Genomic DNA, 54,805 nt, shown 5'->3' on the forward strand with positions numbered 1-54,805 from the left:
ATGCTGGTCGAGTAGCCCCGGAGGGGCGTATCGAGACCCGCCGTCGTCAGCAGGGTGGTCTGCAGGCTCCGGTTCAGGCGGTGGTGGATCTCGATACGCCCGCTGCGCGGGCTACTCGATCAGCATGAAGCGACGCCCTCGTCTGCTGAGCCGCGGCCCCCGTGCATGCTGGTCGAGTAGCCCCGGAGGGGCGTATCGAGACCCGCCGTCGTCAGCAGGGTGGTCTGCAGGCTCCGGTTCAGGCGGTGGTGGATCTCGATCCGCCCGCTGCGCGGGCTACTCGATCAGCATGAAGCGACGCCCTCGTCTGCCAGCGAAGGTGCACTCGCACAGCGCCGTCAGCTCAGCGCGCGGCGCCCCGAGATCACGCCGGACACCACGGCGACGACGCCGAAGACGATCGCGACGACCGGCTGCCCGAGGTCGAGCCAGGCGAGGGCGGCGGCGCCCATGATCAGCAGCTCGATCAGCGAGCGGCCGTAGAGGTCGATCGCGAAGACGGCGCGGGGCGAGAGGAAGAGCGCCCAGAGCAGGATCGCCAGCACCGGTGCGCCCACACCGAAGACGATGCTCCACGGCAGATCCCAGGACAGGAAGCCCCACAGTCCGAGGCTGACGAACGCGAACAGCTCGAGCACGAGGCGGAGGACGTCGTTCGGCCCGACCTTCGGATCGGTCCGTGCAGTGCCCGCTGTCGCTCGATTCACGCGGACCATCGTATCCGCCCGCGGTGAGTCGCCCGAGAGGGCTCGTTCTCCCGCCCTGCGAACAGCCGTTCCGGGCGACTCGACGCCGCACGCCGGAGCGGCGCGGCGGTCAGTGGAAGATGATCGTGCGGGCGCCGTCGAGCAGCACGCGGTCCTCCGCGAACCACTTCACGGCCTGGGTCAGCGTGCGGCTCTCCTCGTCCTGCCCGATCGCGACCAGCTGCGCGGGGGAGTGCGAGTGGTCGACCCGCACGACGTTCTGCTCGATGATCGGGCCCTCGTCGAGGTCGCTCGTCACGAAGTGCGCGGTCGCGCCGATCAGCTTCACCCCGCGGGCGTGCGCCTGCTTGTAGGGGTTCGCGCCCTTGAAGCCGGGCAGGAAGGAGTGGTGGATGTTGATCGCCCGGCCGGCCAGGCGCGCGCAGAGCTCGGGGGAGAGGATCTGCATGTAGCGGGCGAGGACGACCAGCTCGATGTCGTGCTCCTCGACGACCTCGACCACGCGCTCCTCGAAGGCGCGCTTGGTCTCGGGCGACGTCACCGCGCGCGACTCGAACGGCACTCCGTAGAAGCCGGCCAGGTCCTGCAGGGTGGCGTGGTTCGAGAGGATCAGCGGGACGTCGATGGCGAGCTGCCCGGCACGCTGGCGGAACAGCAGGTCGTTCACGCAGTGCCCCGCCGTGGAGGCGAGCAGCAGCGTGCGCAGCGGGCGGCCGACGACGTCGAGCCGCCAGGTCATGCCGTAGTGCTCGGTGACCGGAAGCAGGGCGGCCTCGAACTCGTCGCGGGTGACGGGCGACTGCACCTGCAGGCGCATGAAGAAGCGCCCGGTGTCGGCGCTGGAGAACTGCTGGCTCTCGGTGATGTTGCCGCGGGCCTGCACCACCGCTCCCGAGACCGCGTGCACGATGCCGGGCAGGTCGGGGCAGGCGAAGGTGAGCGTCCAGTGGTTGCCGGGACCGCCGTCGGAGCCGCCGCTCGCCGCGTCAGCGGGCGTTCGGGCGGGAGCGGGCGCGGCGGAATCGGTCTGCATCCGCTCAGGATATCGGCCGCCCGTTGCTACACTGGCCGCGTCGCGACTGGCGTTCGGATGGGTGACCATCAGGGAGCGGCACCCTCTCCGGAGACCTCTTCCGGACACTTTTCCTGCCGCTCGCCTGGGCCGGAACGGATACCGTTGTCCTGCGTGCCCGAGCGTGCCTCGTCGCCTCGCGGACGCCATCCGTTTCGCAGCCAAGGAGCGCACGTGTCCTCTTCTCCCGCCTCGAGCACCGCCAGCACCGGTGTCTCGGCCTCGTTCAACGAGCCCGTCTCCGTCGTCGATCCCGAGATCGCCGCCGTCCTGCAGCAGGAGCTCGACCGCCAGCGCGGCTACCTCGAGATGATCGCCAGCGAGAACTTCGTGCCGCGCGCGATCCTCGAGTCGCAGGGCTCGGTCCTCACCAACAAGTACGCCGAGGGCTACCCCGGCCGTCGCTACTACGGCGGCTGCGAGTTCGTCGACGTCGCCGAGCAGCTCGCGATCGACCGCGCCAAGGCCCTCTTCGGCGCCGAGTTCGCGAACGTCCAGCCGCACTCCGGAGCGACCGCGAACGCGGCGGCGCTCGCCGCCCTCGTCCAGCCGGGCGACACCATCCTCGGTCTCGAGCTGGCGCACGGCGGCCACCTCACCCACGGGATGAAGCTCAACTTCTCGGGCAAGCTCTACAACGCCACCGCGTACGGAGTCGACCCGCAGACCTTCCGCATCGACATGGACGCGGTCCGCGAGAAGGCCCTCGAGGTCCGCCCGCAGGTCCTCATCGCCGGCTGGTCGGCCTACCCCCGTCACCTCGACTTCGAGGCGTTCCGCGCGATCGCCGACGAGGTCGGCGCCAAGCTCTGGGTCGACATGGCCCACTTCGCCGGACTCGTCGCCGCGGGCCTGCACCCCTCGCCCGTCCCGCACGCCGACGTGGTGACCACCACGGTGCACAAGACGCTCGCCGGCCCGCGCTCGGGCCTCATCCTGGCCAAGCAGGAGTACGCCAAGAAGCTGAACTCCGCCGTCTTCCCGGGCCAGCAGGGCGGACCGCTCATGCACGTCATCGCCGCGAAGGCCACCGCGTTCAAGCTCGCGGGCGAGCAGGAGTTCGCCGACCGCCAGGCGCGCACCATCCGCGGCGCGCAGATCCTCGCCGAGCGGCTCACCGCCGCCGACTCGAAGGCCGAGGGCATCGACGTGCTCACCGGCGGCACCGACGTGCACCTCGTGCTCGCCGACCTGCGCAACTCCCCGCTCGACGGCAAGCAGGCCGAGGACCGCCTGCACGAGGTCGGCATCACGGTCAACCGCAACGCGGTGCCGTTCGACCCGCGCCCGCCGATGGTCACCTCGGGCCTGCGGATCGGCACCCCCGCTCTCGCGACCCGCGGCTTCGGCGACGCCGAGTTCACCGTCGTGGCCGACGTCATCGCCGAGGCGCTCAAGCCCTCGGCCGACCTCGAGGCGCTGCGCGCCCGGGTCAAGGGGCTCACGGACGACTTCCCGCTGTACCCGGGGCTGTAGGCCGCCCCGCCCCTTTCGGGTCACCCTGCGCTCGGCGGGGTCCGGAGCGCCGAGCGCGCCTGCGGACACCGCCGAGCACTACTGCACGACAGGCGCGGGAGCGCCGACGAACGAGGAGTTCCACGATGACGGCACAGGTACTCGACGGCGTCGCGACCGCCGCGACGGTCAAGGCGGAGATCGCCGAGCGCGTGGCGGTGCTGCGCGAGAAGGGCGTCGTGCCCGGTCTCGGCACGCTGCTGGTCGGCGACGACCCGGCCTCGCGCTCCTACGTCGCGGGCAAGCACCGCGACTGCGCGGAGGTGGGCATCGAGTCGATCCGCGTCGACCTGCCCGCCACGGCGTCCGCCGAGGACATCCGCGCGGCCATCCGGCAGCTCAACGAATCGGACTCGGTGACCGGCTACATCATCCAGCTGCCGCTGCCCAAGGGCATCGACGAGAACGCGATGCTCGAGCTGATGGACCCGGACAAGGACGCCGACGGGCTGCACCCGACCAACCTCGGCCGGCTGGTGCTGGGCGTCGAGGGCGAGCTCGACAGCCCGCTGCCCTGCACGCCGAACGGCATCGTCGAGATGCTGAAGCGCTACGAGATCCCGATCTCGGGGAAGCACGTCGTCGTCGTCGGGCGCGGTCTCACGGTCGGACGGCCGCTCGGGCTGCTGCTGACGCGCAAGGGGCTCGATGCGACGGTGACGCTGACCCACTCGCGGACGACGGATCTCGCTGCGGAGGTGCGGCGGGCGGACATCGTCGTCGCCGCGGTGGGTGTTCCGGGACTGATCGCGGCGGACTGGGTGAAGCCGGGGGCGGCGGTGCTCGACGTCGGGATCACGCGGGTCGAGAATCCGGAGACGGGGAAGGCGAAGCTGACCGGCGACGTCGCTCCCGGGGTGGCCGAGGTCGCGGGGTGGCTGTCGCCGGTGCCGGGCGGGGTCGGGCCGATGACGCGGGCGATGCTGATCCACAACGTGGTGGGGGCGGCGGAGCGGGCTCTTCGCTAGTTCGACGTCGGGGGGTGCTTGCTGCTGCCGTTCTGACGGTGGGAGGGGCGCGGTGCCTCGTCGCGGCTCCTTCCCGCGCGCCTTCGGCGCGCCCGCCAGACCCGAGCCAGGAGCCGCGACGAGGCACCGCGCCCCTCCGGGCCGGCGGACGGGGGACCGGGCTTCGCCGGTCGGGGGCGCTGAGGCTCGTTGGGGACCGGAGAACCGAGGGTTGAGGACCAGGGGCGGCGGGACCAGGCGACGGGGCGGTCAGGAGTGGAAGTGGACCTCGTCGCCTGGGGTCAGGTGGGCCAGGGCGTCGAGGGACGTCGAGGCGATGACGGCGAGGACGGGGTAGCCGCCCGTTGTCGGGTGGTCGGGGCCGAAGAGGACGGGGAGGCCTGAGGGCGGGAGCTGGATCGAGCCGTGGACCAGGGCCTCGCTGGGGAGCTCGGGGGCGTCGCCCGTGGGGAGGGGGGTGCCGGTGAGGCGGAGGCCGATGCGGTCGGCGGAGGGGCTGAGGTGCCAGGGGCCGGCGAGCAGGCGCTGCCACGTGCCGGGGGGCAGGAGGTCGAGGCGGGGGCCGGGGAGCACGCGCAGGACCGGGTCTCGGCGCGGGTCGAAGGGCCACCAGTCGGGGAGGAGGACCTCGCCGACGGGGGTGCCGAGCGCGAGCAGGTCGCCGGGGCGGAGGGGGGCCGGGCCGAGGGCGGAGAGGGTGTCGCGGGAGCGGGAGCCGAGGACGGGTGGCGCGGCGATGCCGCCGCGGACGCCGAGGGTGCGGCGCAGGCCCGTCGTCAGGGGGCCGAGTCGCAGGACCGAGCCCGCGGGCGCGAGCGTCGGCAGGACGCGGTCGAGGGCGGCGCCGTCGAGGGTCGCGGCTCCGGCGGCACCGGTCAGGCTGATCCAGGCGGGGGTCTCGAAGCGGGCGGTGAAGCCGGCGCCGAGCAGTTCGAGCGCAGCCGCGTCCGGGGCGTTGCCGAGCAGGCGGTTCGCGAGGCGGAGAGCGCCGCGGTCCATCGCGCCGGAGCGTCCGACGCCGACGGCGGCATGGCCGGGGCGGCCGTGGTCCTCGACGAGGGCGAGGGGGCCGGGGTCGAGGATGCGCAGGCTCACGGCAGCGCCCGGAAGCGGACCTCGTCGCCGGGGGCGAGCAGGGCGGGCGGCAGGCGCTCGATGTCCCAGAGCTCCGCGTCGGTCGAGCCGATCAGCTGCCAGCCGCCGGGGGAGGGGCGCGGGTAGACGCCGGAGTAGCCGACCGCGAGGGCGACCGCGCCGGCGGGGACGCGGGTGCGCGGCTCGGCGCGACGGGCGACCTCCGGCCAGGGGGCGAGCGCGACGAGGTAGGCGAAGCCGGGGGCGAACCCGCCGAAGGCCGCGCGCCACGGGGTCGCCGCGTGGCGGCGGATCAGCTCGGCGGGCGTCCAGCCCAGGGCGTCCGCCGCCTCGGCGAGGTCGACGCCGTCGTAGCGGACGGCGATCTCGTGCCGGCGGCCGACGGTGCCGGGCCCCGTCGGCTCCGTCGCCTCCGCGGTCCGCAGGATCCACGGGGACGCGGTCGCGACCGGCAGCGACTCGTCCAGCACGACGAGGACCGTCCGCGCGGCGGGGACCAGGTCGAGGACGCCTGCGGGCCGGGAGCGGTCGAGCGCCGCCGCGAGGGCGAGCGCCTCGTCGAGGCCGTCGACCTCGGCCAGCACGGCGCGATCGCCGGAGGGCAGCAGCCGCACCGGGATCACGGGGCGGCGCTCGCCAGAGCGACGCCCGCCTCGGAGAGGGCCGCGCGCACCGCCTCCGCCATCGCGACGGCGCCGGGGGTGTCGCCGTGCACGCAGAGGGAGTCGACGTCGAGCTGCAGGTCCTCGCCCGAGGCGGCCGTCACGGCGCCCTCGAGGACCATCCGCACGGCCCGGGCGGCGACGACCGCCGGGTCGGTCAGCAGGTCGCCGGGCTCGCCGCGGGGCACCAGCGTGCCGTCGGCGCGGTAGCCGCGGTCGACGAACGCCTCGCGCAGGATCGGCAGGCCGGCGCTCGCCGCCGCGCGCTCGACCGCGGAGGACCCGAGGCCGAGCAGGGGCAGTGCGGGAGCGGTGTCCCGGACGGCGGCGACCACCGCCTCCGCCTGCCGTTCGTCGTGCACGATGCGGTTGTAGAGGGCGCCGTGCGGCTTCACGTAGCGCACCTCCGTGCCCGCGGCCCGCGCGATCGCCTGCAGGGCGCCGAGCTGGTAGGCGACGTCGGCGTGCAGCTCGTCGGGGCCGACGGGGAGGTCGCGGCGGCCGAAGCCGGCGAGATCGCGGTAGGCGACGTGGGCGCCGATCGCCACGCCGCGCTCGGCGGCGGTGCGGCAGGTGGCGAGCATGATCGAGGGGTCGCCGGCGTGGAAGCCGCAGGCGACGTTGGCGCTCGTGACGATCCGGAGCATCGCGTCGTCGTCACCGAGCGACCACACACCGAAGCCCTCGCCGAGGTCGGCGTTCAGATCGATCGTCCTCCGCATCCTCCGAGCCTACGGGCGGCGTCCAGCCGGGGCTCGCTAGCGTGGGTAGACGCGCTCGCGTTCCCACCCCCTCCGGACCACCGCTCGAGCGCGCCCCCACGAAGGAGAAAACATGCTGACCGTCAACGCCTACGCCGCCCCCTCCGCCACCGAGCCGCTCGTCCCCACCACGATCGAGCGCCGCGACGTCGGAGCGCACGACGTGCTCATCGAGATCGCCTACGCGGGCATCTGCCACTCCGACATCCACACCGTCCGCGGCGAGTGGGGCCCCGTCCAGTACCCCCTCACCGTCGGCCACGAGATCGTCGGCGTCGTCGCCGAGGTCGGCTCCGAGGTGACCAAGCACAAGGTCGGCGACCGCGTCGGCGTCGGCTGCATGGTCAACTCCTGCCGCGAGTGCGAGAACTGCCTCGCCGGCGAGGAGCAGTACTGCCTGAAGGGCAACACCGGCACCTACGCCTCCGTCGACCGCGACGGCACCGTCACCCAGGGCGGCTACTCCACCCACGTCGTGGTCGTCGAGGACTTCGTGCTCCGCGTCCCGGAGTCGATCCCCTACGAGGCCGCCGCGCCGCTGCTCTGCGCCGGCATCACCACCTACTCGCCGCTCTCGCACTGGGAGGCGGGCCCCGGCAAGCGGGTCGCCGTCGTCGGTCTCGGCGGGCTCGGCCACATGGCCGTCAAGTTCGCGCACGCGATGGGCGCCGAGGTCACCGTGCTCTCGCAGTCGCTGAGCAAGAAGGAGGACGGCCTCCGTCTGGGCGCCGACCACTACTACGCGACGAAGGACGAGGAGACGTTCTCGACGCTCAAGAACACCTTCGACATCATCATCAACACGGTCAGCGCGCCGCTCGACCTGGACGCCTACCTCGGCCTCCTGCGCCGCAACGGCACGATGGTGAACGTCGGCGCTCCGGCCGAGGCGCTGCCGCTGCACGTCTTCACCCTGTTCGCCGCGCGCCGCTCCTTCGCGGGCTCGGGCATCGGCGGCATCCGCGAGACCCAGGAGATGCTCGACTTCTGCGCGGAGAAGGGCATCGCGAGCGAGGTCGAGGTCGTCTCGGCGTCGCAGATCAACGAGGCCTACGAGCGCGTGCTCGCCTCGGACGTGCGGTACCGCTTCGTCATCGACATCGCGACGCTCACGAAGTAGCGGTTCCACCGGCCGCGGGGTCGGCTACGGTCGTTCGCATGAGCGAGCGCAGCCACCCCGCGGTCGACCGCGTCCTGGCCGATCTCGAGGTGCACGGGGTGCGGCCGCCGGTCCGCTGGCTCGACGAGGCGGCGTCGACGGCGGCGCTCGCCGCGGCCGCCCTCGGCATCGAGGTCGGCCAGATCGCGAACTCGCTGGTCTTCCTCCTCGACGGGTCGCCGCTGCTGATCCTCACCAGCGGCGCGCACCGCGTCGACACCGACTGGCTGGGCGCCGAGCTCGGCGGGGAGATCACCCGCGCCTCGGCCGCGGTCGTCAAGGCCGCGACGGGCCAGACCATCGGCGGCGTCGCGCCGGTCGGTCACCCGACCCCGCTGCCCACCGTGGTCGACTCCGCCCTGGCCGAGTTCGACACCGCCTGGGCGGCCGCCGGCCACGCCCACACCGTCTACCCGACCAGCGCCGCGGAGCTCGTCCGCGTCACCGGAGGCGCTCTGCGCTCGGTCGTCCCGCCGGCCCCGGCTCAGTAGGCCGCTGTTCGAGCAGCCCGCCCCTCATGCTGTTCGGGCAGCCCGTTCCGCGGGCGTATCGAGCGGCGAAGAAAGGACGCGCCGCGCCCCCTCTCACGCTGGTCGAGTAGCCCCGCAGGGGCGTATCGAGACCCACCGCCCTCGACAGGGCGGGTCTGCAGACTCGCGTTCTGACGGTGGTGGATCTCGATGCGCCCGCTCCGCGGGCTACTCGATCAGCATGGTTCGCCCATGCCTACCAGGTGATCTTTCTAGGAGGTCCGAGGGTCAGCGGACGCGGCCCGCGCCGTCGGCCGCCGTCACGAGGAACAGCTCGGGGGTGCGGAAGCCCTTGTCGGCGAAGGCGGCGAGGACCGCCGCGCGGACATCCTCCTCCTTCTCGACGGGGGTGAGTGCGATGGCGGAGCCGCCGAAGCCGCCGCCCGTCATCCGCGCACCGATCGCGCCGGCGCCGCGGGAGGCCTCGACCGCGGTGTCGAGCTCGGGGATCGAGATCTCGAAGTCGTCGCGGAGCGAGACGTGGCCGGCGTCGAGGAGCTCGCCGATCGCGCGCGGCCCCTGCTCGCGGAGGGTGCGGACGGTGGTGAGGACGCGGGCGTCCTCGGTCACCACGTGCTTCACCCGGCGGTAGGTCACGTCGTCGAGGAGCTCCTCGGCGCGCGGCAGGTCGTCCACCGACAGCTCGCGCAGCGACTCGACGCCCAGCGTCGAGGCACCGAGCTCACAGGACGCACGGCGCTCGGCGTAGCCGCCGGTGGCGTGCGCGTGCTCGACCCGGGTGTCGATGACGAGGAGCACCAGCCCGGCCTCCTCGAAGCCGAGCGGCACGACCTCGGTGTCCAGGCTCCGGCAGTCGAGGAAGACGGCCGCGTCGCGCTCGCCGAACAGCGAGGCGGACTCGTCCATGATCCCGGTCGGCGCGCCGACAGCCACGTTCTCGGCGCGACGGCCCACGCGGGCGAGCGTCGCCCGGTCGAGCCCGAGCTCCCAGAGCTCGTTCAGCGCCACGGCCATCGCGCACATCAGCGCGGCCGAGCTGGAGAGCCCCGCGCCGACCGGCACGTCGGAGTCGACGAACGCGTCGAAGCCCGAGCGCGCGCCGAGATCGACGCCGTACTCGGTGAGCGCCCAGACGACACCGAGCGGGTAGGCCGACCAGCCGTCGAGCGCGTCCGGCCCGAGGTCGTCCAGCGAGATCTCGACGTGCTCGGGGGAGAAGGCGCTCGAGATCCGGACGACCCGGTCCTCCCGCGGCGCGACGGCCATCGCGGTGGCGCGGTCGATGGCGAACGGGAAGACGAAGCCGTCGTTGTAGTCGGTGTGCTCGCCGATCAGGTTGACCCGGCCGGGGCCGGCCCAGACGCCGACGGCCGGGTGGCCGTAGGCGCGCTCGAAGTCCTGCGCGGCGCGCTCGGCGACGGCGTCGAGGGAGGCGGAGGTGGTCATCGGTTCTCCTCGGGGGTGGTGTCGGCGGCGGGGAGCGACGCGTCGGGGTTCGCGGCCGTCTCGGCGGCCAGGGTGGCGGCGTCGGCGCGGTCGATCGCCTCGCGCAGGGCGGCGGCGCTCGTCTCGGGGGCGATGTCGCCGATCCAGGCGCCCATCGCCGCCTCGCTGCCCGCCAGGTACTTGAGCTTGGTGGCGGCGCGGCGCGGCGACGTGATCTGCAGCATGAGCCGCACCTCGTCGCGCCGCTCGTGCACCGGCGCCTGATGCCAGGCGGAGATGTAGGGGGTGGGCGAGTCGTAGAGCGCGTCGATCCCGCGCAGGAGCCGCTGGTAGACCACGGCCAGCTCGTCGCGCTCCTCGGGCGTCGTCTCGCTGATGTCGGCCACGTGGCGGTGCGGCAGCACGTGCACCTCGATGGGCCAGCGCGCGGCGAAGGGCACGAAGGCGGTCCAGTGCTCGCCGCGGACGAGCACGCGCTCGCCGGCCTGCTCGAAGGCGAGGATGTCGGCGAACATCCCGGGGCCGTAAGCGTCGAGCGACGCGAGCAGCCGCGTCGTGCGCGGGGTGACGTACGGGTAGGAGTAGATCTGGCCGTGCGGGTGGTGCAGGGTGACGCCGATCGCCTCTCCGCGGTTCTCGAACGGGAAGACCTGCTGCACCCCGGGCAGGGCCGACAGCGCGGCGACTCGGTCGGCCCACGCCTCCACAACAGTGCGGGCCCGCGAGGCGGAGAGGGTCGCGAACGAGCCCTCGTGCTCGGGGCTGAAGCAGACGACCTCGCAGCGGCCGACGCTCGTCAGGGTCCGGCCGAGGCCGAGCGTGCGGAGGTCCTCGAGGGACGCGGGCGCGTCCTCGTCCTCGAGCAGCGGTCCGAAGGACGGCGAGCGGTTCTCGAAGACGGCGACGTCGTAGACGCTCGGCACCTCCGACGGATTGGTGGGGGAGGCCGGGGCGAGCGGGTCGAGCTCGGCCGGCGGGAGGAAGACGCGGTTCTGCCGGGAGGCGGCGATCGACACCCACTCCCCGGTGAGGACGTCCTGGCGCATGCGCGCGGTCGCGGGGCGGGGATCGAGCTCGCGGGCGTCCGCCGAGCGCTCGGGAGGGAGGGACGTGTCCGCGTCATCGAAGTAGATGAGGTCGCGGCCGTCGGCGAGGACGTGCGGGCGCTTGACGACGCCGGCGGAGAGGGGGATTGCTTCGTTCATGGCACGCCCACGATAGACCGCGACCTTCGGAAAGGAAAGCGCGGTTTCTCTTTGACAAGTCGATGGCGCGAAGGACACGATGGAGCGATGAGGACGGACGGGGAGCAGGAGAGCCGCTCGGCGCTCGAGCGCCGCTTCGAGATGCGGCTGCTCGCCGAGAAGCAGGGCTTCGTCTCCGTCGCGGACCTCTCCGACCGCCTCGGCGTCTCCGTCGTCACCGTCCGCTCCGACCTCGATCGGCTCGCCGGCGAGGGGACCGTCCAGCGCGTCCGCGGGGGAGCCGTGCCGACCGGCGAGCGCTCGGGGGAGCGCTCGTTCGAGGAGGGCCTCGCCGCCGCCTCCGACGAGAAGGCCGCGATCGGCCGCGAGGCCGCCGCCTCGGTCGTCTCCGGCGAGAGCGTGATCCTCGACGTCGGCACCACGACGCTCGCGATCGCCCACGCGCTCGTGGCCCGCGACGACCTCCGCGACGTCACCGTCGTCACCAACGGCCTCAGCGTCGCCCTCGCGCTCGAGCCCGCCATCCCGCGCTTCACCGTCGTCGTCACCGGCGGCACCCTGCGCCCGCTGCAGCACTCCCTCGTCGAGCCGCTCGCCTCCGAGGTGCTCGAGCGGATCCGCGCCGACGTCGTCTTCGTCGGCTGCACGGGCGTCCATCCCGAGGCGGGCGTGACCAACGTGAACCTGCCCGAGGCGACGCTCAAGCGCCGCATGCTGCACGCGGCCACCCGCCGCGTCGTGGTCGCCGACTCGAGCAAGCTCGGCGTCGTCGACCTCGGCCGGGTCGCCGGCACCGAGGAGTTCGACCGCCTGCTCACCGGCGCGGCCGCGGGCGAGGCCGTCGTGGGGCGGCTCGAGGCGGCGGGCCTCGCCGTCATCCGCTGCGGCACGCTCCGGCCCGGTCCGCAGGCCGACGGCGGTGCCGGTCCGTAGGATTCAGGGATGGCCGACTTCACTCCCGCCCCCGCAACCGGGCGCCAGTTCGCCCTCGACCTCACCGCCGAGGGACGCACCCTGCACGCCGTCGTCACGGAGGTGGCCGCAGGGCTGCGCCACCTCTCCGTCGACGGCGTCGAGATCACCGCCGGATACCCCGAGACCGTCGTCCCGCCGTTCGGCTCGGGCATCGTCCTGATGCCCTGGCCCAACCGCGTGAAGGACGGCCGCTGGCACCACGCCGGGCGCACCCAGCAGCTCGACATCACCGAGCCCAAGTACCACAACGCGATCCACGGCCTGCTGCGCAGCGCCTCCTACCGCGTCGTCGAGCAGGGCCCGTCCTTCGTCGAGCTCGCCGCGCCCGTCGTCCCGCAGGCCGGCTACCCGTTCCACCTCGAGACCACGGTCCGCTACGAGCTGCAGGCCGACGGCCTGAAGGTCGTGCACCGCGTCGTCAACGTCGGAGCCGACGAGGCACCCGTCGCGATCGGCACGCACCCGTTCCTCGCGATCGGCGACGTCCCGACCGACGAGCTCGAGATCACGGTCGACGCGGCCGTGCACATCGAGGTCGACGAGCGGCTCAACCCCACCGGTCAGAGCCCGGTCGACGGCACCGAGTGGGACCTCCGCCGCGGCCGCCGGATCGGCGAGCTCGAGCTCGACGACGCCTGGGCCGACGTCACGATCGTCGACGGCGAGAGCGTCCACGGCCTCCGCGCCGACGACGGCCGACGCGTGCTGCTCTGGGCCGACGCCTCGCACAACTTCATCCAGGTCTTCATCACCCGGATCTTCCCCGACGGCGACGACGTCAAGACCGCCATCGCGGTCGAGCCGATGACCGCGCCCGCCGAGGCGCTCAACTCCGGTCAGGGTCTGCGCTGGCTCGAGCCGGGCGAGGAGTGGAGCGTCGCCTGGGGCATCCGCCACGAGGGCTTCCCCGCCTCGTCATGACGACGAGCAGCACGAGCGCCGTCAGCACCTCCGCCGTCAGCACCTCCGCCGGCGGCACCTCCGCCGGGCGCGACGACGAGGCGAAGCGCGCCGCCCTCGTCGCGATGAAGCGGCTCGCCACCGGACTGCTGGTGCTGATGGCGATCGTGTTCGCCGTGTCCTTCGCGCTCCAGGACCGCTACCCCTGGCTGCAGTGGGTGCGCGCGGCGAGCGAGGGCGGCATGGTCGGCGCGCTCGCGGACTGGTTCGCGGTGACGGCGCTCTTCCGGCGGCCGCTCGGGCTGCCGATCCCGCACACGGCGATCATCCCGACCAAGAAGGACGAGATCGGCGCGAGCCTCGCCCAGTTCGTCGAGGAGAACTTCCTCCGCGGCGCGATCGTCCGCGAGAAGCTCGATTCCTTCGGCATCGCCCGCCGTGCCGGGCTCTGGCTCGCCGAGCCCGAGAACGCGCACCGCGTGGGCGGCGAGAGCGCGGCGGCGGTCCGCTCCGCGATCGCGCTGCTCGACGACTCCGACGTGCAACGCGTGATCGAGGCGCTCGCCCGGCGCCACCTGCTCGACCCGCAGTGGGGCCCGCCGCTCGGCTCGCTCGTCGGCAGCGTCGTCGAGGCGGGGCACCACCGCCGGCTCGTCGACACGCTGGTCGAGCAGGCCGAGGTCTGGCTGATCGCGAATCCCGAGAGCTTCACGAGGATGGTCAGCGGCCGGCTCCCGAGCTGGCTGCCCTCCGCGGTCAGCAGGGCGGTCGACGAGCGGCTCTACCGCGAGGCGCTCGTCCTCGTCGAGACGATCCGCGACGACCAGGGGCACCCGTTCCGGATCGCGGTGGACGGCTACCTCGCGACGCTCGCGAAGGACCTCGGCAGCGACCCCGACCTGATCATGCGCGTCGAGGAGATCAAGAACCGCGCCTTCGACAGCCCCCGGGTGCGCGAGCTGGCCGGGGACGCCTGGGAGTCGACGAAGTCGTCGCTGCTCGGCGCGATGGACGACCCCGAGAGCCCGCTGCGCGCGAGCATCGAGTCGATCGTCGTCGACCTCGGCCGCCGGCTCTCGACCGATCAGGCGCTCGCCTCGACCGTCGACACCTGGATCGGCACCGTCGCGGCGAACCTCGTCGACCGCTACCGGGGCGACATCGCCAGCATCATCGGCGAGACGATCGGCCGCTGGGACCCGCAGGAGACCTCCGAGAAGCTCGAGCTGCAGGTCGGCAAGGACCTGCAGTTCATCCGGATCAACGGCACCGTCGTCGGCTCGCTGGCCGGCCTGGTGATCTTCACCGTGGCGCACGCGCTGCTCGGTTCCTGACTAGGGACGCGCGCCGCATCCTGTGCGCGATCGGAACGGGTCGCTCCGGCCCGCTCCGCAAGCCCTCGCCGGTGTCGGTGGTCGGGCGTACGGTCGCAGCATGAGCGACGACACCCCCAACACCACCGATCCCGACGTCAAGACCGAGGGCGACGTCCTCGGCGCCCGTGCCGACGACGGCAGCGACACCAGCGCCAGCAAGGACCCGTCCGACTGGGTCACCGGCGACGAGCCGATGACCGGCCCGCAGCGCAGCTACCTCGACACCCTCGCCCGCGAGGCCGGCGAGACCCTCCCCGCCGACATCACGAAGGCGGAGGCGTCCGAGCACATCGATCGCCTGCAGTCCGCGACCGGCCGCGGCGACGGCAGCAAGTAGTCACCCGCACCACCCGCACCCGGGCGCACGGCGGCTGAGCATTGCTGCCGTCGTGCGCCCCCGTGTCGGGGCCGTCAGGATGTGCCGACCCTCTCTAGGGTCACGGGCATGGCGATGTCCCGGACCACGCAGACGGCTCTCGATCTCATCGACGCGGTACGGGTCCCGGAGGGGATCGACCCGCGTCTCGCCCGCCAGGTCTCGCTCTCGCTGAGACTCCTTCTCGAATCCGACAGCTTCGGTCCGAGCGATCGGACGCTGCGCCGCCGCTCCCGCAGGCTGCGCGCCGGTCGCCTGGTCTGACGGCCCTGGCAGGAGCGCCTGCGTGACCTCGCAGGGGGCAGACAGCGCGCGCGCAGCGGTCTAGAGTTCGGGTCATCCGGTCCGCCGGACGCCCGCGGGGCCGAGCACGGGGACGACGCCGTCTCACGAGCCGGGCCCGCCGTCCGCTCGCACGACGAGCGACCGCTCCCTGCCGACGCTCAGCGCCGACGCCGTCTCGATGAGGAGACCGTCATGCCGTCCTTCCGCTCCACCCTGCTCGCCCTCGCCGCCTCCGTCGCCCTCGTGGGCGCCGCCGCCACCCCCGCCCTCGCCGATCACAACGCCGGAGCCAACCTCGACGGCTACGCCTCGACCGACATCTCGTCGAGCGGCTCCTGCTACTACGGCGCCCTCCTCACGGGCTCGCCCGACATCAGCCTCTCGACGACCAGCTACCGCTTCGTCCGCACCGGCGCCTCGCTGACGCTGGTCTGCTCCTACACGAGGATCCCGTCGTTCATCCCCGGCACCGAGCAGGGCGACGGCGGGGACTGGTACGCCCCGAAGAAGCCGACCCGCTACGTGGCCCAGGACGCCTGTCTGCCGCCGGGCGTCGACTCGGCCGGAGAGGAGTACCTCGACGATCCCGGTCGCGCGGTCGACAAGGTCGACGCGAAGACGCTGTTCTACCGCTCGACCATGACGATGGTCTGCTTCTGGGCCGACGACCCCACGCGCTGACCCGCAGGGGCGGCCGGCGGTGTCCCCTTCCGCCGGTCGCCCCGCCCCCGCGGCCACCCCTGCTGATCGCTCAGCCGCCATCGCAGGGCGAGGAGTCGACCGAGGTTCAGAGGGAGGTGGGTCTCGATACGCCCCTGCGGGGCTCCACGACCCGCAAGATCTGCGGCCTGTCTTCCAGTCGACCCGACTCTCGAGCAGCCCCTCCCCGCCACCGATCCCTGTTGGTCGAGTAGCCGCCGCCGGCGACGTACCGAGACCCCCCGCCGATCGAGCAGCTCCACCAGGCGCCCCGCCACCACCCCGCCCCGACAGGACACACCCGATGACCCACCGCCTCCAGCCCCACCAGAGCACGACCGTCCGCCTGGTCCGCTGGTTCCGCACCGTGGACGGCTGGCAGTCCGAGATCGTCCGCGGCCGCCTGCTCGAGCACCACGACGGCGTCTGGCGCCTGGTCTCGTTCGAGGACGGCGAGGAGCGCGAGTACCCCGACGCCGCCTGGTCCCTCTGCCACGAGTGATCTCGGCCGACGTCGGGAGGGGTGTCGAGCGCTGCTGCTCCGCCATGTCCACCGGCGCGCGTCACGCGGCGGTCGTGCTCGGGGGGCGGCGGGAGGAGTGGGCCCCGTCGGGCTCGAACCGACGACCCGCGGATTAAAAGTCCGCTGCTCTGCCAACTGAGCTAGAGGCCCGCGGCATCCAGGGTAGCGCCCCCGCGCGCCCGGACCGGCGTCGGGCATACCTGCCCAGGCACAGGCGTTACCCTCCTCGAACCCCCACGAAGCAGGACGCGTCCGCGCGTCCCGCCCGACCGCGGAAGGCGGCCCCATGACAGACGGCTTCCACAAGCCGACCAAGTTCCCCTCCCGCGTCTTCGAGGCGTTCCAGGGCGGGGAGGACCCGGCGCAGATCAGCCGGGTCGCCCACGAGACGGCGATCGCACTGCTCAGCCGGGTGCGCGAGGACCCGGATCCGGTGGTCATCGACCGCCTGGTCGAGTACACCGACCACAACGGCATCGACGCGCTCGCCGAGCTGTGGGCCCGCTCCAGCCCGTCCAGCCTCCCCGGCGCCCTCTGGCGCATCTACCTGCTGCGGCTCGTGATCCGGCAGGACCCGGAGAGCACGAGCTTCCTCTACCAGCGCGGCGTCGAGCTCTCGGCGACCATCGACCCGGTCGTCGCCGGCGCGGTCACGCCGACCGGCCCGGCCGAGATCACCGAGCTGGCCGACCGCATCCTCCGTGGCGTGTTCGACGGCGACTTCGCCGTCGCCCTCGACCGCGCGGCGGCGTTCTGCCGGGTGAGCGCCTCCGGTGCCGCCTCGGTGGCCGACGACGTCGAGCTGATCGACGGACCGCGGGCGAGCCAGCTGACCACCCGCGCCCTCCGCCTCTCGACCACCGCGGCCGAGCTGGTGAGCTGCGCACGCCTCTGGCGCAGCGACTCGCTCGAGTAGGAGCGGACTCCGCTACCCGATCGCGGCGCCCTGCGGCACCCCGCGTTCTCGCTCCGCGAACGCCCCTCGCGGGCCTGCGGGGGACAGCCGGTACACTGGTCGGAGCCGGATCGCAGTAACCCCGGGCTCCACTTATAGCCGCTTCGAGCGGCCTCGCGCCGAGAGGCGTTTCTGCGATCCGGCCCCTTCTCCTCTCGACAGCATCCCCAGCGGATCCCGGCGGCGAGCGAGGGCCCAGTGGCGGGCGGTTCGAGGCGCGAGTCCTCCCCTCCCGGCAGAGTCCCCGACAGACAGGCGACATCCGGAATGAAGAACCGCAGGGCACTCCGGATCGGCGCGCGGTGGTGGGCCGGGATCGCCCTCCTGGTGATCGCCGTCCTCCTCTTCCTCTCCGCCCCCGGCGTGGACGACGAGATCGGCGCCCTCCTCGGCAACGGCGTCGTCTTCTCGCAGGGCGCGCTGATGCGCACGCTCGCCGTGCTCGACACGGCCGCCGCGCTCTGGGTGCTCGTCCGTCCGCGCAGCTCCGCCGGTCTGACCGCGGCCCTCGTCGCCGTGATCGGACTGTGGCTCGCCCCGCGGATGGGCGCCGCGGCGCTGGTCGACCTGGGCGGCTTCGCTCTCGACGTCCGCTTCGTCGTCCTCCCCCTCGAAGTGTCGGTCGTGATAGCGGGACTCGCCGTGACAGCCTTCTGGATGACCCGGAATCTGAAGTCCCGGGCACGAGCAGGGCAGGGCGCATGAGCGACGACACCACCGCCGAGGGCACCGCCCCCGACCTCGGCGCTCTCCTCGAGCGGATCGCCGCGGGCGAGCAGGCCGCGTTCTCGCAGCTCTACGACCTCGTCGCCTCGCGCGTCCTCGGACTGATCACGCGGGTCCTGGTCGACCGCGCCCAGTCGGAGGAGGTGGCCCAGGAGGTCTTCCTCGAGATCTGGCAAACCGCTGGACGCTTCGCTCCGAATAAGGGAAGTGCGACGACCTGGATCCTCACGATGGCACACCGCAGGGCCATCGATCGGGTTCGCGCGGCCCAAGCGGGCCGTGATCGGGACGTCCGCATAGGAATCCGCGACCTCGGTCGCGACTACGACCAGGTCGCCGAGCAGGCGGAGGTGTCCCTCGAGCACGAGAAGGTCACCGCCGCCCTGGAGCGGCTGACCGAGCTCCAGCGGCAAGCGCTGCAGCTCGCGTACTACGGCGGCTACTCGCACAGCGAGATCGCCGGGATCCTGAACTGCCCCGTCGGTACCATAAAAACGCGCCTGCGCGACGGGATGATACGACTGAGAGAAGAGATGGGGGTGGCCCTGTGAACGACGTGCAACTCCCCGAAGATCCGCGCGAACTCGCAGCAGGACACGCACTCGGCATCCTCACCCCGGACGAGACCGCCCGGTACGAGAGATTCCTGGACGAGAATCCGGAGGCGCGCGGCGAGGCCGACGCGTTCTCGACCGTGGCCGACGCGCTGGCCGCCGACGCTCCGGCGGTCGCACCGTCGCCGGCCCTCAAGGCCGATCTGATGGCGCTGATCGCGACCACGCCCCAGCTGCCCCGCGACGACACCTCCGATGCTCCGGCCGAGGACCTCGCCGACCGGCGCGAAGCGGTCCCGACCCTGCACGCCGTCGAGCCCTCCGCGGCCGCCGCGAGCGGGCCGTCGGCCGTTGCGCCGTCCGCCACCGCGACCTCCGGCCGTCACGGCGCCGAGGCCCGCGCCCGCGGACGCTGGTTCACCCGCCCCGCCGTCTACCTCTCCGCCGCCGCCGCCGCGGCCGTCATCGTGGTCGGGGGAGTGGCGCTCCCGCCGCTGCTCACGCCCGATGCCGGGCAGAGCCAGCAGCTGACCGCGCTCGAGCAGATCCGCAGCGCTCCCGACGTGCAGGAGACGGCCGGAGCCGTCGCGACCGGCGAGACCGCGACCCTGGTCTGGTCGGCCTCGCTCGGCCGCTCGGCGCTCGTCGTCGACGACCTCGCGCCCCTGCCCGACGACAAGACCTACGAGCTCTGGTACATCGGCTCGTCCGGCCCGGTCTCGGCCGGCACCTTCGACGGGGGTGACGGCCGCACGGTCGCACCGCTCGAGGGCACGCTCGCCGAGGGCGCCGTCGTAGCGGTGACCGTCGAGGACGCGGGCGGCTCCGAGGCGCCGACCACGGACCCGATCCTGGCCATCGCGACCGCCTGACACCGCCACAGCATCGAGTGGAGAAGAGCCGCACTCCCCGAGGGGGTGCGGCTCTTCTGCGCTCCCCACCGGGGGCCGCCGGCTGCAGACGGCTCTCACGGGCTCCCGGACAGCAGAAGAGCCGCACCCCCGGGGGAGTGCGGCTCTCGTGCGTGCGGTCGGAGACTCAGCCGAAGCGGCCCGAGACGTAGTCCTCGGTCGCCTGGACGGACGGCCGCGAGAAGATCGTGGCGGTGTCGTCGTACTCGATGAGCTTGCCGGGCTTGCCGGTGCCCGCGATGTTGAAGAACGCGGTGCGGTCCGAGACCCGCGAGGCCTGCTGCATGTTGTGGGTCACGATGACGATCGTGTAGTCGTTCTTGAGCTCCTCGATCAGGTCCTCGATCGCGAGGGTCGAGATCGGGTCGAGGGCCGAGCACGGCTCGTCCATCAGCAGCACGTCGGGGGAGACGGCGATGGCGCGGGCGATGCACAGGCGCTGCTGCTGGCCGCCGGAGAGGCCGGAGCCGGGCTTCTCGAGCCGGTCCTTGACCTCGTTCCAGAGGTTCGCGCCCTGCAGCGACTTCTCGACGAGGTCGTCCGCGTCGGACTTCGAGATGCGGCGGTTGTTGAGCTTGACGCCGGCCAGCACGTTGTCGCGGATGGACATCGTCGGGAACGGGTTGGGGCGCTGGAAGACCATGCCCACCTGGCGGCGCACGAGCACCGGGTCGACACCCGGGCCGTAGAGGTTGTTGCCGTCGATCAGCACCTCGCCGTCGACGTAGGCGCCGGGGATGACCTCGTGCATGCGGTTCAGCGTGCGGAGGAAGGTCGACTTGCCGCAGCCGGAGGGCCCGATGAACGCCGTGACGGTGCGGGGCTCGATGGTGAGACCGACTCCCTCGACCGCGAGGAACTTGCTGTAGTAGACGTTGAGGTCGTTGACTTCGATGCGCTTGGACAACGGAGATCCTTAGGGTTAGCGGCCGAGCTTGGGGGCGAAGATGCGCGCGACCAGGCGAGCGAGCAGGTTGAGCAGCATGACGATCAGGATGAGGACCAGCGCGCCGGTCCAGGCCCGATCGATGTAGGCGGCGGCGTCGGCCCCCTGGTCGGCGTACTGGCGGAACACGTAGACCGGGAGGGTCATCATCCGGTCGTCGAACGGGTTGTAGTTCATCGACTGGGTGAACCCGGCGACGATGAGCAGCGGGGCGGTCTCGCCGATGACGCGGGCGATCGAGAGCATGACGCCCGTGACGATGCCGGCGATCGAGGTCGGCAGGACGATCTTCACGACGGTCAGCCACTTCGGCACGCCGAGGGCGAAGGACGCCTCGCGCAGCTCGTTCGGGACCAGGCGCAGCATCTCCTCGGTGGAGCGCACGACGACCGGGATCATCAGCACCGACAGCGCGATCGCGCCGCCGAAGCCCATCCGGATGCCGTCGCCGAAGAGGAGCACCAGCAGCGCGTAGGCGAAGAGGCCGGCGACGATCGAGGGGATGCCGGTCATCACGTCGACGAAGAAGGTGATGCCGCGGGCGAGAGCGCCCCGGCCGTACTCGACGAGGTAGATGGCCGTCATCAGGCCGATCGGGATCGAGATGACCGCGGCCAGCGCCGTGATGATCAGCGTGCCCACGATCGCGTGCAGCGCTCCGCCGCCCTCGCCGACGACGTTGCGCATCGAGGAGGTGAAGAAGAGGAGGTCGAAGCGCGCGGCGCCCGCGGTGACCGCGGTGTACATCAGCGAGATCAGCGGGATCAGCGCGACGACGAACGCGGCGGTGACCAGGGTGGTGACGACCCGGTCCGTCGCGCGGCGGGGTCCCTCGACCAGGCGGGCGAGGACGAAGACGGCGACCGTGTAGAGCACGGCGCCGAAGAAGACGGTGCCGACGACGTCGAAGCCCTGCGTGGTGCCGGTGACGGCGAGGAGGGCGTAGACGAGCGCCATCACGGCGATGCTGCCGACCAGGAGGGCGACGGGCGCCCACTTGGGCAGCTGGCCGCTGGTGAGCGTGTTGACCGGCGCAGGGACCGCGTCCTCGACGCGGCGCTGGCGGGGCGGAGTCATCGTGACCATCAGTTCGCTCCCGAGAAGGCCTTGCGGCGGTTGATGATGTAGCGCGCGAGCATGTTGACGAGCAGCGTGATGACGAAGAGCATCAGGCCGGAGGCGACGAGCTCGTTGACCTTCAGGCCGTAGGCCTCGGGGAAGCTCAGCGCGATGTTCGCGGCGACGGTGTTCGAGTTCGTCGACTGCAGCAGCGCGAAGTTCACGACGAAGGACGGCGAGAGCACGATGGCGACCGCCATCGTCTCGCCGAGCGCGCGGCCGAGGCCGAGCATCGACGCGGAGATGATGCCGGGGCGGCCGAAGGGCAGGACCGCCGTGCGGACCATCTCCCAGCGGGTCGCGCCCAGGGCGAGCGCGGCCTCCTCGTGCAGCGTCGGCGTCTGGAGGAACACCTCGCGCGAGATCGCCGTGACGATCGGCAGGATCATGACCGCGAGCACGAGGGCGACGGTGAGGATCGTGCGGCCGGTGCCGGAGACCGGGCCGTTGAAGAGCGGGAACCAGCCGGAGGCGTCCGTGAGGAACGCGTAGAACGGCTGGACGAAGGGGGCGAGCACCGTGATGCCCCAGAGGCCGAAGACGACCGACGGCACGGCGGCCAGCAGGTCGATCACGTAGCCGAGGCCCTGCGCGAGCTTGCGCGGGGCGTAGTGCGAGATGAAGAGCGCGATCCCGATCGCGATGGGGACCGCGATCACCATCGCGAGCCCGGCGGCGTAGACGGTGCCGAACACGAGCGGGCCGACGTAGGACCAGAAGCCCGCTCCGCCGGAGATCGTGTCGGGGGACGCCGTGAGGGCCGGGATCGACTGGACGACCAAGAAGAGGGCGACGGCGGCGAGGATGACGAGGATCAGCGCGCCGGAGGCGACTGCCGTTCCGGAGAAGATCCGGTCTGCGGGCCGCTGCTTCGCCTTGATGGCGCCGACGGGCCGCTCTGCGGTGGTCATGTGGGTGTCCCTGCGTTCGGTGTGGGGGAGGGGGCCGAGCCGTGACGCGGCCCCGGACCGGCTGGGGTCCGGGGCCGCGTCATGAGGGGGAGGTTACTTGATCGACTCGATGGCCGTCGCGACCTGGGTCGACAGCTCGGACGAGAGCGGCGCGGCGCCGGCGGAGGTGGCGGCCTCCTGCTGGCCCTCCTCGCTGGTCACGTAGCCGAGGTACGCCTTGACGAGCTCGCCCGTCGCGGCGTCCTGGTACTCCTGGCAGGCGACGAGGTAGCTCACCAGGACGACCGGGTAGACGCCGGACTCCTCGGAGGCGTAGTCGATCTCGTAGACGATGTCGTTCTCGGGACGGTCGGTCGCCTCGGGGGACGCGTCGACGATCGCGGCAGCGGCCTCGGGCGAGTAGGCGACGAAGTCGTCGCCGACCTTCACCTTGGCGGTGCCCAGGCTGCCGGCGCGCGAGGCGTCGGCGTAGCCGATGGTGTTCTGGCCGTTGGTGACGGTGTCGATGACGCCCGAGGTGCCCTGGGCCGCCTCGCCGCCCTCGTAGGGCCAGACTCCGTCGGGCTCGGCGTCCCACACGGTGGGCGCGGTCGCGTTGAGGTACGCGGCGAAGTTCTCGGTGGTGCCCGAGTCGTCCGAGCGGTGCACGGCGGTGATGTTCGAGGACGGGAGCGTCGCGTCGGGGTTCAGCGCGGCGATCTCGGGGGCGTTCCAAGTGGTGATGGTGCCCTTGAAGATGCCCGCGATGGTGGCGGCGTCGAGGTTCAGCTCGTCGAGGCCCTCCACGTTGAAGACGATCGCGATCGGCGAGATGTAGGCCGGGACGTCGATGGCGGAGGTGCCGTCGACGCACTTGCCGAAGGAGCCGTCGAGCTCCTCGAGCTTCAGCGCGCGGTCCGAGCCGGCGAAGTCGGCGCCGCCGGCGATGAAGGCCTCACGGCCCGCGCCGGAGCCGTCGGGGGAGTAGTTGACGGTGACGCCGGTGTTCGCCTGCTGGAAGGCGGAGACCCAGGCCTCCTGGGCGGAGCCTTGCGAGGAGGCGCCGATGCCGTTGAGGGTGCCCTCGAGGGTGCTGGCGGAGCCGGAGGAGGACGAGTCGCCGGTGGCGGCGGGCCCCTCGTTGGCAGCACAGGAGGTCAGCGTGATGGCTGCGACGGCGGCGATGACGGCCGCCTGGCCGAGACGCGAGAAACGCACAAGTATCCCTTTCGGGTAGGAAAGCAGGGGGATGGACGGGCTTGGTGCGGCCCGCCAGCGAGAGTACGGAGGGGTCGTGTCCTGGCCCCGTCCGCTCGGTGAACGCGCGGTGAACGACGAGCCGCCCTCAGGCGCCGCCGAGCGCGGAGGAGCAGTATTCGCGCGGCAGGTCTGCGTCCCGCGCGCGGGCTCACTCGAGCGGTGCGTGCGTCTCGATCGCGACGATGCCGGAGCCCGGGTGCTCGACCGAGAGGTGCACCACGGCGAAGCCGCCGGTCGGCAGGTCGGAGGCCTCCTCGAGGTACGGGCCGATCGGGGTCGCGGTGGCCAGTGCCAGCTCGCGCAGGATCTCGGGGATCACCGGACCGTGGCTGCAGAGCACGGCGCTCTTGCGCGCGCGGACCCGCTTGCCGACGACGGAGCGGACGTCGGCGGTGCCGTGCTCGTGCGCGTCCTGGCTGAGGTCCTCCGAGAGGCGGACCGGCCGCTTGAGCAGCGCGGAGAGCGGAGTGATCGTGGTGCGGCAGCGCTTCGCCGTGCTCGAGACCAGCCGGCGGGGCCGCCACGCGGCGACGGCGCGGCCGGCCGCGGCCGCCTCCTCCTCGCCGCGGCGGTTGAGGCGCCGGGTCGAGTCGCGACCGTCCCAGGAGGACGCGGGGACCGCCTTCGCGTGCCGGAGCACCACGACCGCGAAGGTGTCGTGGGTGCCGCGCGAGACGATCCGCGCGAACTCGTCGACGATCTCGATGTCGTGCGGGTAGGTCAGGTAGCTGCGAGCGCGCTTGATCGTGACCCACTCGAGCGCCTCGACCTCGCGGTTCGGCACGAAGTCCGAGGCGAGCACCGCCTTCTCGGTCACCCGTGCCGCCCAGTAGTGCACGGTCTTCGGTCGCCCGTTCGGCAGCGCGTACTGCACGGTGCCGAGCGGCACTCCGAGCGCGACCGCGAACCCGGTCTCCTCGCGGATCTCCCGCACCGCGGTCTCCGGCAGCGATTCGCCCGGATCGACCTTGCCCTTGGGCAGGCTGACGTCCTTGCGGTGCGGCCGGTGGATCACCAGGACGTGCAGACGCCCCTCGATGATCCGCCAGCACACCGCGCCGGCTGCGTAGACGGTCCCCGTCACGGCGTCAGCGGGTGGAGGCTCGGGAGCCGGTCCGCGTCGCCGTGCGCTTGCGATGCGTGATGTGCGCCATCAGCCGGTTCTGCAGATCGGAGAGGGGTGCGCCGTCCTCGTCGAGGTGGTGCCGCGTCCAGATCCCGTCCGGGCCGAGCCACCAGGAGGCGGTCTTCTCGTCCATCGCGCGGTCGAACATGTCGGCGATCTCGCTGAGGTGCGCCGGCTCGACGATCCGCACCAGCGCCTCGACGCGGCGGTCGAGGTTGCGGTGCATCATGTCGGCGCTGCCGATGAAGACCTCGGGCTCGCCGCCGTTGACGAAGCTGAAGATGCGGGAGTGCTCGAGGTAGCGCCCGAGGATGGAGCGGACGCGGATGGTCTCCGAGAGTCCCTCCTGCCCGGGCTTCAGCCCGCAGATGCCGCGGACCCAGACGTCCACGGGCACGCCGGCCTGGCTCGCCCGGTAGAGCGCGTCGATCACCGACTCGTCGACGATCGAGTTCATCTTGATCCGGATGCCGGAGGGGCGGCCGGCGCGGGCGTTCTCGGTCTCGGCCGCGATCCGCTTCAGCAGTCCCTTGCGCAGGTGGCGCGGCGCGACCAGCAGGCGCTTGAACTTCTTCTCGATCGCGTAGCCGGAGAGCTCGTTGAAGAGGCGGGTGAGGTCCTTGCCGACCTCGGGGTCGGCGGTCAGCAGGCCGAGGTCCTCGTAGATCCGCGAGGTCTTCGGGTTGTAGTTGCCGGTGCCGATGTGGGAGTAGTGCCGCAGCACCCCGCCCTTCTCCTGGCGGATGACCAGCGCGAGCTTGCAGTGGGTCTTCAGCCCGACGAGGCCGTAGACCACGTGGACGCCGGCCTTCTCGAGCTTGCGCGCCCAAGAGATGTTGGCCTTCTCGTCGAAGCGCGCCTTGATCTCGACGAGGGCGAGCACCTGCTTGCCGGACTCCGCGGCGTCGATCAGCGCCTCGACGATGGGGGAGTCGCCCGAGGTGCGGTACAGCGTCTGCTTGATCGCCAGCACGTCCGGGTCGGCCGCGGCCTGCTCGAGGAACGCCTGGACGCTCGTCGCGAAGGACTCGTAGGGGTGGTGCAGCAGCACGTCGCCGCGGGAGACCGCCTTGAAGATGTCCTGGCGCTGGTTCGGCTCGCTCGGCGAGAGCTGCACGGCCGTCGTCGGGACGTGGTTGGGGTACTTGAGGTCCGGCCGGTCGATCTTCTGCAGGCTGAACAGGCCACCGAGGTCGAGCGGCGCGGGGAGCTTGTAGACCTCCTGCGTGGTGATGTCGAGCTCGCGGACGAGGAGCCCGAGGGTCTCGTCGTCCATGTCGTCGGTCACCTCGAGGCGGATGGGCGGGCCGAACCGGCGGCGGAGGAGCTCCTTCTCGAGCGCCTTGATCAGGTTCTCGGTCTCGTCCTCGTCGACCTCGACGTCCTCGTTGCGGGTGACCCGGAAGACGTGGTGGTCGAGGATCTCCATGCCCGGGAAGAGGTCGTCGAGCTGGTTCGCGATCAGGTCCTCGAGCGAGATGAAGCGCATCGGCTCACCGGGAGCGGCGACGCCGGCGATCCGGACGAAGCGCGGCAGCATCTGCGGCACCTTGAGGCGGGCGAACTCGGTCTTCTGCGTCTTCGGGTTGCGCACGCGCACCGAGAGGTTGAGCGAGAGCCCCGAGATGTAGGGGAACGGGTGCGCCGGGTCGACGGCCAGCGGCATCAGCACGGGGAAGACCTGCGCCGAGAAGTAGTCGTCGAGCACCTCGCGCTCGGCGTCGCTGAGCTCGCTCCAGCGGACGATGTCGATCCCGGCGTCGCGGAGGGCCGGCTCGACGAGCTCCTTGAAGGCGCGCGAGTGCCGCTGCTGCAGCAGGTGCGCCTTCTCGGAGATGTCGGTCAGCACGTCGACCGGCACCCGGCCGATGTTGGTCGGCAGTGCGAGGCCGGTGAGGATGCGGCGCTTCAGCCCGGCGACGCGGACCATGAAGAACTCGTCGAGGTTGGAGGAGAAGATCGCGAGGAAGTTGGCCCGCTCGAGCGCGGGCACCAGCGGGTCCTCGGCCAGCTCGAGCACGCGCTGGTTGAACGCCAGCCAGCTCAGCTCGCGGTCGAGGTAGCGGTCGTCCGGGAGCAGGGGGTCGGAGTGACCCTCCTCCTCCTCGTCGAAGTCGTCGTCGAGCTCGTCGCTCAGGCCGTCTTCGAGAATCAGGTTGTCGCCGTCCATGCGACCATCCTGGCACCGCGCCGGACGCGCCCGCGCCGCCCGTGGTGAATGCCGGGTGAACCCGGCCTGGGGAGGAGACTCGGAGCCAGTGCGCCGCTCAGCGCACCGCGGGGCGGCGGTGCAGGTACTGCACGTCGACGGCGGCGTCGGTGAAGCCGAGCGAGCGGTACAGCGCCACGGCGGAGCGGTTCTCGGCCTCGACGTAGAGGTCCGCGACGGTGCAGCCGCGCTCGAGCATCCGGGCGAGTCCCGCCCCGAGGAGCGTCCGCCCGAGCCCGCGACCGGCGGTCTCGGGCGCCACGCCGAGGACGTAGATCTCGCCCGTGGTCGACTCGGGCTCGATCTTCAGCCAGTCGTAGCCGACGAGCGCGCCGTCGGCGCCGCGGAGCAGGAGGAAGTCCTCGTCGTGGTACCAGGGCTCGGCCCGGCGCGCGGCCAGGTCGTCCTCGGTGATCCGCCCCTGCTCGGGGTGCGCGGCGAAGACCCGGGCGTTGAGGGCGACCCACTCGGCCGGCTCGAGGTCGCGGGCGTCCGAGAGCGCGAAGCCCTCGGGCACGCTCACCTTGGGCGCGACGAGCGGGTCGAGCGCGAGGTGCAGCAGCGTCCGCACCGGTGCGAAGTCGTGCGAGGCGGCGAGGGCCCTGGCCGCCGGGTGATCGCCGTGCGCCCAGGCGAGCAGTCCGGTGCGTCCGCTGGCGAGCACCTGGTCGAGGACGGCGCGGCCGAAGCCGACGCCGCGCCACTCCGGATCGACGACGAACTCCAGCTCGCCCTGGCCGAGCACGGCGGCCGCCACCACGACGTCGGCGCGCAGGCCGACGAGGAGCGTGCGCGACCCGGCCCGCGCGTCGATCAGGGTCTGATCGCTGAACGGGGGCCGGCCGTCGAACCAGGCGGCCCGGCCGATCAGGTGCTCGAGCCCCGCGGCGACGGCGGGATCGGCCAGGTTCTCAACCGAGAGATTGAGCGACTCGTTCATTGTCCTCTTCGTACACGTTGAAGCGGTATCCGACGTTGCGGACCGTCCCGATGAGCGATTCCAGATCGCCGAGCTTGGCGCGCAGTCGCCGCACGTGCACGTCGACCGTGCGGGTGCCGCCGAAGTAGTCGTAGCCCCAGACCTCGCTGAGCAGCTGCTCGCGGGTGAAGACGCGCGACGGGTGCGTCGCGAAGAACCGCAGCAGCTCGAACTCCTTGAAGGTGAGGTCGAGCGGGCGCCCGTGCACCTTCGCGGAGTAGCTGGCCTCGTCGATCACGACGCCGGACGCCTGGATCCGCGAGGTCGACTGCTCCTGAGCGAGCCGGCCGATGACCAGCCGGATGCGGGCGTCGACCTCGGCGGGGCCGGCCGAGTCGAGGATGACGTCGTTCACGCCCCAGTCCGCGGAGACCGCGGTGAGACCGCCCTCGGTGAGGATGAGGATGAGCGGGACGTTGATCCCGGTGGTGGTCAGGATCTTGCAGAGCGACTTCGCGCTGGCCAGGTCCTGCCGGGCGTCGACGAAGATGAGGTCGCAGCTCGGGGCGTTCACGAGGTGCGCCGGCTCCGCCGGGATCTGCCGGGTCTTGTGGCTGAGCAGGCCCAGTGCGGGGAGGACCTCCGAGCCACCGGCTGAGGTCAGTATCAACAACTGCGCCACGGATCCTCCAGGATTGGTCTCCGGCAATACTAGCGGCGGGTCGGAGAGGCCGATTCCCTGGGGCACAATTGAGGGATGGGCAGGGATCGTGCGGGAGTGGCAGCGGTCTGGGTGCTCGCCCTCCTCGGCTCCGTCGTCACCCTGGTGATCGCCCCGGCCGGCTCGCAGCAGCTCTGGCTGGCGCTGACCTTCGGCGGCTGCGTCCTCGCGACCTTCGCCGTCCAGCTCGCCGTGGCGAAGGCGGACGGCTACCTGGTGCGCACGATGACGAGCGTCGTCGGCGCGATGGTCGTCGTCGCGGTCGCCAGCGGCATCGCCGCCCTCACCTCGCTCTGATCGGGCCTCCTCCACCCCGTCGCGTCGGTGCCGCCGGATAGGATGGGGTCATGCTTCTCGCCCTCGAACTCTTCTATCTCGGACTGCTCGGGCTCGCCTCCCTCGCGATCGCGTGGGTCTCCGGCGTGGTCGTCTACAAGCTCTACCGCGGCCAGCGCTAGCCGCCGCCGGAGCAGGTTTGATCTCCCTCCCCTCGGGCCTCCCGCCCGAACTCGTCCCGCTCTCCTGGCTGCTCGGCGTCTGGGAGGGGTCGGGCGTCATCGACTACGCCGTCGGCGACGACTCCGTGCAGGCCGAGTTCGGCCACCGCGTGAGCTTCAGCTACGACGGCCTGCCCTACCTCAACTACAGCTCGTACACCTGGCTGCTCGAGGACGACAGCGAGGTGGGCCACCGGCCGCTCGTGAGCGAGATGGGCTACTGGCGGCTCAGCCGCCCGCTCACCGACGCCGACGCCGGTCCCGCCATGCTGCCGGGCCGCGGTGCGCCCGCGTTCCCCGACGCCGAGTCGGTCGAGACGCTGCGCAACGGCGCGGGCGGCTTCGACATCGAGGTGTCGCTGGTGCACCCCGACGGCGTCAGCGAGCTGTACCTCGGCCAGGTCAAGGGCCCGCGGATCGACCTCGCGACCGACGCCGTCATGCGCACCGCCGCCGCGAAGGACTACGCGGCCGCCACCCGCCTCTACGGCCTCGTCGACGACCACCTGCTCTGGGCCTGGGACATCGCCGCGCTCGGCCAGGGGCTCCGCACCCACTCCTCCGGAAGGCTCGCCCGTGTCGAATGAGACCGCGTCCTCGGAGCGCCTGCCGATCTCCCCGCTCCTGTCGGTCTCGGGCGCCGTCGTCGGGACCAGTGCGGCCGAGCCCGGCGTCGCCGCTCACTACGGCGAGCCGTTCCGCGAGCAGCGGGCGCTCGCCGCGGGCACCGCGATCGTCGACCTCTCGGGCCGCGGCGTCGTCACCGTCACCGGCCCGGACCGCCTCACCTGGCTCGACTCGCTGACCAGCCAGGCGCTCGCCCGCCTCGCCCCCGGCGACTCGGCCGAGACCCTGCTGCTGGACCCGTCCGGGCGGATCGAGCACCTCATCCGCATCGTCGACGACGGCGAGAGCGCCTGGCTCCTCCTCGACCGCGACGAGACGCCGGGACTCGCGGCCTGGCTCGACCGGATGCGCTTCATGCTCCGCGTCGAGATCGCCGACCGCACCGCCGAGTTCGCGACGCTCGCGACCCTCGGCGACGGCCCTGCGACCGTGCTCGTCCTCGAGCTCGCGGGGGAGTCCGGCGTCAGCTGGCTCGACCCGTGGGCGCAGGTGCAGCCCGGCGGCTGGCAGTACGCCACCGCTCCCACGCATCCCGCCGCCGGCTGGACCGCCCGCGAGACCCTCGTGCCGCGCGCGGCGCTCGACGGGCTCGAGTCCCGGGCCCGCGCGGCGGGCGTGGCGCTCGCCGGCTCCGACGCCCTCGAGGCGCTCCGCATCGCCGCCTGGCGCCCGCGGCACGCCACCGAGGTCGACGACCGCTCGATCCCGCACGAGCTCGACCTGCTCCGCTCCTCGGTCCACCTGGCCAAGGGCTGCTACCGCGGGCAGGAGACGGTCGCCAAGGTGCACAACCTCGGCCACCCGCCCCGCCGCCTCGTGCTGCTGCAGCTCGACGGCTCCGACTCGGCGCTGCCCGGCCACGGCGACGTCGTCACGGCGCTCAAGGGCGGCGAGCCGGTCGAGGTCGGCACCGTCACCGCGAGCGCCTGGCACTACGAGGAGGGCCCCATCGCCCTCGCCGTCGTCAAGCGCTCGGTCCCCGTCGACCTCGAGCTCACCGTGCTGGCCGGCGAGATCCGCGTCTCCGCCGCCCAGGAGGTCGTCGTGCCGCCGGGCGCCGGCGCCGAGGCGGGAGTGCCCCGCCTGCCCCGCCTCGGGGCAGCGACCAGGTAGGCCACGCCGTGGTGGCCGCAGGACCCGCTCGGCGGGACCGGGCGGCCGCGCGGATCCGGGCGCTCGTCCGCCTCGACGACGTCCGGCCCGGCCGGGGCGTCGCGCGCGCCGTGGCCTCGCTGCCCGCGGTGCTGCAGATCGTCCTCGCCGCGATCCTCGCCTACTCCGTCTCGCGCTTCGTCTTCGGGCACCCCGCCCCGGTGCTGTCGCTGACGGCGACCATCTCGAGCCTGGGCATCGCGCGCGACACCCGGCCGAAGCAGGTCGCCGAGACCGCGATCGGCATGCTGATCGGGATCACCGCGAGCGAGGTGCTGCTGCTGCTCTGGGGCACCGGCGTCTGGCAGCTGGCCGTCGTGCTCGGGATCGTCTTCACCGTGGGGCGGGCGCTCTCGCCGTCCCCCGGCTTCGCCGTCGCGGCCGGCACGCAGGCGATGCTGGTGATGATCCTGCCCGCGCCCGACGGGGGAGTGTTCACCCGGAGCCTCGACGGGCTGGTCGGCGGACTCGCCGCGCTGCTGTGCACCGCGATCGTGCCGCGCAACCCGCTCCGGGCGGCGCGCGCCGAGGCGCGGCGGCTGGTGTCGGCACTGGCGGAGACGATCGACGCGCTCGCCGACGCGCTCCGCCGGGGCGACCAGGCGGCCTCCGCGGCGGCGCTGGAGCGCGTCCGCGGCACGCAGCCGGTGATCGACGGCTGGACGGCCGCCCTCGACTCGGCGATCGGCGTCGCGCGGATCTCGCCGTTCGTCCGGCGGCACCGCGCCGAGCTGGAGCGGCAGCGCACGATGCTCGCCGCGCTCGACCTCGCGACGCGCAACCTCCGCATCGTCGCGCGGCGCACCGACTTCCTGGTCGGCGACGCCGTGCCGCGGCCGGCGCTCGCCGACGTGGTCGCGGACGTCGGCCCGGGGATCGCCCTGCTCGGCCGGGCCGTCATGGAGCCTTCTGTGCTCGCGCTCGCGCGTCAGGACCTCGTGCTGCTCGCGACGACCCTCGACCCGCAGGCGCTGATCCCCGAGGCGCGGCTGGCGGAGAAGACGCTGCTGGTCATCCTCCGCCCGCTCGTCGTCGACCTGCTGACGGCGACCGGGGCGAGCTCGGCCGAGGCGAGAGCCGCGCTGCCCGAGCTCGCCTGACCGGCCGGGCTCCTCCGGCGCTCACGCGTTGGTGGCGTCCTGCACCTCGCCCACGAGCTCTTCGATGATGTCCTCGAGGAAGAGGACGCCGGTGGTGCGGCCCTCGGCGTCGACCACCCGGGCGAGGTGCGCGCCGGTGCGCCGGAGCGCGGCGAGCGCGTCCTCCAGCTCGTCGCCGGCCGAGACCGCGGCGAGCCGGCGGATCCGCTTGCGCGGCACCGGCACCTCGGTCGCGTCGAGGTCGGAGACGTCCTTGAGGTGCAGGTAGCCGCCGGGCAGTCCGTCGCCGTCCGCGAGCAAGTAGCGCGAGTAGCCGTGCTCGGCCACTGCGCGGCGCACGTCCGCGGGCGTGGTCTCTGCCGGCAGCAGCACCATCCGCTCGAGCGGGACCGCGACGTCGGCGACCCGCTTGGTCGTGAACTCGAACGCCGCCGTGACGGTGCCGGACGCGTCGACCAGCACGCCCTCGCGGGTCGACTGGCGGACGATCGAGGCGACCTCGTCGAGCGTGAAGGCGCTGGTCGCCTCGTCCTTCGGCTCCACCCGCACCAGGCGGAGGATGCCGTTGGCGACCGCATTCAGCGACCAGATCACCGGCTTCACCAGGCGCGAGACGAGCACGAGCGGCGGAGCGAGGAGCAGCGCGGCCCGGGTCGGCACCGAGAACGCCAGGTTCTTCGGCACCATCTCACCGAACACGACGTGCAGGAAGGTGACGAGCAGCAGCGCGGCGACGAACGCGATCACGCCGATCGCCTCCGCGGACAGCGCCGTGAAGCCGAGCGGGATCTCGAGCAGGTGGTGGATCGCCGGCTCGGAGACGTTGAGGATGACCAGCGAGCAGACGGTGATGCCCAGCTGGCTCGTCGCGAGCATCAGGGTGGCGTGCTCCATCGCCCACAGGGTGGTCTTCGCCGCGCGGCTGCCCGCATCGGCCCGCGGCTCGATCTGCGAGCGGCGCGCGGAGATGACGGCGAACTCGGCGCCGACGAAGAAGGCGTTGACGATCAGCAGGACCACGAGCCAGGCGATCCCGGGCAGGTACTCACTCATGGACGGCCCCCTCGGCTCGGAGCGCGGCGACGCCGACGGCATCGCCTCCGTCGGGATCGCCTTCGCCGGCGGCCGGGGTGAAGCGGACGCGGTCGACGCGGTGGGCGGCGACGCGGTCGACCCGCAGCACACCGCCGGCTACGGCGACCTCGTCGCCGAGCTCGGGCACGCGTCCCAGCGTCGAGGCGAGGAAGCCCGCGACCGTGTCGTAGTCCTCGCCCTCGGGCACCACGGCGCCGAGGCGCTCCGCGACCTCGTCAGGGCGCAGCTCGCCGCCGAAGGTCGCCGAGCGGCCGGAGCGGACGACGCCGGCGCGGCTGCGATCGTGCTCGTCCTCCAGCTCGCCGACGATCTCCTCGACGAGGTCCTCGAGCGTCACGACGCCCGCGGTCCCGCCGTACTCGTCGACGACGACCGCGATCGCGAGGCCGCTGCCGCGCAGGGGAGCGAGCAGGGCGTCGGCGCGCGCGGTCTCGGGGACGCGCATCGGCGCGATCATCAGCGACTCCGCGGTCGCCTGCGCCCGGTCCTCCGGTGCCAGTGCGAAGGCGTGCTTGACGTGCAGGACACCGCGGACGTCGTCGGAGTCGCGGCCGATGACAGGGAAGCGCGAGAACCCGGTGCGGTTCGCGAGCCGGACCACGTCCTCCGCGGTGCTCGCGAGCGGGACGGAGGCCATCCGGACCCGCGGCGTCATCACGTCGGCGACGCTGCGGCTCGAGAAACGGAGCGTGCGGTGCAGCAGGTCCGCGTGGTCGCTGTCGAGCGTGCCCTCGAGCACCGAGCGGCGCACCAGCGAGCCGAGCTCGTCGGCGCTGCGGGCGCCCGAGAGCTCCTCCTTGGGCTCGATGCCCATCGCGCGGATCAGGGCGTTGGCCGTGTTGTTGAAGAGCAGGATCACGGGCTTGAAGACCGTGGTGAAGAGGATCTGGAACGGCACGACGACCTGCGCGGTCCTCAGCGGCAGCGCCAGCGCGAAGTTCTTGGGGACCAGCTCGCCGATCACCATCGAGAAGACCGTCGCCAGCAGGACGCCGACGACCGTGCCGATGCCCGGCACGATCTCGGCCGGGATCCCGAGCGAGCGCAGCGGGTCGCCGAGCAGCGAGCTGATCGCGGGCTCGAAGGTGTAGCCGGTGAGCAGCGTGGTGAGCGTGATGCCCAGCTGCGCGCCGGAGAGATGGGTGGAGGTGATCCGCAGGGCGGAGATCGTCGGGTCGAGGCGCTTCTCACCGCGGGCGCGGCGCTCCTCCAGCTCGTTGCGGTCGAGGTTGACCAGCGCGAACTCGGAGGCGACGAAGAGACCGGTGCCGACGGTGAGGAGGAGGCCGATGACGATGCCGAGCCATTCAGGCACCCGCGGCACCGCCGATCAGGGTCGAGGTCGGTGCGGCAGGCGAAGGTTCAGGGGGAGGGTCGTCCATGGGGCATGAGGGTAACGACCTTAAATATGAGAATGCTCACAGGAGGGACGGGGCCGGGTCGAGCGGAGCCACCGCCTCCCACGCGACGGTCACCTCCCCGAGCCGCCACCGCCGCCGGCCGCCGAGGATCGGCCACTCGCCGCGGAGCGACTCGACGGCGGCGATCCAGCGCTGCGTCGGCCCGTAGACGGCGAGCGGGGCGGCGTGCAGCCAGGCCCGCTCGAGCGCGAGCAGGAAGGCGTGCACCGGCTCGCCCGCGACGTTGCGGTGGATCAGCGCCTTCGGCAGCCGCTCCGCCGCGATTATCGGCGAGGGCACGGCGCCGAGCCGGAGCGACAGCGAGAGCGAGCGCGGCCCCTCGCGGCCGATCTCGATCCAGGTGCAGATCCGGCCGATCTCGTCGCAGGTCCCCTCCACCAGCACGCCGTCGGGGGTCAGCCGGTCGGTCATCGTCCGCCACGCCTCCGCCACCGCGGACTCGTCGTACTGCCGGAGGACGTTGAAGGCGCGGATCACGCTCGCCCGCTGCCGCCCGGGCAGAGGGACCTCGAAGCCGCCGCGCTCGAAGCGCACCCGCGCATCGGCCGGGAAGGCGGTACCCCCTTGGCGGATCCGCTCCAGCTGTCGTCGCGCTGTCTCGACGCGGGCCGGCTCGATCTCGAAGCCGACCACGTCGACGCCGGGCGCCGAGCGGACGAGGCGGCGGTGCAGCTCGAGCGTGGTGACCGCGCTCGCGCCGAAGCCGAGGTCGACGACGACGGGCTCCGGGGTGGTGCGCAGCACCGGCAGCTCGGCCAGCCGGCGGTCGACCCGGCGGAGGCGGTTCGTGCCCGTCGTGCCGCGGGTGACGGCTCCGATCGGCATGGTCTCCAGCGTATCCGTGGGCGCAGGGGCCGCCTCTAAGCTGGACGCATGTCCGAGACCTACACCCTCATCCTCGTGCGCCACGGCAACAGCGAGTGGAACCAGAAGAACCTGTTCACCGGCTGGGTCGACGTGCGGCTGACCGAGCAGGGCGTCGCGGAGGCGACTCGCGCCGGCGAGCTGCTGGTCGAGGCGGAGCTGCACCCCGACGTCGTGTACACCTCCCGCCAGACGCGTGCGATCCAGACCGCGAACATCGCGCTCGAGACGGCCGACCGCCTCTGGATCGACGTGAAGCGCTCCTGGCGCCTGAACGAGCGCCACTACGGCGCGCTGCAGGGTAAGGACAAGGCGCAGACCCTCGCCGAGTACGGTCCCGAGCAGTTCATGACCTGGCGCCGCTCGTTCGACGTGCCGCCGCCCCCCATCGACGACGAGGACCAGTACTCGCAGGCGCACGACGAGCGCTACGCCGACCTCGGCGACGACCTGCCCCGCACCGAGTCGCTCAAGCTGGTCATCGAGCGGATGCTGCCGTACTGGGAGTCGGACATCAAGCCGGATCTCGCCTCGGGCAAGACCGTCATGATCACCGCGCACGGCAACTCGCTGCGCGCCCTGGTGAAGACCCTCGACGGCATCTCCGACTCGGACATCGCCGAGCTGAACATCCCGACCGGCATCCCCCTCGTCTACACCCTCGACGAGAACTTCGAGCCGATCGGCGAGGCCCGCTACCTCGACCCCGAGGCCGCCGCCGCCGGCGCCGCCGCCGTCGCCGCCCAGGGCGCCAAGAAGTAGCCCACCCCTCGCACCCCCGCACGGCCCGCCGGAGTCCCGACTCCCGCGGGCCGTCCGCGTCCGTCCCCTCGCACTCGCCCGACGCTGGATCTCGATACGCACGCTGCGCGCGCTACTCGATCACCATGAACGAGCCAGGTCGCGGTACGCGCCCCTCGCACGCTGGTCGAGCAGCCGCGGCACGCGGCGTACCGAGACCCCGCCTCCGTACGACGGCGGATCTCGATACGCACGCTGCGCGCGCTACTCGATCAGCATGGACGAGCCGGGTCGCGGAACGCCCCCGTTGCATGCCGGCGCACTTCGATCAGCATGAACGGAGGTACTCACACACCGACGCCCGAGCGCGGAGAGTCGAGACCAGCCGCCCCTTGCAAGGCGAACGGGCGAATCGCGTGCCAGCGATTCGTCCTAGCCGTTCGCGCCCCGCTCCGCGGAACGCGCCCACGCGACCTGCCGACCGCGGTCGATGTCGCGCTCGCGCGACATCGACGAGACGGCGCAGTGGCTCAGCCCCAGTCGCCCGAGATCAGGTACTGGACCTTCTTCGCGATGGACACCGCGTGGTCGGCGAAGCGCTCGTGGTAGCGGCTGGCGAGGGTGGCGTCGACGGTGTCGGCGGCCTGGCCCTTCCACGCCTCGCTGAGGACCTTGTCGAAGACGCTGACGTGCAGCTCGTCGATCTTGTCGTCCTCGTCGCGGATCTCCTCCGCGAGGCGGGGGTCCTGCGTGCGCAGCAGCTCGGTGAGCTTGTGCGCGACGACGACGTCGAGGCGGCCCATCTCGACGAAGGTCGGGCGGAGCGACTTCGGCACGACCTTGTCGGGGAAGCGGTAGCGGGAGAGCTGGGCGATGTGCTCGGCGATGTCGCCCATCCGCTCGAGCGAGGCGCTGATCCGCAGTGCGGACACGACGGTCCGCAGGTCGCGGGCGACGGGGCCCTGGCGGGCGAGGATGTCGATCGCGAGCTCGTCGAGGCTGATGGCCAGCTCGTCGATGCGGGCGTCGCTGGCGATGACCTCCTCGGCGAGGGACACGTCGGAGTGGTTGAACGCCTGGGTCGCCTTCTCGATCGCGATCTCGACGAGTCCGGAGATCTCGACGAGCCGATCCTGGACCTCGGCCAGCTCCTGCTGGAAAACTTCGCGCATCTTCTTCTCGACCCTCTCTGCGGCACGCACGGAGACCGGTGCCGATCCGCGCCGCGCACGGCGCTGCGACTGCACCAGTCCGGCGCAGGCGCAGCCATGATGACCACGGCAGGTTAACGAACGGTGCCGAGCGTTTGAACAGTACTCGACCCGCGACCCGTCGCCGGGCATCCGGTAGGGAGACGCGCGGTGGATGGATAGCCTGGGAGCGTGGATCCGGGCCTGATCGTCGTGCTGTCGCTCGTTCTCGGCATCGTCATCGGGATCGTCCTCACCAGTGTCGTCACCCTCGCCGCGCGCCAGGGCCGGATCGCCGCGGAGGTCGTCACCGTCGGCCTGCCCGAGGGCATCGGCGCGATCATCGACGCCGTCGGCGCTCCCGCGTTCGTGACCGACCCCTCCCACAACGTGCTGAAGGCGTCCGCCCGCGCGATCTCGCTCGGCCTCGTCTCCCAGGACACGCTCCTCCACCCGGACCTCGTCGCGATCGTCGACCGGGTGCGCCGCTTCGGCGACGACATCGAGCAGGACCTGGAGCTGGCGACGAGCCCGCTCTCGGACGCCGCGGTCACCCTCGTCGTGCACGCCACGCGGCTCGGCTCCCGCTTCGTCCTCGTCCTCGCCGAGGACCACACCGAGGCCCGCCGGCTGGAGGCGGTCCGCCGCGACTTCGTCGCCAACATCTCGCACGAGCTGAAGACGCCGATCGGCGCGGTCGGCCTGCTCGCCGAGGCCCTCGACTCCGCCGCCGACGACCCGAAGCAGGTCCGCCGGTTCGCGCACCGCCTCACCCAGGAGTCGCACCGCCTCGCGAAGATCACCCGCGAGATCATCGAGCTCTCCCGCCTGCAGTCGGCGGACGTCGCCGGCTCCGCCGAGGTCGTCCGCGTCGACGACATCGTGGTCGCCGCGCTCGAGACGACGCACGTGATGGCGGAGTCGCACGACGTCACCCTCGTCAAGGGCGGGATGAAGAAGGCGTACGTCGCCGGCCAGGAGAAGATGCTCGTCTCGGCGCTGCACAATCTGCTGGCCAACGCCATCCAGTACTCCCCGCCCGGCTCCCGCGTCGGGATCGGCGTCCGCTCCACCGGCGGCGTCGTCGAGATCGCCGTCACCGACCAGGGCATCGGCATCCCCGAGGAGGACCTCGACCGCGTCTTCGAGCGCTTCTACCGCGTCGACCAGGCCCGCTCCCGCCACACCGGCGGCACCGGGCTCGGCCTCAGCATCGTCAAGCACGCCGTGCAGAACCACGGCGGCGACGTCCGCGTCTGGTCCAAGCCGGGCCGCGGCAGCACCTTCACCATCCGACTCCCCGAAGTAGACCCGGCCAGGACGCCCTTCGCGTCCGCCGCCCCGATAGGAGACACCGCGTGACCAGCATCCTGCTCGTCGAGGACGAGAGCGCCCTCAGCGAGCCGCTCAGCTACCTGCTCGAACGCGAGGGCTACGACGTCACCGTCGCCGAGGACGGGCTGCGCGCCGTCGCCGCCTTCGACGAGGGCGAGTACGACCTGATCCTGCTCGACCTCATGCTCCCCGGCATGCCCGGCACCGAGGTGTGCCGCGAGATCCGCACCCGCTCCGCGATCCCGATCATCATGGTCACCGCGAAGGACTCCGAGGTGGACATCGTCGTCGGACTCGAGCTCGGCGCCGACGACTACGTCACCAAGCCGTACTCGACCCGCGAGCTGCTCGCCCGCATCCGCGCCGTCCTCCGCCGCCGCACCGAGGACCCGGGGGAGGAGCGCATCGTCGTCGCCGGCCCCGTCCGCATGGACATCGAGCGCCACACCGTCGAGGTCGACGGCGTCGAGACCCCGATGCCGCTCAAGGAGTTCGAGCTCCTCGAGATGCTGCTCCGCAACGCCGGCCGCGTCCTCACCCGCGGCCAGCTGATCGACCGCGTCTGGGGCAGCGACTACTTCGGCGACACCAAGACCCTCGACGTCCACGTCAAGCGCATCCGCTCCAAGATCGAGAAGACACCCAAGGAGCCGGTGCTCCTGGTGACTGTCCGCGGCCTCGGCTACCGCTTCGACGCCTGAGATCGCGGGGCCTGGCGGGGGCGTCTGCGGCGTTGTCGTCGGTTGCGATACCGCCGGTATCGCGCCCTCCTCCGCCTTGCAGCCACCCCCGCCAGGCCCCGCGATCACGTGCTGACGTCGGGGGCGGCGAACCGCCGTCTGCAGACGTGCAGGCGCTGATTTGGCCGTCGCAGTGCGACGAGCGGTCAGAGGGGCCGTCGCTGCGCGACGAGCGGTCTGCGACAGGGCCGTCGCTGTGCGACGAGCGGGTTCGGCGGAACATGCTGGTCGAGTAGCCCCGCAGGGGCGTATCGAGACCCGCCCGCCGGGATGACGAAGGGCCGCCCACCGAGGTGGACGGCCCTTCGCGGGAGCGGGTGCTACTCGGCCGGGGCGTCGACGCCGGGCTGCACGGTCGGGGTGGGCAGCGCCGTCTGCGCCGGGTTCGGCGTGGGCGTGAGGGTCGGGCTGGCCGACGGGGCCGGGGTCAGCGTCGCGTAGGCCTCGAGGGCGTTCGTCAGGATCGGGACGAGCAGCTCCTCGCCCTCCTCCGAGCCGTACTGGAAGTAGACGGGGAACAGGCTGCCGGGGATCGTGTCGAGGCCCTCCATGGTGACCGACTCGGTGCTGCCCGGGCGGACCTCCGTGCGACCGGGGACCGCGTCCACCGTGTCGCTGGTGCGGCCCGTGCTCGCCTCGTACTGCACCTCGACGCTCACCGTCTCGTCGGTGTCGTTGACCAGGGAGACGACCAGCGTGCCGGTCTCGCCGTCCTCGGAGATGATCATCGCGTTGCGGATGGCGAGATCGCCGATCGTCGCACCCACCCCGTCGCTCGGGTCGTAGATGGCCCGCGTCGCCTGCGGGGCGACCAGGTTGCAGCCGGCGGTGGCGAACGCGACGCCGACCGCGAGAACGACGGATGCAGCGATGCGCGCCTTCACGGGTTCCTCCAGATCATCGGCTCCGCCCGCCCCGGACAGGGCGGAATCGAGGTGCAGGAGCCGGAAAAAGACTAGCGCAGCCTCGTCGGCGTCCCGGCCGGGCTGCCCCCTCCTCGCGCCCGCTGCTACTGTGACCGGCGGCGAAAGGACGTCCCGTTGAACACCGTCTCCGGATCGGCGCCGACCGCGGCCGTCGTGATCGTCGCCGCAGGCAGCGGCACCCGCCTCGGGCGCGAGCTGCCCAAGGCCTACGTCGAGTGCGCCGGCGTCACCATCCTCGAGCGCAGCCTCCGCACGGTCCTCACTCTCGCCGAGCCGGTCCAGGTCGTCGTCGTCGCACCGGAGCCCCTCGTCGACGCGACCGTCGAGCTGTGCCGCCGCGCCGCCGGGTCCGCCGTCGAGGTCCTCGTCACCGCCGGCGGATCGACCCGCCAGGACTCCGTCGCCCGCGGACTCGCCCTCCTGCACCCGGGAGTCGTCACCGTCCTCGTGCACGACGCCGCCCGGGCCCTCACCCCCGTCGCGCAGTTCGAGCGCGTCCTCGCGGCCGTCCGCTCGACCGGCGGCGGTGCGATCCCGGGCCTGCCCGTCACCGACACCATCAAGCTGGTCGGCACCGACGCGGCGATCCTCGACACGGTCGACCGCTCGCAGCTCGCGGCCGTGCAGACGCCGCAGGGCTTCCCCCGCCGCCTGCTCGACGAGGCCTACGCCGCCGCCGGCCGGGAGTTCACCGACGACGCGGCCCTCCTCGCCGCTCACGGCCGCGGCTCCGTCGTCGTCCCCGGCGATCCGCTCGCCTTCAAGATCACCACGCCCTGGGACCTCGCCCGCGCGGAGCAGCTGCTCGCGCCGCCGCCGTCGTCCGCGGTGCCGCGGGTCGGCATCGGCACCGACGTGCACGCCTTCGACGACGCGTCGCCGCTCTGGCTCGCCGGACTGCACTGGCCGGGGGAGCGCGGACTGTCCGGGCACAGCGACGGCGACCCCGTCGCGCACGCGATCTGCGACGCGCTGCTCGCCGCCGCGAACCTCGGCGACATCGGCTCCCGCTTCGGCACGGACGACCCGAGATTCCAGGACGCGCACGGCGAGGTCTTCCTCCGTGCGACCCGCGAGCTCGTCGAGGCGGCCGGCTTCACGATCGGCAACGTCTCGGTCCAGCTGATCGGCAACCGCCCGAAGTTCTCCCCGCGGCGGGACGAGGCCCAGCAGCTGCTGTCCGCGCTCCTCGGCGCCCCGGTCAGCGTCGCCGCGACGACCTCGGACGCGCTCGGCTTCACCGGGCGCGGGGAGGGGGTCGCTGCCACGGCCACGGCACTCGTCCTCCCCACTCCCGGATCCGCGCACTGATCCACCGCGCCAGCCCGCCGCCCGGCCGCGCCCGCCCCGCCCGGTAAACTCGCGGCGTGACTCTGCGACTGCACGACTCGAAGGCCCAGGCCCTCGTCGACTTCGTCCCCCTCCGCGAGAACGAGGTCGGGATGTACGTCTGCGGACCCACGGTGCAGTCGTCGCCGCACATCGGGCACCTGCGCTCCGCCCTGGTCTACGACCAGCTGCGCCGCTGGCTCGCCTACCGCGGCTACCGGGTCACCCTCGTCCGCAACGTCACGGACATCGACGACAAGATCCTCGCGATCGCCGAGCAGGCCCGCCGCGCGGCCGGCGAGGGCGAGCCCTCGGAGCAGTGGTGGGCGCTCGCCTACCGCGTCGAGCTCGAGTTCACCGCCGCCTACTCCGCGCTCGGCATCCTGCCGCCCACCTACGAGCCGCGCGCGACGGCGAGCATCGCCGAGATGGTCGCGCTCGTGCAGCGCCTGATCGAGCTGGGCCACGCCTACCCCGCTCCCGACGACTCCGGCGACGTCTACTTCGACACCCGCTCCTGGCCGGACTACGGCGCGCTCACGCACCAGCGCCTCGAGAGCATGGAGGCGGCGACCGACGCCGACCCGCGCGGCAAGCGCGACCCGCACGACTTCGCGCTGTGGAAGGGCATGAAGCCCGACGAGCCCGAGTCCGCCTCCTGGGCCTCGCCCTGGGGGAGGGGCCGTCCCGGCTGGCACATCGAGTGCTCCGCCATGTCGACCAAGTACCTCGGCACCCAGTTCGACATCCACGGCGGCGGGCTCGACCTGCGCTTCCCGCACCACGAGAACGAGCTCGCCCAGTCGAGTGCCGCGGGCCACGCCTTCGCCAGCTACTGGCTGCACAACGGGCTCGTCTCGGTCACCGGGCAGAAGATGAGCAAGTCGCTCGGCAACTCCGTCTTCGCCTCCGAGCTGCTCGACTCCGCCCGTCCGCTGGTCGTCCGCTACTACCTCGGCTCCGCGCACTACCGCTCGACGCTCGAGTTCCACGACGGTGCGCTCGAGGAGGCAGAGGCGGCGCTCGAGCGGATCGAGGGCTTCCTCGACCGCTCCCGACGGCGCCTCGAGGGCACCCGCTTCGCCGCCGTCGGCGAGCCGGTCGTGCCCGACGAGTTCGCCGAGGCGATGGACGACGACCTCTCGGTCCCGCAGGCCATCGGCGTCCTGCACGAGACCGTGCGGGCCGGCAACGCCGCCCTCGACGCGGAGGACCTCGGCACGGTGTCCGCGCTGCGCACCCAGGTCCTCGCCATGGCATCGGTCCTCGGGATCGACCCGGAGGCCCCCGAGTGGGCGCGCTCCGACGACGAGCCCACCTACCGGGCCCTCACCGTGCTCGTCGACCGCCTGGTCGCCGAGCGGCAGACCGCGCGCGAGCAGCGCGACTGGGCGGCCGCCGACCGCATCCGAACCGATCTCGCTGCTGCGGGAATCACGATCGAAGACACCCAGACGGGTGCGCATTGGAGTCTCGATGGCGAATAAGCCCGGCCGCCCAGGAGCGGTCCGCAAGAAGAGCAAGGGCAAGGCCGTCGGTTCCGGCGGTCAGGGCCGTCAGGCCCTCGAGGGCAAGAAGCCCACACCCAAGGCCGAGGACCGGCCGTACCACCCCGCGGGCAAGGCGAAGCTGGCGCGCGAGCGCTTCGTCGCCGCCGGCGGCAATGGCCGACCCGGAGCGGCGCTGAACGGCGCGGCCCGCGGCCAGGGCCGTCCGGCCCCGTCGCGGAAGCCCAAGAGCGGCGACGAGTCCGAGATGGTCACCGGCCGCAACTCGGTCCTCGAGGTGCTGCGCGCCAAGATCCCCGCGACGACGCTCTACCTCGCGACGCGCATCGAGATGGACGACCGGGTCAAGGAGGCGCTCAAGCTCGCCACCGCCCGCGGCATCCCCGTCCTCGAGGTCATGCGCCCGGAGCTCGACCGCCTCGCCGGCCCGGACTCCGTGCACCAGGGCCTCGTGCTCAAGGTCCCCCCGTACGAGTACGCGCACCCGAGCGACCTGCTCGAGCGCAGCGTCTCCCGCGGCGTCGTCCCGCTGTTCGTCGCGCTCGACGGCATCACCGACCCGCGCAACCTCGGCGCGATCATCCGCTCCGTCGCGGCCTTCGGCGGGCAGGGCGTCATCGTGCCGCAGCGCCGCTCGGTCGGACTCAACTCGGCGGCCTGGAAGACCTCGGCCGGTGCGGCCGCGCGCGTGCCCGTCGCGATGGCGTCCAACCTCACCGCGATGATCAAGGACTACAAGCGCGACGGCGTCTTCGTCATCGGCCTCGACGGCGACGGCGACACCATGCTGCCGGGCCTCGAGCTCGCCGACCGGCCGCTCCTCGTCGTCGTCGGAAGCGAGGGCAAGGGCCTCTCCCGCCTCGTCACCGAGCAGTGCGACGCCGTCGTCTCCATCCCGATCAGCGCCGCCACCGAATCGCTCAACGCCGGCATCGCGGCGTCGGTCGCGCTCTACGAGATCTCCAAACTCCGCGCCGCCTCCGAATAGCGCGGGCAGCGCGGGCGCCGGCACGGCGATCTGCGGCGTTGTCGTCGGGCGCGATACCGCCGGTATCGCTTCCTCCTCCGCCTTGCAGCTCACCGCGCCTTCGCCCGCGCTGACGCCGGGGGAGGGGGAGGGGGCGCCGCCTTCGGCGAGCGGCAGCAGAGGGACGCCGCCTTCGGCGAGCGAGGGCTGAGGGGGCGCCGCCTTCGGCGAGCGGGGGCGCATGCTGATCGGCCACCGCCGGCTCGGGGGCGCTTCATGCTGATCGAGTAGCCCGCGGAGCGGGCGTATCGAGATCCGCCCATGCCCGGAGTCTGGTCTGCAGGCCGGGCTGCTGGTGACGGTGGGTCTCGATACGCCGCTGCGCGGCTACTCGACCAGCATGGAGGCGCAGGCTGATCGGTCATCGCCGGCCAGGGGGCGCTTCATGCTGATCGGGTAGGCCGCGGAGCGGGCGTATCGAGATCCGCGTCAGCACGCGCCGCGGACGACGGAGGGCTCGTGCCGGATCCGGGATCCGCACGAGCCCTCCGGTGGGCCGGGTCAGACGTTCTTCATCCAGTCGACGTCGGCGTCCTCGTCGGTCAGCTCGGCGTCGCCGGCGCCGTCGATGACGAGGTTCGGCAGGGTGATCGCCTCGGTCGGCGGGGCGATGATCGTCGCCTCGTCGCGGCGGTGCCGCAGGATGTCGTTCACGTAGGCGGTGACCGCCTCCGCCAGCGGCACATCGCGCGCCTGCTGCTGAGACATGAACCAGCGGTGCTCGAGCAGCTGGTGGAACATCTCCGCCGGCTCCAGGCGCCCCTTCAGGTCGCGCGGGATCGAGCGGATGACCGGCTCGAACACCTGCGCGAGCCACTCGTGCGCGACCATCTCCTCGTCCAGCCCCTGCTTGTCGTAGGTGGCGGTGTACGAGTCGAGGTCGTTCAGCAGGCGGCGCGCCTGGTTCTCCTGCGCGTCCAGTCCGGTCAGCCGCAGCAGCCGGCGCTGGTGGTGACCCGCGTCGACGACCTTCGGCTGGATCCGCACGGTCGAGCCCGCCTCGTCGGTCTTGATCGCGAGCTCCTCGATGTCGAAGCCCAGCTCGTTGAGCCGGTTCACCCGGTCGTTGATGCGCCAGCGCTCGGAGGTCGAGAACGACTCCGCCCCGGTCAGCTCCTTCCAGAGGCTGCGGTAGGCGGCGACGATGCCGTCGGACACCGTGATCGGGTCGAGGTCGTCGTCGACGCGGCCGCCCGCCTCGAGGTCGAGCAGCTCGCCGGCGATGTTGACCCGGGCGATCTCGAGGTCGTTCTCGCGCTGGCCGTTGGACAGGCCGCCGGAGTAGAGCTGCCCCGTCTCCGCGTCCACGAGGTACGCCGCGAAGGCGCCGGCGTCGCGCCGGAACAGCGTGTTCGAGAGCGAGACGTCACCCCAGAAGAAGCCGATGACGTGCAGGCGCACCAGCAGCAGCGCCAGCGCGTCGACGAGGCGCGTGGCCGTGTCCGGGCGCAGCGTCTGCGAGAACAGCGCGCGGTAGGGGAGCGAGAACTTGAGGTGCCGCGTGACCAGCACGGCCGGCAGCTCGTCGCCCTCGTCGTCGGTGCGGTTCGTGATCACGGCGCCCGGCACGACGCACGGGACGTCGAGCCGCTGCAGGGTCTTGAGCATCTCGTACTCGCGGCGCGACATCTCCGCCGTCGTCTCCTTCACGGCGACGACGTGCCCGGAGAGGTGTGCGAAGCGGACCGTGTGCCGCGAGATGCCCTTGGGCAGCGCGGCGATGTACTCGTCGGGCCAGTCGTTCAGCCGCAGGTTCCACGGCAGGTCGAGGAGGGCGGGGTCGACCGTGGCCGAGGTGATGTTGAGGGAGCCGGACATGGCGCGCCGTTCGTGTCGGGAGTCGGACGGTGGAGGGGCCCGGACGAACGCTGCCGCCGCCTCGGAGGAGACGGCGGCAGCGTGTGCGCGGGGGCGGAGCCTAGGAGAGGCGCAGTCCCGACTCGCCGTCGAAGATGTGCACGCGGTGGTTCGCGGTCACGTAGACGCGGTCGCCCGCGGTCGGGTGCACGCGGCCGTCGACGCGCGCGACGATGTCGGTGCGGCGACCCTCGACCTCGGTGTGGCCGTAGAGGTAGCCGTCCGAGCCGAGCTCCTCGATCAGGTCGACCTCGATCGGCAGGCCGCCGGGCTGGGTCGAGACGGTGACGTCCTCGGGGCGCACGCCGAGCGTGACGACCTTCTGGGTGGTCTTCGCGAGCGCCTCGCGGGCGATCGGCAGGACCGTGTCGCCGAACTTCACGCCGCCGTCGGTGACGTCCGCGTGGAACAGGTTCATCGCGGGCGAGCCGATGAAGCCGGCCACGAAGACGTTGTTCGGGTTCTCGTAGAGGTCGCGGGGCGTGCCGACCTGCTGGAGCAGTCCGTCCTTGAGGACCGCGATGCGGTCGCCCATGGTGAGGGCCTCGGTCTGGTCGTGGGTGACGTAGACGGTGGTGATGCCCAGGCGGCGCTGGAGCGTGCCGATCTGCGTGCGGGTCTGGACGCGGAGCTTGGCGTCGAGGTTCGACAGCGGCTCGTCCATGAGGAACACCTGCGGCTTGCGGACGATGGCGCGACCCATCGCGACGCGCTGACGCTGGCCACCCGAGAGGGCCTTCGGCTTGCGGTTGAGGTAGGGCTCGAGGTCGAGCATCTTCGCGGCCTCGAGGACCCGCGCGGCGCGCTCGTCCTTGTTGATGCCGGCGATCTTGAGCGCGAAGCCCATGTTCTCGGCGACCGACATGTGCGGGTAGAGCGCGTAGTTCTGGAACACCATCGCGATGTCGCGGTCCTTCGGCGGAACGTCCGTGACGTTGCGGTCGCCGATCAGGATGCGGCCCTCGTTGACCTCTTCGAGGCCGGCGAGCATGCGCAGGGAGGTGGACTTGCCGCAGCCCGAGGGGCCGACGAGGACGAGGAACTCGCCGTCTCCGACCTCGAGGTTCAGCTTGTCGACCGAGGCACGCGTGGCCCCGGGGTAGACGCGGGACGCGTTGTCATAGGTTACGGACGCCATTGTTCTTGCTCCTTCACCGGCAGGTACGTGCCGGACGATCCGAGTGAATGGAAGTGACGGTCGTCGTCGCGTGGGCGACTCCGACCAACCGTCACAGTATGCCACGGAGCGCCGGAGCGGGGAGCCTGGGCCCGATGCCGGGCGCCGGGGGCCTGCGGTATCCGTCGTTTGGAGGTTTCCCAGGGCTCGCGCGTAGGATTCCGGCGAGTCGCAGCCCGGCGGCACTTCTTCCTCTCTCATTCGGAGCGTTCTTGTCATGACCATCGGCGGAGCCAACGACCGTCTCTCGAAGAACCAGCGTCGAGAGGCCGCCCGCGAGAAGGCCCGCCGACTCCGCGAGCAGCAGAAGCGACGCGACCGCGTCAGCCGCTTCGCCCTGCAGGGCGGTCTCGCGATCGTGGTGATCGCCATCGTCGCGGTCGTCGTCTTCGCAGTCACCTCGAGCATCCGCCCGGCCGGCCCCGGCCCCGCCAACATGGCGAGCGACGGCGTCCTCGTCACGGAGGGCCTGGTGGCCTCGACGACGCCGGCGATCCCCGCCGACGGCACCCCCACCCCGAGCGCGCTCGACACCTCCACGGGCACCGTCGACATCCGGGTCTACCTCGACTACCTCTGCCCCTACTGCGGCCAGTTCGAGCAGACCAACGGCGACCAGATCAAGGAGTGGGTCACCAGCGGCGCCGCGACGGTCGAGATCCACCCGATCGCCATCCTGACCACCCGCTCGAACGGCACCAAGTACTCGGAGCGCGCGGCCAACGCCGCGGCCTGCGTCGCCGACCGGTCGCCCGACTCCTTCTTCGACTTCAACGCGGCGCTGTTCGCCGAGCAGCCGGCGGAGGGCACCGACGGCCTCTCGGACGACCAGCTCAAGCAGGCCGCCGCCGACGCGGGTGTCGAGGACACCGCCGCGGTGAACTCCTGCATCGACGACCAGTCCTTCGTCAGCTGGGTGCGCGCGGCCACCGAGCGCGCCACCTCCGGCCCGCTGCCGGGCACCGAGGTCGCCTCCGTCTCGGGCACGCCGACGGTCCTCGTCAACGGCGAGGCGTACACCGGCTCGCTCACCGACGCGGACGCCTTCAGCTCCTTCGTGCTCTCGGCCGCCGCCGACACCTACTCCTCGGCCACCCCGACCCCGACGCCCGCCGCGGGCTAGACCGCGAACCCGCTGAGACGGGTCGGAACACGCGAAGGGCCCCGGGAGACCGGGGCCCTTCGTCGTGCTCCTCGGGAGGCCTGAGCCCGGTCGCCACGGGGACGCGCTGCGGGACGGAGGACGGTCCACGATCGCGCGACAGCCGATTCCGCGCCTCCGCGTCGGCTATTCGCGCTCGTGGATAGGCTCACCCGATCTCTCCGGGGGGCCGCCATGACCACGCCGCACATCGTGACGCCGACGACCGCCGGCACACCGATCGTCGAGGGCGTCCAGGCCCTGCGCTTCGTCGCGGCTCTCCTGGTCGTCATCGCGCACGCGACGTTCTACGCGCACGAGCGCCTCGACGACTCGATCGCCGTCTGGAACGGGGCCGCCGCGGGTGTCGACGTCTTCTTCATCGTCTCCGGCTTCGTGATGGCGGTCACCGCGGGTCCCTTCGAGGTGCGGGGCGGCTGGCGGTTCTTCGCCGTCCGCCGCGTGATCCGGATCGTCCCGCTGTACTGGATCGCCACGACCCTGAAGATCGCGTCGCTCCTCATCCTGCCCGGGGCAGTGCTGCACGCCGCCCTCACCCCGTGGTCGGGAGTCGCGTCCTACCTCTTCCTGCCCGCGCGCAACCCCGACGGCGCTGTGGAGCCGCTCCTCGGCGTCGGGTGGACCCTCACCTACGAGACGGCCTTCTACGCGGTCTTCACTCTCGGGCTGCTCCTGCGGCGGAACGTCCTCGTGTTCGCGTCGACGGTCGTGCTCGTCGTCGCGTCGGGCCATCTCCTCCGCCCCGCCGAGGACTGGCCGGCCTGGGCGGTCTACTTCGACCCGCTCGTCCTGTACTTCGCGGTCGGCATGGCGATCGGGAGGATCGCCGGGCTCCCGCGCGCGCGCCGCGGCCTGCTCCTCGCGCTGGGCGCCGCCGCCGTGTTCACCGTCGTCGCGGCTCTCGCGCCGGAGGGGATCTCCTGGGAGCGCGACGCGCTCTTCCGGAAGGGGATCGTCACCGCCGCGTTCGTCGCGGTGGTCCTGGCCGAACCGCTCTTCCGGCGGCTCGCATCGCGTCGTGGCGCGAACCGCGTCCTCCGGCGACCGCTGCTCGCCCTGGGCGAGGCGTCCTACAGCCTGTACCTCTTCCATCCCCTGATCGGGCCGGTCGTGCCCGCCGTCCTGGCACTGATCGGCCTGCGATCGGGAGCGCTCTCCGTCGCAGGCACGATCGCCGTCTCGCTGATCGCCGGGATCGTGATCCACCGCTGGGTCGAGAGGCCGCTCACGCGGAGGCTGCGAGGACTGCCGTACGCCGGACTGCCGCCGGACGGCCTGAAGCAGCAGGGGGTCGCGGGGGAGTGGGCGGCCGATCGGCTGCTCACGAGGCCGCCTCGGAGCCGACGACGGGACTTGAACCCGTAACCGCCCGATTACAAGTCGGGTGCGCTACCAATTGCGCCACGTCGGCAGGTGCGTCACCGCACCGGGCCACCCTATCGCGGGGCCGGAAGTCGCCTCGGCTCCGGCCCGCGCGGGCGGATCACGGCTCGAGGATGCTCAGGTGCCGCTCGGCCGGCGTCGGCCGCTTCGGCCCGCCGATCTTGCCGTCGGGCCGGCCGACGTACAGCCAGCCGAGGAGCTCCTCGCCCTTCTCCAGGCGGTGCGCCTTCCGCACGGCCTTGGCGCGGGTGTACGAGCCGGTGCGCCAGAAGACGCCCCACCCCGCCTCGTCGAGCAGCAGGCTGAGCAAGTGCGCGACGCCCGAGGCGACGGCCTCCTGCTCCCAGGCGGGCACCTTCGACTTCTTCACGCTCACGACGACCGCGAGGAGGAGGGAGGCGCGGTGCGTCTTCTCGATGTGCTTGCGCGCGTCCTTCTTGTCGCCGGACGCGGCGGCGAAGCTGCGCCCGATGCGGTCGCGCGCCGCCCCGCGGATCTCGATGACCCGCCAGGGCCGGAGCGAGCTGTGGTCCGCGAGCCGCGAGGCGGCCGAGACGTACGCCGCGATCTCCTCGTGCCCCGGCGCCTCCGCGGTCACCTTCGAGCGGGAGCGCCGGGCCAGGACGGCCTCGAGCACGGGAGTCGCGGACACGGTCACTCGCCCTCGGTCGTGAAGTTCATCGCGATCGAGTTCATGCAGTAGCGGTCTCCCGTGGGCGTGCCGAAGCCGTCCGGGAAGACGTGGCCCAGGTGCGAGCCGCAGTTGGCGCAGCGGACCTCGGTGCGGACCATGCCGAGGGTGCTGTCCTCGATGAGCTGCACCGCGTCGGGGCGGATGGACTCGTAGAAGCTCGGCCAGCCGCAGCCGGAGTCGAACTTGGTGCCGCTCTTGAACAGCTCGGCGTGGCACGCCGCGCAGGTGTAGAGCCCCTCGCGGTGCTCATCGAGCAGCTCGCCGGTCCACGGGCGCTCAGTGGCGGCCTGGCGCAGCACCGAGTACTGCTCGCGGTCGAGCTCCTCGCGCCACTCGGCGTCGGTCTTGTTGACGGAATACGACGACATGGGTCTCCCTAGGAATCCTGGTCAGTGTACGGGGGAGGGCGCTCCCCTCTCCTCTCGTAAACTCTCCGCCGTGCAGCTGAATTCCGTGATCTCGAAGGCGTGGAGCGAACTCACGACCGAGGAGGTCTACGCGTTCGCGCGGCTGCGGACCGACGTGTTCCTGCGCGAGCAGCGGGTCGACGACGAGGAGCTCGACGGCCGCGATCTGGAGCCGACGACGCGGCACTGGTGGATCGCCGACGAGCGCGGCACGGCGGCCTACCTCCGCACCCTCCGGGACGAGCGGCCCGAGCACCGCGACGCCCACCGGGTGATCGGGCGGGTGGTGACCCGGGCCGACCGGCGGGGCGAGGGCCTCGCGCACCGACTGGTGAGCGCGGTCCTGGAGCGCCACGGGGACGAGCCGCTCCTGCTCCACGCTCAGTCCTACATCGCGGGTCTCTACGCGCGGTCGGGCTTCGAGCCGTTCGGCGACGAGTTCGACGAGGCGGGCATCCCACACATCGGCATGTACCGGAGCGCCTCAGCCGCCGCCGAGCCGTCCCTCCCTACTGTGGAGGGATGAGCAGGGCCACGGACGTCGAGCGCAGCACAGGCGCCGTCCTGTCCGAGCGGGACCGCCGCGTCCTCGAGTTCGAGGGCGAGTGGACGGCCCGCGCCGGAGACAAGGACGACGCGATCCGCGAGAGGTTCGGCCTCTCGGTCGCCCGCTACTATCAGGTGCTCAGCGCGGTTCTGGCCTCACCGGCCGCCCTCGCGCACGACCCGATGCTCGTCAAGCGGCTGCAGCGCATCCGCGACGGGCGCGCCGGCGCCCGCGCCGCGCGCCGCCTCGGGCGCCCCGAGTAGACGAGCTGCTCGGGCCCACGAACGGAAGGCCGGCCGTACCGACGATGACCACCACCGCTCTGAAGGACCGCTTCGACGAGATCCCGGCCACCGAGGGCCGCGTCGGCGCCCACCGTCGCCCGCCCGCCCCGCACGCCCGGGCCGTCGCCCTGGCCTGGGCGGCGCTGGCGACCGGAGTGATCGTGCTGCTCGGGTTCATCGGACTGCTGGTGATCGACAACCGGGTGCAGTTCAACGACGTCTTCACACCGCCCACCGGCATCGCCGAGACGGAGGCGACCCCGGCGGTGACGCCGACCGTCGACCCGACCCTCGCGATCGCGGTCCTGAACGGCACGGCGACGGCGGGCCTCGCCGCGAACGCCGGGGACGCGCTGGCCGCTGCGGGCTGGAGCGTGCCCACGGTCGCGAACGCGAACACCGAGGACGAGGCGGCCACCACCGTCTACTACACCGACCCGCGACTCGAGGGAGCGGCGCTCGGCGTCGTCCAGTCGCTCGGCGTCGGGACGATCGTCCTGACCGCGGACTTCGTCGAGACCGGCGCCGTCGTCGTCGTGCTCGGCTCGGACTACCCGACGCCGTAGCGAGAGGCCGCGAGCGCCCCCGGAACACGGTCGTCGAGCCGCTCTCCGGGGGTGCTCTGTTTCCGGCACGTTTAATTCATGTTGAATCCCGGACAACTCTTTCCCCCGGGCGCTTTCTGCCCCATTCCGGGCCGAAACGCTGGCTTATGCTCCCTAGTCAGGCACCTGCGCATCGCTCGTGTCGCAGGCAGCACAGCACTTTGGGAGTGAGAGATGGCGAACGGAACCGTCAAGTGGTTCAACTCTGAGAAGGGCTACGGCTTCATCACGGTCGACGGCGGCGGACAGGACGTGTTCGTCCACTACTCCGCCATCGACATGTCGGGATACAAGGTCCTCGAAGAGGGCCAGCACGTCGCGTTCGAGGTCGGCACCGGGTCCAAGGGTCCGCAGGCCGAATCGGTGCGCGTGGTCTGAGGCCCCCGCCCTGCCTGGAGCCGTCGTCCGCCTCGTGCGGACGGCGGCTCCTCGCGTTGCGCCAGGCGCCGACGTCACTTGCACTCCTCCCGGGTGAGTGCCAGAATCGCTGTTGGCACTCGCTCCAGTCGAGTGCCAACGACGGAATTCCCCTGACGTCCGGGAGGGACGAAGAACACACATGGCCAAGATCATTGCTTTTGACGAAGAAGCCCGCCGCGGCCTCGAGCGTGGACTCAACACCCTGGCCGATGCGGTCAAGGTGACCCTCGGCCCGCGCGGCCGCAACGTCGTGCTCGAGAAGAAGTGGGGCGCCCCCACCATCACGAACGACGGCGTCTCGATCGCCAAGGAGATCGAGCTCGACGAGCCGTACGAGAAGATCGGCGCCGAGCTCGTCAAGGAGGTCGCCAAGAAGACCGACGACGTCGCCGGCGACGGCACCACCACCGCGACCGTCCTCGCCCAGGCGCTCGTCCGCGAGGGCCTGCGCAACGTCGCGGCCGGCGCCGACCCGATCAGCCTGAAGAAGGGCATCGAGAAGGCCGTCAAGGCCGTCACCGCCGAGCTCGTCGCCGGTGCCAAGGCGATCGAGACCAAGGAGGAGATCGCGGCCACGGCCTCCATCTCCGCCGCGGACCCCGAGATCGGCGCGATCATCGCCGAGGCGATCGACAAGGTCGGCAAGGAGGGCGTCGTCACCGTCGAGGAGTCGAACACCTTCGGCACCGAGCTCGAGCTGACCGAGGGCATGCGCTTCGACAAGGGCTACCTGTCGCAGTACTTCGTCACGGACCCCGACCGCCAGGAGGCCGTGTTCGAGGACCCGTACATCCTGATCGTCAACTCCAAGGTCTCGAACATCAAGGACCTCCTCCCCGTCGTCGACAAGGTGATCCAGGCGGGCAAGCAGCTGCTGATCATCGCCGAGGACGTCGACGGCGAGGCGCTGGCGACCCTGGTCGTCAACAAGATCCGTGGCATCTTCAAGTCGGTCGCCGTCAAGGCCCCCGGCTTCGGCGACCGTCGCAAGGCGCAGCTCCAGGACATCGCGATCCTCACCGGCGGCCAGGTCATCTCCGAGGAGGTCGGCCTCAAGCTCGAGAACGTCACCCTCGACCTGCTCGGCTCGGCCCGCAAGGTCGTCATCACCAAGGACGAGACCACGATCGTCGAGGGTGCCGGCGACGCCGAGGCCATCGCCGGTCGCGTCGCGCAGATCCGCGGCGAGATCGAGAACACCGACAGCGACTACGACCGCGAGAAGCTCCAGGAGCGCCTCGCGAAGCTCGCCGGTGGCGTCGCCGTCATCAAGGCCGGAGCTGCGACCGAGGTCGAGCTCAAGGAGCGCAAGCACCGCATCGAGGACGCCGTCCGCAACGCGAAGGCCGCCGTCGAGGAGGGCATCGTCGCCGGTGGTGGCGTCGCCCTCATCCAGGCCGGCAAGCTCGCCTTCGAGAAGCTCGAGCTGGTCGGAGACGAGGCGACCGGCGCGAACATCGTCAAGGTCGCCATCGACGCGCCGCTCAAGCAGATCGCGCTGAACGCCGGTCTCGAGCCGGGTGTCGTCGCCGCCAAGGTCCGCGAGCTGCCCACCGGACACGGCCTCAACGCCGCGACCGGCGAGTACGTCGACCTGATCGCCGCCGGCATCATCGACCCGGTCAAGGTCACGCGCTCCGCTCTGCAGAACGCCGCCTCGATCGCCGGTCTGTTCCTCACCACCGAGGCCGTCGTCGCCGACAAGCCCGAGCGGAACCCCGTCGCCGCAGGCGGAGACCCCACGGGTGGCATGGACTTCTAGTCCGACCCGAACGACGCAGAAGGCGGTTCCCCTCCGGGGGAGCCGCCTTCGGCGTTCCCGGGTGGCGTCCTCGGCCCGCAGTCGGTCGAGGACGCCACCGGCGGGTCAGAACGCGAACAGGCGCGCGTTGGCCTCCTCGGTCTCCGCGTACTGCTGCCCCGCCGCCCCCAGGGCGAGCGCGATCGACTCGAGCCCGTCGTCGACCTGCCCCTGCGTGGTCCGCCAGAGGCCGACCACCCCCTGGAACGCGGTCGAGGCCTGCCCCGTCCACGAGCTCTCGAGGCCGGTGAGCAGGCCGAGCATGCCGGCCACCTCGGCGCGGATACGGTCCGCGGAGCCGTGGATCGAGCCGCTCGCGGTGCTGATCGCCTCGATGTCGGTCTGGAAGTGGGTCATGTCAGGTC

57 protein-coding genes and 2 tRNA genes are annotated in these 54,805 nt (G+C 72.0%); 32 read left to right on the forward strand and 27 right to left on the reverse strand.

Annotated features, from left to right (window positions below; translation table 11 throughout):
* Positions 1–338 precede the first annotated feature (338 nt).
* Positions 339–707 (reverse strand): YrdB family protein, encoded by a 369-nt coding sequence (locus tag EDF45_RS04270; protein ID WP_260311766.1) that lies wholly within the window; start codon positions 705–707, stop codon positions 339–341.
* 109 nt (positions 708–816) lie between these two features.
* A complete protein-coding gene (gene purU / locus EDF45_RS04275; protein WP_123735078.1) occupies positions 817–1,740 on the reverse strand; it encodes a formyltetrahydrofolate deformylase in 924 nt (307 codons plus the stop codon).
* A 213-nt stretch (positions 1,741–1,953) separates the two neighbouring features.
* Between purU and glyA the strand changes: the two genes are divergently transcribed.
* Together glyA and EDF45_RS04285 are read left to right on the forward strand one after the other, a co-directional pair.
* Complete coding sequence (gene glyA, locus EDF45_RS04280) at positions 1,954–3,255, forward strand: serine hydroxymethyltransferase (RefSeq protein ID WP_185020082.1); 1,302 nt, start codon at positions 1,954–1,956, stop codon at positions 3,253–3,255.
* A 125-nt stretch (positions 3,256–3,380) separates the two neighbouring features.
* The gene (locus EDF45_RS04285) at positions 3,381–4,262 is read left to right on the forward strand and encodes a bifunctional methylenetetrahydrofolate dehydrogenase/methenyltetrahydrofolate cyclohydrolase (RefSeq protein WP_123735080.1); all 882 of its coding nucleotides are present in this window, start codon (positions 3,381–3,383) and stop codon (positions 4,260–4,262) included.
* A 249-nt stretch (positions 4,263–4,511) separates the two neighbouring features.
* Here EDF45_RS04285 and EDF45_RS04290 read toward each other — a convergent pair whose 3' ends face one another.
* Genes EDF45_RS04290 through EDF45_RS04300 form a run of 3 tightly spaced genes read right to left on the reverse strand, consistent with a single transcriptional unit; the run spans position 4,512 to position 6,741 of the window.
* Positions 4,512–5,357: a biotin-dependent carboxyltransferase family protein gene (locus EDF45_RS04290; RefSeq protein WP_260311769.1), complete on the reverse strand. Its 846-nt coding sequence runs from the start codon at positions 5,355–5,357 to the stop codon at positions 4,512–4,514.
* On the reverse strand, positions 5,354–5,980 hold the full coding sequence (locus EDF45_RS04295; RefSeq protein WP_260311771.1) for an allophanate hydrolase subunit 1: 627 nt from the start codon (positions 5,978–5,980) through the stop codon (positions 5,354–5,356). The genes EDF45_RS04290 and EDF45_RS04295 overlap by 4 nt, the downstream gene beginning before the upstream one ends.
* Positions 5,977–6,741 (reverse strand): LamB/YcsF family protein, encoded by a 765-nt coding sequence (locus EDF45_RS04300; RefSeq protein ID WP_123735081.1) that lies wholly within the window; start codon positions 6,739–6,741, stop codon positions 5,977–5,979. Before EDF45_RS04300 ends, EDF45_RS04295 begins: the two co-directional genes overlap by 4 nt.
* 112 nt (positions 6,742–6,853) lie before the next feature.
* On the opposite strand from EDF45_RS04300, the gene EDF45_RS04305 reads away from it, so the two are divergent.
* On the forward strand, positions 6,854–7,900 hold the full coding sequence (locus tag EDF45_RS04305; RefSeq protein ID WP_123735082.1) for an NAD(P)-dependent alcohol dehydrogenase: 1,047 nt from the start codon (positions 6,854–6,856) through the stop codon (positions 7,898–7,900).
* Positions 7,901–7,938: 38 nt separating this feature from the next.
* Positions 7,939–8,430 carry a YbaK/EbsC family protein gene (locus EDF45_RS04310; RefSeq protein WP_123735083.1) on the forward strand — a complete coding sequence of 164 codons (492 nt, stop codon included), beginning with the start codon at positions 7,939–7,941 and terminating at the stop codon, positions 8,428–8,430.
* Positions 8,431–8,697: 267 nt separating this feature from the next.
* Here EDF45_RS04310 and galK read toward each other — a convergent pair whose 3' ends face one another.
* Both galK and galT read right to left on the reverse strand, forming a co-directional pair.
* A complete protein-coding gene (gene galK, locus EDF45_RS04315; RefSeq protein WP_123735084.1) occupies positions 8,698–9,876 on the reverse strand; it encodes a galactokinase in 1,179 nt (392 codons plus the stop codon).
* Entirely contained in the window at positions 9,873–11,081 is a 1,209-nt protein-coding gene (galT, locus tag EDF45_RS04320) for a galactose-1-phosphate uridylyltransferase (RefSeq protein ID WP_123735085.1), read from the reverse strand. The genes galK and galT overlap by 4 nt, the downstream gene beginning before the upstream one ends.
* A gap of 87 nt (positions 11,082–11,168) precedes the next feature.
* Here galT and EDF45_RS04325 point away from each other — a divergent pair, with 87 nt between their 5' ends.
* From EDF45_RS04325 to EDF45_RS04355, 7 genes are all read left to right on the forward strand, one after another.
* The gene (locus tag EDF45_RS04325) at positions 11,169–12,014 is read left to right on the forward strand and encodes a DeoR/GlpR family DNA-binding transcription regulator (protein WP_185020083.1); all 846 of its coding nucleotides are present in this window, start codon (positions 11,169–11,171) and stop codon (positions 12,012–12,014) included.
* Positions 12,015–12,023: 9 nt separating this feature from the next.
* Positions 12,024–12,977, forward strand: a complete 954-nt coding sequence (locus EDF45_RS04330; RefSeq protein ID WP_123735086.1) for an aldose 1-epimerase family protein — start codon at positions 12,024–12,026, stop codon at positions 12,975–12,977.
* On the forward strand, positions 12,974–14,290 hold the full coding sequence (locus EDF45_RS04335) for a DUF445 domain-containing protein (RefSeq protein ID WP_123735087.1): 1,317 nt from the start codon (positions 12,974–12,976) through the stop codon (positions 14,288–14,290). The genes EDF45_RS04330 and EDF45_RS04335 overlap by 4 nt, the downstream gene beginning before the upstream one ends.
* 100 nt (positions 14,291–14,390) lie before the next feature.
* Positions 14,391–14,669, forward strand: coding sequence for a DUF3072 domain-containing protein (locus EDF45_RS04340; protein WP_123735088.1), 279 nt, complete (start codon positions 14,391–14,393; stop codon positions 14,667–14,669).
* Positions 14,670–14,777: 108 nt separating this feature from the next.
* The gene (locus EDF45_RS04345; protein ID WP_123735089.1) at positions 14,778–14,972 is read left to right on the forward strand and encodes a hypothetical protein; all 195 of its coding nucleotides are present in this window, start codon (positions 14,778–14,780) and stop codon (positions 14,970–14,972) included.
* Positions 14,973–15,185: 213 nt separating this feature from the next.
* A complete protein-coding gene (locus tag EDF45_RS04350) occupies positions 15,186–15,674 on the forward strand; it encodes a hypothetical protein (RefSeq protein ID WP_123735090.1) in 489 nt (162 codons plus the stop codon).
* Positions 15,675–15,996: 322 nt separating this feature from the next.
* Positions 15,997–16,194, forward strand: coding sequence for a hypothetical protein (locus EDF45_RS04355; protein ID WP_123735091.1), 198 nt, complete (start codon positions 15,997–15,999; stop codon positions 16,192–16,194).
* Positions 16,195–16,292: 98 nt separating this feature from the next.
* Here the strand turns inward: EDF45_RS04355 and EDF45_RS04360 are convergent.
* Positions 16,293–16,365, reverse strand: a tRNA-Lys gene (locus EDF45_RS04360).
* 136 nt (positions 16,366–16,501) lie between these two features.
* Here EDF45_RS04360 and EDF45_RS04365 point away from each other — a divergent pair.
* The 4 genes from EDF45_RS04365 (at position 16,502) to EDF45_RS04380 (ending at position 19,322) form a co-directional block, all read left to right on the forward strand.
* On the forward strand, positions 16,502–17,131 hold the full coding sequence (locus EDF45_RS04365) for a DNA-directed RNA polymerase subunit beta (RefSeq protein WP_123445137.1): 630 nt from the start codon (positions 16,502–16,504) through the stop codon (positions 17,129–17,131).
* 306 nt (positions 17,132–17,437) lie between these two features.
* A complete protein-coding gene (locus EDF45_RS04370) occupies positions 17,438–17,875 on the forward strand; it encodes a hypothetical protein (protein ID WP_123735092.1) in 438 nt (145 codons plus the stop codon).
* A complete protein-coding gene (gene sigK, locus EDF45_RS04375; protein ID WP_123445139.1) occupies positions 17,872–18,447 on the forward strand; it encodes an ECF RNA polymerase sigma factor SigK in 576 nt (191 codons plus the stop codon). Before EDF45_RS04370 ends, sigK begins: the two co-directional genes overlap by 4 nt.
* Positions 18,444–19,322: an anti-sigma factor gene (locus EDF45_RS04380; protein WP_123735093.1), complete on the forward strand. Its 879-nt coding sequence runs from the start codon at positions 18,444–18,446 to the stop codon at positions 19,320–19,322. The genes sigK and EDF45_RS04380 overlap by 4 nt, the downstream gene beginning before the upstream one ends.
* Before the next feature lie 166 nt (positions 19,323–19,488).
* Here the strand turns inward: EDF45_RS04380 and pstB are convergent, their stop codons facing one another.
* From pstB to EDF45_RS04420, 8 genes are all read right to left on the reverse strand, one after another.
* Positions 19,489–20,268, reverse strand: coding sequence for a phosphate ABC transporter ATP-binding protein PstB (gene pstB, locus EDF45_RS04385; protein ID WP_123445141.1), 780 nt, complete (start codon positions 20,266–20,268; stop codon positions 19,489–19,491).
* 15 nt (positions 20,269–20,283) lie between these two features.
* A complete protein-coding gene (gene pstA / locus EDF45_RS04390) occupies positions 20,284–21,393 on the reverse strand; it encodes a phosphate ABC transporter permease PstA (protein ID WP_397459993.1) in 1,110 nt (369 codons plus the stop codon).
* Positions 21,393–22,337, reverse strand: a complete 945-nt coding sequence (gene pstC / locus EDF45_RS04395) for a phosphate ABC transporter permease subunit PstC (protein WP_123735094.1) — start codon at positions 22,335–22,337, stop codon at positions 21,393–21,395. The genes pstA and pstC overlap by 1 nt, the downstream gene beginning before the upstream one ends.
* 93 nt (positions 22,338–22,430) lie before the next feature.
* Positions 22,431–23,534, reverse strand: coding sequence for a phosphate ABC transporter substrate-binding protein PstS (locus tag EDF45_RS04400; protein ID WP_123735095.1), 1,104 nt, complete (start codon positions 23,532–23,534; stop codon positions 22,431–22,433).
* Between the two features lie 190 nt (positions 23,535–23,724).
* On the reverse strand, positions 23,725–24,660 hold the full coding sequence (locus tag EDF45_RS04405; protein WP_123735096.1) for an NUDIX domain-containing protein: 936 nt from the start codon (positions 24,658–24,660) through the stop codon (positions 23,725–23,727).
* 4 nt (positions 24,661–24,664) lie between these two features.
* Positions 24,665–26,872 carry an RNA degradosome polyphosphate kinase gene (locus EDF45_RS04410; protein WP_123735097.1) on the reverse strand — a complete coding sequence of 736 codons (2,208 nt, stop codon included), beginning with the start codon at positions 26,870–26,872 and terminating at the stop codon, positions 24,665–24,667.
* A gap of 97 nt (positions 26,873–26,969) precedes the next feature.
* Entirely contained in the window at positions 26,970–27,851 is an 882-nt protein-coding gene (gene mshD / locus EDF45_RS04415) for a mycothiol synthase (protein WP_123735098.1), read from the reverse strand.
* Positions 27,823–28,512, reverse strand: a complete 690-nt coding sequence (locus tag EDF45_RS04420) for a winged helix-turn-helix domain-containing protein (protein WP_123445147.1) — start codon at positions 28,510–28,512, stop codon at positions 27,823–27,825. Before EDF45_RS04420 ends, mshD begins: the two co-directional genes overlap by 29 nt.
* Positions 28,513–28,587: 75 nt before the next feature.
* Here EDF45_RS04420 and EDF45_RS04425 point away from each other — a divergent pair, with 75 nt between their 5' ends.
* From EDF45_RS04425 to EDF45_RS04440, 4 genes are all read left to right on the forward strand, one after another.
* Positions 28,588–28,848, forward strand: a complete 261-nt coding sequence (locus tag EDF45_RS04425) for a hypothetical protein (RefSeq protein ID WP_132435964.1) — start codon at positions 28,588–28,590, stop codon at positions 28,846–28,848.
* A gap of 178 nt (positions 28,849–29,026) precedes the next feature.
* Positions 29,027–29,635 (forward strand): FABP family protein, encoded by a 609-nt coding sequence (locus EDF45_RS04430; RefSeq protein WP_123702239.1) that lies wholly within the window; start codon positions 29,027–29,029, stop codon positions 29,633–29,635.
* Entirely contained in the window at positions 29,625–30,788 is a 1,164-nt protein-coding gene (locus EDF45_RS04435; RefSeq protein ID WP_397459994.1) for a folate-binding protein YgfZ, read from the forward strand. Before EDF45_RS04430 ends, EDF45_RS04435 begins: the two co-directional genes overlap by 11 nt.
* Before the next feature lie 8 nt (positions 30,789–30,796).
* Complete coding sequence (locus EDF45_RS04440) at positions 30,797–31,927, forward strand: aromatic acid exporter family protein (RefSeq protein WP_123735099.1); 1,131 nt, start codon at positions 30,797–30,799, stop codon at positions 31,925–31,927.
* A gap of 21 nt (positions 31,928–31,948) precedes the next feature.
* Here the strand turns inward: EDF45_RS04440 and EDF45_RS04445 are convergent, their stop codons facing one another.
* The 3 genes from EDF45_RS04445 to EDF45_RS04455 all read right to left on the reverse strand — a co-directional run bounded on the left by EDF45_RS04445 (position 31,949) and on the right by EDF45_RS04455 (position 35,268).
* The gene (locus tag EDF45_RS04445; RefSeq protein ID WP_123735584.1) at positions 31,949–32,980 is read right to left on the reverse strand and encodes a hemolysin family protein; all 1,032 of its coding nucleotides are present in this window, start codon (positions 32,978–32,980) and stop codon (positions 31,949–31,951) included.
* Positions 32,973–34,337, reverse strand: coding sequence for a hemolysin family protein (locus EDF45_RS04450; protein ID WP_123735585.1), 1,365 nt, complete (start codon positions 34,335–34,337; stop codon positions 32,973–32,975). Before EDF45_RS04450 ends, EDF45_RS04445 begins: the two co-directional genes overlap by 8 nt.
* 103 nt (positions 34,338–34,440) lie before the next feature.
* Positions 34,441–35,268: a class I SAM-dependent methyltransferase gene (locus tag EDF45_RS04455; protein ID WP_123735100.1), complete on the reverse strand. Its 828-nt coding sequence runs from the start codon at positions 35,266–35,268 to the stop codon at positions 34,441–34,443.
* Positions 35,269–35,316: 48 nt separating this feature from the next.
* Here EDF45_RS04455 and EDF45_RS04460 point away from each other — a divergent pair, with 48 nt between their 5' ends.
* Positions 35,317–36,069 carry a phosphoglyceromutase gene (locus tag EDF45_RS04460; RefSeq protein WP_123735101.1) on the forward strand — a complete coding sequence of 251 codons (753 nt, stop codon included), beginning with the start codon at positions 35,317–35,319 and terminating at the stop codon, positions 36,067–36,069.
* A gap of 509 nt (positions 36,070–36,578) precedes the next feature.
* Here the strand turns inward: EDF45_RS04460 and phoU are convergent.
* On the reverse strand, positions 36,579–37,220 hold the full coding sequence (gene phoU / locus EDF45_RS04465) for a phosphate signaling complex protein PhoU (RefSeq protein ID WP_123445152.1): 642 nt from the start codon (positions 37,218–37,220) through the stop codon (positions 36,579–36,581).
* Positions 37,221–37,430: 210 nt separating this feature from the next.
* Here phoU and EDF45_RS04470 point away from each other — a divergent pair, with 210 nt between their 5' ends.
* Together EDF45_RS04470 and EDF45_RS04475 are read left to right on the forward strand one after the other, a co-directional pair.
* Positions 37,431–38,600 carry a cell wall metabolism sensor histidine kinase WalK gene (locus EDF45_RS04470; protein ID WP_123445153.1) on the forward strand — a complete coding sequence of 390 codons (1,170 nt, stop codon included), beginning with the start codon at positions 37,431–37,433 and terminating at the stop codon, positions 38,598–38,600.
* The gene (locus EDF45_RS04475) at positions 38,597–39,274 is read left to right on the forward strand and encodes a response regulator transcription factor (RefSeq protein WP_123445154.1); all 678 of its coding nucleotides are present in this window, start codon (positions 38,597–38,599) and stop codon (positions 39,272–39,274) included. The genes EDF45_RS04470 and EDF45_RS04475 overlap by 4 nt, the downstream gene beginning before the upstream one ends.
* A gap of 359 nt (positions 39,275–39,633) precedes the next feature.
* Here the strand turns inward: EDF45_RS04475 and EDF45_RS04485 are convergent, their stop codons facing one another.
* Positions 39,634–40,197 carry a hypothetical protein gene (locus EDF45_RS04485; RefSeq protein WP_123445155.1) on the reverse strand — a complete coding sequence of 188 codons (564 nt, stop codon included), beginning with the start codon at positions 40,195–40,197 and terminating at the stop codon, positions 39,634–39,636.
* Positions 40,198–40,353: 156 nt separating this feature from the next.
* On the opposite strand from EDF45_RS04485, the gene ispD reads away from it, so the two are divergent.
* The 3 genes from ispD to rlmB are packed head-to-tail and all read left to right on the forward strand — an operon-like array spanning position 40,354 to position 44,064.
* On the forward strand, positions 40,354–41,550 hold the full coding sequence (gene ispD / locus EDF45_RS04490; RefSeq protein WP_123735102.1) for a 2-C-methyl-D-erythritol 4-phosphate cytidylyltransferase: 1,197 nt from the start codon (positions 40,354–40,356) through the stop codon (positions 41,548–41,550).
* 56 nt (positions 41,551–41,606) lie between these two features.
* The gene (cysS, locus tag EDF45_RS04495) at positions 41,607–43,055 is read left to right on the forward strand and encodes a cysteine--tRNA ligase (RefSeq protein WP_123445157.1); all 1,449 of its coding nucleotides are present in this window, start codon (positions 41,607–41,609) and stop codon (positions 43,053–43,055) included.
* Complete coding sequence (rlmB, locus tag EDF45_RS04500; RefSeq protein ID WP_123735103.1) at positions 43,045–44,064, forward strand: 23S rRNA (guanosine(2251)-2'-O)-methyltransferase RlmB; 1,020 nt, start codon at positions 43,045–43,047, stop codon at positions 44,062–44,064. The genes cysS and rlmB overlap by 11 nt, the downstream gene beginning before the upstream one ends.
* Before the next feature lie 540 nt (positions 44,065–44,604).
* Here the strand turns inward: rlmB and EDF45_RS04505 are convergent.
* Together EDF45_RS04505 and EDF45_RS04510 are read right to left on the reverse strand one after the other, a co-directional pair.
* Positions 44,605–45,921 (reverse strand): DUF4032 domain-containing protein, encoded by a 1,317-nt coding sequence (locus EDF45_RS04505; RefSeq protein ID WP_123445159.1) that lies wholly within the window; start codon positions 45,919–45,921, stop codon positions 44,605–44,607.
* Between the two features lie 100 nt (positions 45,922–46,021).
* The gene (locus EDF45_RS04510) at positions 46,022–47,098 is read right to left on the reverse strand and encodes an ABC transporter ATP-binding protein (RefSeq protein WP_123702257.1); all 1,077 of its coding nucleotides are present in this window, start codon (positions 47,096–47,098) and stop codon (positions 46,022–46,024) included.
* 256 nt (positions 47,099–47,354) lie between these two features.
* Here EDF45_RS04510 and EDF45_RS04515 point away from each other — a divergent pair, with 256 nt between their 5' ends.
* Both EDF45_RS04515 and EDF45_RS04520 read left to right on the forward strand, forming a co-directional pair.
* Positions 47,355–48,260, forward strand: coding sequence for a thioredoxin domain-containing protein (locus EDF45_RS04515; protein ID WP_123735104.1), 906 nt, complete (start codon positions 47,355–47,357; stop codon positions 48,258–48,260).
* A gap of 213 nt (positions 48,261–48,473) precedes the next feature.
* Entirely contained in the window at positions 48,474–49,664 is a 1,191-nt protein-coding gene (locus EDF45_RS04520; RefSeq protein ID WP_123735105.1) for an acyltransferase, read from the forward strand.
* Here EDF45_RS04520 and EDF45_RS04525 read toward each other — a convergent pair.
* The 3 genes from EDF45_RS04525 to msrB form a co-directional block, all read right to left on the reverse strand.
* Positions 49,638–49,710, reverse strand: a tRNA-Thr gene (locus EDF45_RS04525). The genes EDF45_RS04520 and EDF45_RS04525 overlap by 27 nt on opposite strands.
* A 72-nt stretch (positions 49,711–49,782) precedes the next feature.
* Positions 49,783–50,340 carry a nitroreductase family protein gene (locus tag EDF45_RS04530; RefSeq protein ID WP_123733794.1) on the reverse strand — a complete coding sequence of 186 codons (558 nt, stop codon included), beginning with the start codon at positions 50,338–50,340 and terminating at the stop codon, positions 49,783–49,785.
* A complete protein-coding gene (gene msrB / locus EDF45_RS04535; protein ID WP_123445164.1) occupies positions 50,337–50,744 on the reverse strand; it encodes a peptide-methionine (R)-S-oxide reductase MsrB in 408 nt (135 codons plus the stop codon). The genes EDF45_RS04530 and msrB overlap by 4 nt, the downstream gene beginning before the upstream one ends.
* A 70-nt stretch (positions 50,745–50,814) precedes the next feature.
* Between msrB and EDF45_RS04540 the strand changes: the two genes are divergently transcribed.
* From EDF45_RS04540 to groL, 5 genes are all read left to right on the forward strand, one after another.
* A complete protein-coding gene (locus EDF45_RS04540; protein ID WP_243582848.1) occupies positions 50,815–51,309 on the forward strand; it encodes a GNAT family N-acetyltransferase in 495 nt (164 codons plus the stop codon).
* Positions 51,306–51,593: a DUF3263 domain-containing protein gene (locus tag EDF45_RS04545; protein WP_123445166.1), complete on the forward strand. Its 288-nt coding sequence runs from the start codon at positions 51,306–51,308 to the stop codon at positions 51,591–51,593. Before EDF45_RS04540 ends, EDF45_RS04545 begins: the two co-directional genes overlap by 4 nt.
* Before the next feature lie 44 nt (positions 51,594–51,637).
* Entirely contained in the window at positions 51,638–52,180 is a 543-nt protein-coding gene (locus EDF45_RS04550) for a LytR C-terminal domain-containing protein (RefSeq protein ID WP_123735106.1), read from the forward strand.
* A gap of 213 nt (positions 52,181–52,393) precedes the next feature.
* Positions 52,394–52,597 carry a cold-shock protein gene (locus EDF45_RS04555; protein WP_123445168.1) on the forward strand — a complete coding sequence of 68 codons (204 nt, stop codon included), beginning with the start codon at positions 52,394–52,396 and terminating at the stop codon, positions 52,595–52,597.
* Positions 52,598–52,778: 181 nt separating this feature from the next.
* Positions 52,779–54,401, forward strand: coding sequence for a chaperonin GroEL (gene groL, locus EDF45_RS04560; RefSeq protein WP_123445169.1), 1,623 nt, complete (start codon positions 52,779–52,781; stop codon positions 54,399–54,401).
* A 105-nt stretch (positions 54,402–54,506) separates the two neighbouring features.
* Here the strand turns inward: groL and EDF45_RS04565 are convergent, their stop codons facing one another.
* Positions 54,507–54,797, reverse strand: a complete 291-nt coding sequence (locus tag EDF45_RS04565; RefSeq protein ID WP_123735107.1) for a WXG100 family type VII secretion target — start codon at positions 54,795–54,797, stop codon at positions 54,507–54,509.
* Positions 54,798–54,805: the final 8 nt, after the last annotated feature.

Source organism: Rathayibacter sp. PhB186 (genome assembly GCF_003751825.1).
GTDB classification, from domain to species: Bacteria; Actinomycetota; Actinomycetes; order Actinomycetales; family Microbacteriaceae; genus Rathayibacter; species Rathayibacter festucae.

Coding starts and splice junctions, on each gene's coding strand:
- galK (WP_123735084.1), bottom strand. CDS start 9,876: ATGACCACCTCCGCCTCCCTCGACGCCGTCGCCGAGCGCGCCGCGCAG.
- msrB (WP_123445164.1), bottom strand. CDS start 50,744: ATGTCGTCGTATTCCGTCAACAAGACCGACGCCGAGTGGCGCGAGGAG.
- EDF45_RS04410 (WP_123735097.1), bottom strand. CDS start 26,872: ATGGACGGCGACAACCTGATTCTCGAAGACGGCCTGAGCGACGAGCTC.
- EDF45_RS04330 (WP_123735086.1), top strand. CDS start 12,024: ATGGCCGACTTCACTCCCGCCCCCGCAACCGGGCGCCAGTTCGCCCTC.
- EDF45_RS04455 (WP_123735100.1), bottom strand. CDS start 35,268: ATGCCGATCGGAGCCGTCACCCGCGGCACGACGGGCACGAACCGCCTC.
- rlmB (WP_123735103.1), top strand. CDS start 43,045: ATGGCGAATAAGCCCGGCCGCCCAGGAGCGGTCCGCAAGAAGAGCAAG.
- EDF45_RS04300 (WP_123735081.1), bottom strand. CDS start 6,741: ATGCGGAGGACGATCGATCTGAACGCCGACCTCGGCGAGGGCTTCGGT.
- EDF45_RS04445 (WP_123735584.1), bottom strand. CDS start 32,980: ATGAGTGAGTACCTGCCCGGGATCGCCTGGCTCGTGGTCCTGCTGATC.
- phoU (WP_123445152.1), bottom strand. CDS start 37,220: ATGCGCGAAGTTTTCCAGCAGGAGCTGGCCGAGGTCCAGGATCGGCTC.
- EDF45_RS04510 (WP_123702257.1), bottom strand. CDS start 47,098: ATGGCGTCCGTAACCTATGACAACGCGTCCCGCGTCTACCCCGGGGCC.
- EDF45_RS04325 (WP_185020083.1), top strand. CDS start 11,169: ATGAGGACGGACGGGGAGCAGGAGAGCCGCTCGGCGCTCGAGCGCCGC.
- sigK (WP_123445139.1), top strand. CDS start 17,872: ATGAGCGACGACACCACCGCCGAGGGCACCGCCCCCGACCTCGGCGCT.
- EDF45_RS04340 (WP_123735088.1), top strand. CDS start 14,391: ATGAGCGACGACACCCCCAACACCACCGATCCCGACGTCAAGACCGAG.
- EDF45_RS04520 (WP_123735105.1), top strand. CDS start 48,474: ATGACCACGCCGCACATCGTGACGCCGACGACCGCCGGCACACCGATC.
- EDF45_RS04515 (WP_123735104.1), top strand. CDS start 47,355: ATGACCATCGGCGGAGCCAACGACCGTCTCTCGAAGAACCAGCGTCGA.
- EDF45_RS04365 (WP_123445137.1), top strand. CDS start 16,502: ATGACAGACGGCTTCCACAAGCCGACCAAGTTCCCCTCCCGCGTCTTC.
- EDF45_RS04370 (WP_123735092.1), top strand. CDS start 17,438: ATGAAGAACCGCAGGGCACTCCGGATCGGCGCGCGGTGGTGGGCCGGG.
- EDF45_RS04565 (WP_123735107.1), bottom strand. CDS start 54,797: ATGACCCACTTCCAGACCGACATCGAGGCGATCAGCACCGCGAGCGGC.
- EDF45_RS04425 (WP_132435964.1), top strand. CDS start 28,588: ATGGGCAGGGATCGTGCGGGAGTGGCAGCGGTCTGGGTGCTCGCCCTC.
- EDF45_RS04285 (WP_123735080.1), top strand. CDS start 3,381: ATGACGGCACAGGTACTCGACGGCGTCGCGACCGCCGCGACGGTCAAG.
- EDF45_RS04345 (WP_123735089.1), top strand. CDS start 14,778: ATGGCGATGTCCCGGACCACGCAGACGGCTCTCGATCTCATCGACGCG.
- EDF45_RS04505 (WP_123445159.1), bottom strand. CDS start 45,921: ATGTCCGGCTCCCTCAACATCACCTCGGCCACGGTCGACCCCGCCCTC.
- mshD (WP_123735098.1), bottom strand. CDS start 27,851: ATGAACGAGTCGCTCAATCTCTCGGTTGAGAACCTGGCCGATCCCGCC.
- pstA (WP_397459993.1), bottom strand. CDS start 21,393: ATGGTCACGATGACTCCGCCCCGCCAGCGCCGCGTCGAGGACGCGGTC.
- EDF45_RS04460 (WP_123735101.1), top strand. CDS start 35,317: ATGTCCGAGACCTACACCCTCATCCTCGTGCGCCACGGCAACAGCGAG.
- EDF45_RS04335 (WP_123735087.1), top strand. CDS start 12,974: ATGACGACGAGCAGCACGAGCGCCGTCAGCACCTCCGCCGTCAGCACC.
- purU (WP_123735078.1), bottom strand. CDS start 1,740: ATGCAGACCGATTCCGCCGCGCCCGCTCCCGCCCGAACGCCCGCTGAC.
- groL (WP_123445169.1), top strand. CDS start 52,779: ATGGCCAAGATCATTGCTTTTGACGAAGAAGCCCGCCGCGGCCTCGAG.
- EDF45_RS04355 (WP_123735091.1), top strand. CDS start 15,997: ATGACCCACCGCCTCCAGCCCCACCAGAGCACGACCGTCCGCCTGGTC.
- EDF45_RS04305 (WP_123735082.1), top strand. CDS start 6,854: ATGCTGACCGTCAACGCCTACGCCGCCCCCTCCGCCACCGAGCCGCTC.
- pstC (WP_123735094.1), bottom strand. CDS start 22,337: ATGACCACCGCAGAGCGGCCCGTCGGCGCCATCAAGGCGAAGCAGCGG.
- galT (WP_123735085.1), bottom strand. CDS start 11,081: ATGAACGAAGCAATCCCCCTCTCCGCCGGCGTCGTCAAGCGCCCGCAC.
- EDF45_RS04350 (WP_123735090.1), top strand. CDS start 15,186: ATGCCGTCCTTCCGCTCCACCCTGCTCGCCCTCGCCGCCTCCGTCGCC.
- EDF45_RS04310 (WP_123735083.1), top strand. CDS start 7,939: ATGAGCGAGCGCAGCCACCCCGCGGTCGACCGCGTCCTGGCCGATCTC.
- EDF45_RS04555 (WP_123445168.1), top strand. CDS start 52,394: ATGGCGAACGGAACCGTCAAGTGGTTCAACTCTGAGAAGGGCTACGGC.
- EDF45_RS04550 (WP_123735106.1), top strand. CDS start 51,638: ATGACCACCACCGCTCTGAAGGACCGCTTCGACGAGATCCCGGCCACC.
- EDF45_RS04545 (WP_123445166.1), top strand. CDS start 51,306: ATGAGCAGGGCCACGGACGTCGAGCGCAGCACAGGCGCCGTCCTGTCC.